We start from the raw sequence: 56705 nt of genomic DNA, 5'->3' as shown, positions 1-56705 counted from the left end.
GCGTGCTGGATGAACAGGGCACCGTCGCCATCAACTGCGATTTCTGCGGCCAGCACTACGAGTACGACAAGGTCGATTGCGCCCAGCTGTTCGTCACCAGCGCGCCCGCCGAAGTGCTGATGCACGCCAGCGAAGCCAAGCATTAAGCTGTAATTCCCGTCCCCGCGCAGTTCCACCCACTGGCGCGGGGACGGGTTTCCCCCCGCGCCGGCGCCCCTCCTCCGCCTCGCCAATTCATCAATTCGTCACCGTACCGTCATGCCGCCGTCACACCGGCTGGTTACGCTGCGCGTCGTTTGCATTTCTTCCAATGTTTCCAACGACAGGCTCATGATGAACAAGACTCTCCTCGCTTCCGCCATCTGCATGGCATTCTCCTTCCCCGTCTTTGCAGCCACCTCGGCGGCCCCCGCCGAACCGGCAGCCCCGGCTGCGGCCGACAGCGGCAGCGAAATGGCCGCAGCGGCAGCCGGCCCGGTGGCCACCGTGGAAGTAGCGTCGCGCAAGACCCGCTCCTCGGTGGCGATGACCAAAAATGAAATGCAGAAGATCCTGCCCGGCATCAACCCGCTGAAGGCGCTGCAAGCGCTGCCCGGCGTGAGCTTCCAGACCGCCGACCCATGGGGCAACAATGAGCAGAACCTGTCGCTGTTCGTGCACGGCTTCAGCGGCCAGCAGCTGGGCTACACCATGGACGGCGTGCCGCTGGGCGACCAGCAGTACGGCAACTACAACGGCCTGTCGCCGCAGCGCGCCGTCATCAGCGAAAACGTGCGCAGCGTGATCCTGTCGTCCGGCGCGGGCGACCTGGCCACCGCCTCGACCAGCAACCTGGGCGGCACCATCGAAACCTTCTCCAGCGATCCGCTGGCCGCGCCAGGCGCCACCGTGCAGCAGACCGTGGGCAGCTACCGCACTTCGCGCACCTATGCGCGCTTCGACACCGGTACCTTCGGCGGCGGCAGCAGCGCCTACATCTCGGCCGCGCACCAGAAGCAGCGCGCCTGGGACTTCAACGGCAAGCAGGGCGGCGACCAGGTCAACGCCAAGTTCGTCAACCAGGGCGAGGCCGGCAAGCTGACCCTGTACTTCGCCTATTCGGACAAGATCGAACCGAACGAGGACAGCACCGTGCACGTGGCCGGCGAAACCAGCGCGCCCTACACCCGCCCCTTTACCTACCCCGACTTCGCCTACGCGCTAAGCTACCTGTCGCCCACCGGCGCCACGCCTGCGGCGGACGGCAACAACTACCGCAACTACTACAGCGACGCGCAGCGCAAGGATTACCTGGGCTACGCCAAGTTCGACTGGCGCCTGGGCGAATCCACCACCTGGAGCAACCAGGTCTACCATCACGACGACGACGGCGTGGGCGTGGTGGCCGGCCCGATCGGCGTGGCCGGCCTGCCGGCGCTGTTCGCGGTGTACTACCCCAACCAGAACCTGAAACAGGTGTTCGGCGGCTCCGGCTACGCCACCCGCACCACCGAGTACGACATCAAGCGCAGCGGCGTGCTGTCTACGCTGCGCAGCGAGTTCGGCGACCATACCGTGCAAGGCGGCGTGTGGTTCGAACATAACCAGTCCTCGGCCTACCGCCGCTGGTACGCGCTGGACGTGAACAATCCAAGCTCGCCGTACGACCGTCCTTCCAACCCGCTGATCACGCAGTACGGCAGCACCATCGACAACAAGGTGATCCAGCTGCACCTGCAGGACGAATGGCGCGTGCAGCCGGACCTGGTGCTGCAGGCCGGCTTCAAATCCAGCCTGCAGGATGCGGACGGCCAGTTCCCCGTGCAGCCGCTCAAAGGCGCCATCGCCGGCGGCTCCAGCGCGCTGCCGGTGGGCCAGATCGAGACCAGGAAATGGTTCCTGCCGCAGATCGGCGGCCGCTGGGACGTAACGGCGCAGGACCAGCTGTTCTTCAACGTGCAGAAAAATATGCGCCAGTTCGTCACCTACGGCGGCGGTGGCGCGTCGCCATGGTCGCTGGCCAGCCAGCAGGCGTTCGACCTGTTCAAGTCCAGCGCCAAGCCGGAAACCTCGGTCACCTATGAAGCGGGCCTGCGCAGCAACCACCAGCTGGACTGGGGCATGCTGAAAGCCTTCGACGGCCAGGTCAATGTGTACCACGTGGACTTCAAGAACCGCCTGCTGCAGATCAGCCCCACCCCGGTGATCTCGGCCATCATCGGCGGCAATCCGGTGCTGGCCAACGTGGGCAGCGTGAAGATCGACGGCATAGACCTGTCGGGCACCTTCCACTTCGGGCGCGGCTTCTCGCTCTACAACGCGCTGTCCTACAACCGTTCCACCTACGAGGACAACTACAGCAACGGCGCCACCGTGGTGCCGACCGCAGGCAAGACGGTGCCGGGCAATCCCGAGTGGATGAACAAGTTCGTCGCCACCATGACGATAGCCGGCACCGAGTTCCAGCTGAGCGGCGACTACGTGGGCAAGCGCTACGCCACCTACACCAACGACCTGGCGGTGCCGAGCTACTTCCTGCTGGGCCTGGGCGTGTCCGGCCAGCTGCCCTTCCTGAACGGGGGCATCGTGAAGAACGCGCGCTACCGCGTCAACGTGAGCAACCTGGCCGACCGCATGGGCAGCCTGAACGTGGTGGTGGGCGCGGCGGACAAGACGTACAATACCTTCCCGATCGCGCCGCGCCAGGCCTTCCTCACCGTGATGGCAGACTTCTGATGGACAACATCCTCAACGCGCGCCGCCTGCTGTCGCGGCGCGGCTTTATCGGCAGCGTGGCCGCCGGCGGCAGTGCGCTGCTGGCGCCGTCCGCGTTCGGCGCCGGCGGCATTGGCGCGGCGGCTGCACTGGCCGGCGGCCCCGGCTCGCTGGCAACTGGCCTGGGAGCGGGCGGCAGCGCCCGGCCGCTGGTGTTCGCGCATCGCGGCGCCAGCGCGCTGCGGCCGGAGCACACGCTGGCGGCGTACGCGAAAGCCATCGCCGATGGCGCCGACTACGTGGAACCGGACCTGGTCTGCACCAGGGACGGTGTGCTGGTGGCCCGCCACGACGCCTACCTGAACGAAACCACCGATGTGGCCCGGCGCGCCGAATTCGCCAGCCGCCGCACGCGCAAGACCATTGACGGCCAGACGCACGAAGGCTGGTTCGTGGACGACTTCACGCTGGCCGAAATCAAGACGCTGCGCGCCGTCGAGCGCATTCCCGAATCGCGCCCCGGCAGCGCGCAGTTCGACGGCATGTTCCAGGTGGTGACGTTCGAGGAAATCATCGACTTCGTGGCGGCGCAGTCGGCCGCCGCCGGCCGCGTGATCGGCCTGGTGCCGGAGCTGAAAAGCTCGGCCTATTTCGCCGGCGTTGGCCTGGCCCTGGAGGACCGTTTCTTCTCCACGCTGGCCGCGCACGACTACACGCGCCGCCACCCGGTGGAGATCCAGTCCTTCGAGGTGGCCAACCTGAAATACGTTCGCGACAAACTGGGACGGCGCGCCAATATCCGCCTGATGCAGCTGGTGGGCGCGCCTGCGCAACGCCCGGCGGACGTGGCTGCGGCCAACGGCACCCTGACTTACGGGCAGATGTGCTCTCCCGCCGGGCTGAAGGCGATTGCGGCCTATGCCGACGTGGTGGCGCCGCCGACGCGCATGCTGATAGCGCTGAAGCAGGATGGCTTCCTGGCCGAGCCGACTTCGCTGGCTGCCGATGGCCGCGCGGCGGGACTGCGCGTGGAGACATGGACGTTCCGTCCGGAGAACCGTTTCCTGGCCGCCGATTTCCGCGACAGCGCTGGCGAGCATGCGCGCAATCCGGCCGGCTCGGTGGCCGAGATCAGGCGCTATCTGAAGTTGGGATTGGATGGCTTCTTTACCGACGACCCGGCGCTGGGGCGCAAGGCGGTGGATGGTTGAGGCTCGGCGGGTTACGGTTACGCGCAATCCGCCGGGTCCTCCGCAGGCTCAAGCCTTCGGCAAATTGCGCGTCAGGTCGACCCAGGTTTGCGGCTGCGGCTTGGCGCGCTCGCGCACGCCGAAGAAGGTCACCACCAGTTCGCCGTTCTTGTCGAAGAACTCCACCGACGTCACCCCTGCGCGCTGCACCACGTAGCCGCTGTTGAAGGCACTCTCGCGCAGGTGCAGGTTGAAGTCCGGGTCCAGCACGTTGTACCAGTCGCCGCTGGCGGCGGTTTTCTCGATCACGCCGCTGAAGATCTGCGTCACCGAACCATTGCCCAGGAAGGCCATGATGGGCAGCTTCTGTTTGGCCGATTCGTCCAGCAGGCTGCGCACCGCTTTGGGCGACACGCGCTGCACCACGCCTTCAGGCGCCAGGCGCATGGCCTGTTCGCGCGAGATGCCGAACTCGCCCAGCAGGCGGTTGAACTGGTGCACGTCCGTCATTTCTTTCCAGGCCAGCTGGAACTCTTTCACGTCCACTGCGCTGTCGGCTTTCTCGGCCTGCTTGGGCGCGATCGGCACCACGTTCAGCGCAGCGTTCTGGTCCGGCGCACGGAAGTCCGAAACCAGCTTGTCGAAAATGCCTACCGCGGCCTCATTCTTCAGGTACAGCTTGTGCGCCGCGGTGCCGGTGGCGTCGAAGAACTGCAGGCTGCGCGAGACCTGGCCATCGCGGCCCGGTTGCACCACCGCGAAGGCGTGCTTCCAGTTGGCGAAGTTGAAGCGCAGGTCGATCTCGCCGCCCAGGTAGCCGCCGGCGATATTGCGCATGCGCGCTTCGCGCTCGGGATCGTTAGGCGCGCCAACTGCGGCCTGCGCCCCTGCCGCGTCCTGCGCCAGGCGGGTGGCCACGCCGGTACGCTCCAGCACGCCGTTCTCGTTGCGGGTCAGGGCCAGCACTTTGCCCAGGTCCAGCGCGCGGCGCATGATTTCGCGCGCGGCGTGGTCATCGTTCGTCAGCAGCGTAACGGTCTTGCCGATGCCGGTGGCCAGCAGTTCGGCTTCGGACACATTCAACGCGCGCGCCGCGTCGCGGATCTGCAGCTTGGGCTGCTCGGCGCGCAGCTTTTCCCAGCGCTGGCCGAGACTGGCGTCCGCCGCCATGGCAGGCACGGCGCCCAACATCAGGGCGCTGGCCAGGGCCAGTGCAATTCGGTGATTCTTCTTCATCATGGTCTCCAAAAATCAGTACATCAGTTTAAAGGTAACGGCGTAATTGCGCCCGGTTTTCACCTGGCGTTCGATATCGGCCAGCGCAGTGGCGCTGGTGCCGGCGGCCAGGGTGCGCGCGCTGGCGTAATCCCAGTACTTCTTGTCGCCCAGGTTGTAGGCGCTGGCCGTGACGGTGGCGTTCTTGCCGACGTTGAAGTAGGCGGTCAAGTCCATCACGGTCGATGCGGGCACGGCGAACAGGGCGGCGGTGGCGCCGGTCACCACGTCCGGCTTGGCCTGCTTGGCGCGCACGTGCACGGTACTCAGGGCCACGCCGCCGCGCTGGGCCGGGTCGTCCCATGCCAGCGTGGCGCTGCCCTTGTACGGCAGCACGGTGGCCAAGTCGCCCTTTTTGCCGGTCTTGCTGTTGCTGGTGGTGCCGCGCGAACCGCCCGCCGCCAGCGCCACGCTGGCGCCTTGCAGCGGCGCGGACCACTGGCCCAGCTCGAAACGGCTGCTCATTTCCACGCCCCAGATGTCGGCCTTGGCCACGTTTTCGGGACGGAACAGGCCCTGGCTCAGGGTCGGGTAATTGACCGGGTCGGCCGGCTGCGCCACGTATTCGATGAAGTTCTTGTACGCGGTGTGGAACATGGCCGCGCTGAACTGCACACCCTTGCGCGGCTCGCCTTTCACGCCCAGCTCGAAGGCGTTGCTGGTTTCCTTTTCCAGCTTGGCGTTGCCCAGCACACCGTAGCCCTGCCCTGCGCCGGTGTAGCTGAAGGAGTCGTAGGTGCTGGTGCGGTCGGCGCCGCTGGGCATGCGCGCGCCGCGCTTGTAGCTGGCGTAGGCATTGAAATTGGGCGCCAGTTCAACCGACAGGCCCAGGCTGGGCGCCACATAGCTGTCGCTGTCGTCCTTCAGTTCCTTGGCGGCGGACGGCACGGCGATGATGTAGTTCTCCAGGTTCTTCGGGCTCAGCTTGCGGTGTTCGACGCGCAGGCCGGGCGTCAAGGTGGCGTTGTAGCCGGCCAGCGGGAAGGCGATCTCGCCGCGCACATAGGCCGCGATCTTCAGCGTGTCCATGTCCGCCATGCGGTTTTTCTGGGTGATCTGGTGCGTGGTGGAGCCCACCACCGTGCGGTCCTCGCGCCACGGGCGGCGGGTTTCCACGTCTTCCAGCGTGAAGCCGTAGTTCAGCAGCGTGGCCGTGTTGAGCTGCTTGCCGGCGTCGCTGGCGATGCCGATGCTCTTGTTGTACAGGCCGGTGGCGATGTCGCGCGTGTACGGGCGGCCGCCGGTGATGTAGGGCGCGTGGGTGTTGTCTTCCACTTTCGCGTCCTGCACGAAGAGGCGGGTGTCGACGGTGTCGAACAGCGGGTTGCCGGTGCCGGTGTAGCCGTGGTCCAGGCTGACGCGCGTGCGGCGCGTGGCGGAGGCTTGCTCGGAGCCTTCGGGATACAGCGACAGCTGCTTGTTCTTGATTTCGCGGTCGTGCTCGGACTGGTAGGCGTCCACCGTGAAGCCCAGCTTGTGGCCGGCCACCGGCGCCCAGCTGAATTTGCCCAGCAAGGCGTCCGACGACCAGTCGTCCGGATTGAACACGGCGTTGCCCTTGCTGCGCAGCTGCTGGCCGTCGCGGTGCACCAGCACGGCCAGCGCCTTCAGCGCGCCGAAGCCCATGGCGCCGGTGAGCGCGTGCATCCTGGCCTTGTCGGCGGAGGTGTAGCCGAACTTGTATTCGGCGTAGCTGTTGCGGGTGTCGCTCAGGTAGTCCTCCGGCGACTTGGTGACGAAGGACACGCTGCCGCCCAGCCCGGGCGTGCCCGCCCCTGCCGCGGTGGTGCCGGAGCCGATGCGCACTTCGCGGAAGGTTTCCGGGTCGAAGTAGTCGCGGCCGATGCCGAAGCTGTTCAGGGTGTTGCCGTCCGGCTTGGGGGCGGCGTCCGGCAGCGAGATGCCGTCCAGGTCCAGCGCCACGCGGTTGCCTTCGATGCCGCGGATGTTAAAGCCGGTGTTGCCGGCGCCATCCCAGATATTGCCGGAACCGATGCCGGCCGCCGGCACGCTGATCAGCGGCTCGTAGCGGGCCATATTGGCCATGTCGGTGGCGGCACGCCGGGTCAGCTCGGCGCTGCCGACGACGGTGGTGGTGCCGGTCTTGGACAGCGCTTCGTCGCGCTTGGCGGTGACCAGGATTTCATTCAGTTGGGTGGTTTGCGCCAGCGCCGGCGCGGCGGGCAAGGCGAAAGCGCTCAGCAACAGCGCGGCAAGGCGCCGCTGGCGCGGAAGGATGGCAGCCATGAAGTTCCAGATAAGGTGAGATTAAAGCTGGCTCTCCCTACGGGCGTCGCTGGCAACAGCGCATCTTAACAAGAATGATTCTTATTTACAAGCTATGGTGATTATCTGGCAGCGCGGCTATCGGCAGCGGGCGCGGTGGCGGCGCCCGGTGCGGCAGCAGCTGCGGCTGCTTGCGGCTGGGTCTGGCCCTTGCCGAGAATCTGGATGTAGATTTCGTTCTGCTTGATCATGCTCAGCTCGAAGCGGGCCCGCTCTTCGACGGCGCCGGTGCCGTCCTTCAGGTCGCGCACTTCGGAATCGAGCTTGGCGTTGCGGCTTTTCAGCTCGTCATTTTTTTTGTGGGCCACGGCCACCTGGTCTTCCAGGTCGGCCACGCGCAGCCAGCCGCCTTTCCCCAGCCACAGCGGGTACTGTATCAGCAGCAGCAAGGCTGCCAGTGCAAGGGTAATCAAACGCATATGGGGGTAGCCAGCCAGGACATGCCTGGCTGGCGTCGTGCTATTACTTCAGGTTGTAGAACGCGTCACGGCCCGGGTAGGAAGCGATGTCGCCCAGGTCTTCTTCGATGCGCAGCAGCTGGTTGTACTTGGCCATGCGGTCCGAACGGGACATGGAACCGGTCTTGATCTGCAGCGCGTTGGTGCCCACTGCGATGTCGGCGATGGTCGAGTCTTCGGTCTCGCCCGAACGGTGCGAGATCACGGCGGTGTAGCCGGCGCGCTTGGCCATTTCGATGGCGGCGAAGGTCTCGGTCAGGGTGCCGATCTGGTTGATCTTGATCAGGATCGAGTTGGCGNATCACGGCGGTGTAGCCGGCGCGCTTGGCCATTTCGATGGCGGCGAAGGTCTCGGTCAGGGTGCCGATCTGGTTGATCTTGATCAGGATCGAGTTGGCGATGCCCTTCTGGATGCCCTCTTTCAGGATCTTGGTGTTGGTGACGAACAGGTCGTCGCCCACCAGCTGCACCTTGGTGCCCAGCGCGGCGGTCAGGGTGGCCCAGCCTTCCCAGTCGCCTTCGTGCATCGCGTCTTCGATCGAGATGATCGGGTACTTGTCGCACCAGGTCGCCAGCAGGTTGGTGAACTCGACGGCGGTCAGGCTCATGCCCTCGCCGTCCAGCTGGTACTTGCCGTCCTTGTAGAACTCGGAGGCGGCGCAGTCCAGGCCCAGCGCAATCTGGGTGCCCGGCTCGTAGCCGGCTTCTTCGATGGCCTGGATGATCAGCTTGATCGCTTCTTCATGGTTGGCCAGCGATGGGGCGAAACCGCCTTCGTCGCCCACCGCGGTGTTCAGGCCCTTCTTGTGCAGGATCTTCTTCAGCGTGTGGAACACTTCGGCGCCGTAGCGGATGGCTTCCTTGAACGACGGGGCGCCCACCGGGATGATCATGAATTCCTGGATGTCCAGGTTGTTGTCGGCGTGCGCGCCGCCGTTGATGACGTTCATCATCGGCACCGGCATCTGCATGGCGCCCGAACCGCCGAAGTAGCGGTACAGCGGCAGGCCGGCTTCTTCAGCGGCGGCCTTGGCCACGGCCATCGATACGGCCAGCATGGCGTTGGCGCCCAGGCGCGACTTGTTCTCGGTGCCGTCCAGGTCGATCAGGGTGCGGTCCAGGAAAGCCTGTTCGTTGGCGTCCAGGCCCATGATGGCTTCCGAGATTTCGGTGTTGATGTTCTCGCAGGCTTGCAGCACGCCCTTGCCGAAGTAGCGCTTCGGGTCGCCGTCGCGCAGCTCGATGGCTTCGCGCGAACCGGTCGACGCGCCCGACGGCACAGCCGCCCGCCCCATCACGCCCGATTCCAGCAGCACGTCGCATTCGACGGTGGGATTGCCGCGCGAATCGATCACTTCACGGCCGATAATGTCAACGATAGCACTCATGTCATTCTCCAAAGTTTAAGCAAAAACTGTTGCCTGCGCGGCCTGCCCTGCCGGTCCCGGCGCAAAATTGCAGCAAGGGTAACAGACGGCGGCCGGATGTGGAAGCGGGCCCGGCGTATGTGTTCTATACGCCGGGCCCGCCCGGTATGTCATGCTTCTGGAGCTTAGTTAAAACTAGTTTCCAGGAAGCCAGCTTTCTTGGTCACGCGGTCCAGTTCGATCAGCACCGACAGCAATTCCTTCATGCGGCCCAGCGGCACCGCGTTCGGGCCGTCCGACAGCGCGGTGGCCGGCGTCGGATGGGTTTCCATGAACAGGCCGGCCACGCCCACGGCCACGGCCGCGCGCGACAGCACCGGCACCATCTCGCGCATGCCGCCCGAGGAGGTGCCGTTGCCGCCCGGCAGCTGCACCGAGTGGGTGGCGTCGAACACCACCGGGGCGCCGGTTTCGCGCATGATGGACAGCGAGCGCATGTCGGACACCAGGTTGTTGTAGCCGAAGGAGGCGCCGCGTTCGCAGGCCATGAAGTTGTCTTCAGGCAGGTTCTTGGCGGCCGCCGCGGCGCGCGCCTTGGCGATCACATGCTTCATGTCGCCCGGCGCCAGGAACTGGCCCTTCTTGATGTTCACCGGCTTGCCCGACTCGGCGCAAGCGTTGATGAAATCGGTCTGGCGGCACAGGAAGGCCGGGGTTTGCAGCACGTCCACCACGGACGACACCACGTCGATTTCCTCGATGGTGTGCACGTCGGTCAGCACCGGCACGCCCAGCTCGCGCTTGACGTCGCCCAGGATCTCCAGGCCTTTTTCCATGCCCGGACCGCGGTAGGAGGTGCCCGACGAACGGTTCGCCTTGTCGAAAGACGACTTGTAGATGAAAGGAATGCCCAGCTCGGTGGTCATTTCCTTCAGCGCGCCGGCCACGTCGAACGCCATCTGGCGCGACTCGATCACGCAGGTGCCGGCGATCAGGAAGAACGGCTGGTCCAGGCCTACGTCAAATCCGCACAGTTTCATGCTGCGTCTCCTTCCAGTTGGACTGCATGCAGACCCTTGGATGCTTTTTGCGCCAGCGCCGCCTTGATGTAGGACGTAAACAGCGGGTGGCCGTCGCGCGGGGTCGATTTGAATTCAGGGTGGTACTGCACGCCCATATACCAAGGGTGCGCGTTCTCGCCGGTACGCGGCAGCTCCATGATTTCGCACAGGTCTTCGGTCGGGGTACGCGCGGCAACCACCAGGCCGGCAGCTTCCACGCGGCCCAGGTAGTGGTTGTTGGCTTCGTAGCGGTGGCGGTGACGCTCGGTCACCACGCTGCCGTAGATTTCCGATGCCAGCGTGCCCGGCTTGACGGCGCAGGCTTGCGCGCCCAGACGCATGGTGCCGCCCAGGTCCGACTTCTCGTCGCGCTTTTCAACCTTGCCGTCCAGGCCTTGCCACTCGTCGATCAGGGCCACCACGGGCTGGTCGGTCTGCGGCTCGAACTCGGTGGAGTTGGCGTTGCTCAGGCCGGCCTTGTGGCGCGCGTACTCGATCAGCGCCACTTGCATGCCCAGGCAGATGCCCAGGTAGGGGATCTTGTTTTCACGGGCGAACTGCGCCGCCATGATCTTGCCTTCCACGCCGCGCTTGCCGAAGCCGCCCGGCACCAGGATGGCGTCGTACTTGGCCAGCTCGGCGCAGCCGGTGGTCTCGATCTCTTCCGAGTCGATGTACTCGATGTTGACCTTCGATTCGTTGTGGATGCCGGCGTGGCGCAGCGCTTCGGTGAGCGATTTGTACGACTCGGTCAGCTCCACGTATTTGCCGACCATGCCGATCGACACTTCCGATTTCGGATGCTCCAGCGTGTAGATCAGCTTGCTCCACATGGACAGGTCGGCCGGGGCCGGGTTCAGGTCCAGCGCTTCGCAGATGATGGCGTCCAGGCCTTGGTCGTGCAGCATTTGCGGCACTTTGTAGATGGTGTCCACGTCCCACACCGAGATCACGCCGCGTTCTTCGATGTTCGAGAACAGCGAGATCTTGGCGCGTTCGTCTTCCGGAATGGCGCGGTCGGCGCGGCACAGCAGCGCGTTCGGCGAGATGCCGATTTCGCGCAGTTTCTGCACCGAGTGCTGGGTCGGCTTGGTCTTCAGCTCGCCCGCCGAGGCGATATAGGGCACCAGGGTCAGGTGCACGAAGGCGGTGTTCTTGCGGCCGGCGCGCAGGCTCAGCTGGCGTGCCGCTTCCAGGAAGGGCAGCGACTCGATATCGCCCACGGTGCCGCCGATTTCGCACAGGGCCACGTCGTAGCCTTCCGCGCCGCGGCGGATGTAGTCCTGGATTTCATTGGTGATATGCGGGATCACCTGCACGGTCTTGCCCAGGTACTCGCCGCGGCGCTCCTTGCGGATCACCGATTCGTAGATCTGGCCGGTGGTGAAGTTGTTCACCTTTTTCATGCGGGTGGAGATGAAGCGCTCGTAGTGGCCGAGGTCGAGGTCGGTCTCTGCGCCGTCATCGGTAACAAAGACTTCACCGTGCTGCATCGGGCTCATCGTGCCGGGATCGACGTTGATGTAAGGGTCCAGCTTGAGCATGGTGACTTTGAGGCCGCGCGATTCAAGGATCGCGGCGAGGGAGGCGGCGGCTATCCCTTTACCAAGGGAAGACACAACGCCACCGGTGACGAAGACATATTTGGTCATTGCGGGTCGGTGCCGAACGGCACGTGCGGGAAATTGAAATTATAGCGCAAATTGCGCGTTTCTTCATCAGTAAGGCTGGAAATACCCTGATATGGCTACCATCGGCCGGGCCCGCCTGAATAAAACTGCAATATTGCTTTCAGTGTGGGTCAGCGTACAGAGCCGGCCCGGTCGCGGCCGGACAATGGTATTTTTTCAACGGGAGGTCAAAATGAGCTACGAAGAACGCGATGCCTACGGCATGTATGTGGACCGGGGCCACAAGGGCCCCGGCCCTGAACTGATGGGCGCCGATACGCTGATCGGCGACCATGTGCACAACCTGAAGAACGAACACCTGGGCGAGATCAAGGAGATCATGCTGGACATGCGCAGCGGCAAAATCGCCTACGCGGTGATGTCGAGCGGCGGCGTGTTCTCGCTGGGCGAGCGGCTGTTCGCCGTGCCTTGGGAGGCCTTGACGCTGGACACCGTGAACAAGCGCTTCACGCTCAACATCGACAAGGAGCGCATCGACAACGCGCCCGGCTTCGACACCGAGCACTGGCCCAACATGGCCAACCAGGCCTGGGCCACCGAAATCCACAGCTACTACGGCACCAGCGCGCGCTAACGGCGCTGCCCTGCCGCCCCCGCCTGCGCGCCCGCCTTGCCGGGCGCGTTGTCATGTGGCCGGCGGCGCCAGCCGCATCGGCACATAAGCGATGCCATGCTGCTCGACGCGCGGGCCGGTGGCGGCAAAGCCGAAGTGTTCGTACATCGGCACGCCGTAGATGGACGCGTTGACCGTCATGGGCTGCCCCGCCGCCGCCGCGCGCGCGGTGTCCCACAGTTGCCGCGCCAGGCCCCGGCCGTGATAGCGCTGCGCCACGTACAGATGGAACAGGTGCGTGCCGTGGCGCAGGGCCACCACGCCGGCCAGGTCGCCGTCCAGCCAGCCGGTCCAGTACTGGTATTGCTCGCCGATCACATAGCGTTCGATGGCGCCCTGCGACATGCTCATCATGAACTGCTCCGCGCCGGCGCCGTCCGGCGCCAGGGTCATGAACGGCATCAGCCCGTTAATCAGCGCGCTGATGGCTATCGCATCTTCCCGCAGCGCTTTTCGCATGAACATTTTTTCCATGCCGCATTGTGCCAGAATCGGTATAGTGAAGGCATCCACACAGCGACCAGGAGGAAGCATGCAGAACGACTACAGCGTCATTGCGCAGTTCCTGATTCCGACCGAGGCGCACCTGGTGTGTGGCTGCCTGGTGGCGGCGGGCGTGCCGGCCGTGGTGTGCGACGACCAGCTGGTGCAGGCCAATCTGCTGTGGGCGCCGGCCATCGGCGGCGCGCGCATCCTGGTGCCGGAGGAATTCATGTACAAGGCGCGCGCGGCGCTGGCTGCGTATGAACGCGGCGAGTACGCGCTGGCCGAAGATGCGGACGTGGGCGCGCCGCGCTAGGCTGCGCGGCTAGCAGAAGTCGCGGCTGACGGTGGGCAGGCTGCCCAGCAGGTGGCTCATGTCCACCAGCCGCTTGGCCACCAGGTGGCGCACGATACCTTCCTGCTGCCACACGCCGTACACACCCAGCAATTGCGCGCCCAACACTTCCTTGCGCTGCTGCTCCACCAGCGACGGCCAGATGATCACGTTCACATTGCCCGTCTCGTCCTCTATCGTGATGAACAGCACGCCCTTGGCCGTGCCTGGCCGCTGCCGCACGGTGACGATGCCGCAGCCGCGCGCCAGCTGGCCGTTGCGGTAGGTGTTCAGCGTGGATGCCGGCATGAAGCGGTGCTCGAGCAAGGTGGCGCGCAGCAGCGCCAGCGGGTGGCGGCGCAGGGTCAGTCCCTGCGCGCGGTAGTCGCCGACGATGTCGTCGCCTTCGCTGGGCGGGCGCAGCTGCGGGGTTTCCTCGTCCGGCTCGGTGGGCCGCAGCAAGTCCTTGTCGGGCACGGCGCCGGCCGCTTCCCACAAGGCCTGGCGCCGGTTGCCGGCCAGGCCTTCGAGCGCATTGGCGCCGGCCAGCACTTGCAGGTCGTGCCGGTCCAGGTCGGCGCGCCGGGCCAGGTCGGCCACGCCGGCAAAGGCGCGCACGGCACGGGCCTGCTCGATGCGCTCGGCGCTGTCGGGGCGCATGCCGCGCAACACGGAAAAGCCCAGCCGCACCGCCGGCTGGCCGCGCGCACCGGCAGCCTCTTCCAGGGCCGAGTCCCAGCAACTGACGGCGACGTCAACCGGGCGCACGACCACGCCGTGGCGCCGGGCGTCCTGCACCAGCTGCGACGGACCGTAAAAGCCCAGCGGCTGACTGTTGAGCAAGGCGCACAGGAAGGCGGCCGGTTCGTGGCACTTGACCCAGGAACTGGCATAGGTCAGCAGCGCGAAACTGGCCGCGTGCGATTCGGGGAAGCCGTATTCGCCGAAGCCCTGGATCTGCTGGCAGATGGCTTCGGCGAACGCCTTGTCGTATTTATTGTGCACCATGCCTTCGACGATCTTCTTCTGGTATTTTTCGATGTCGCCCTTGCGCTTCCAGGCCGCCATGGCGCGCCGCAGCTGGTCGGCCTCGCCCGGCGTGAAGTCGGCGGCGATCATGGCAATCTGCATCACCTGCTCCTGGAAGATGGGCACGCCCAAGGTGCGCTCCAGCGCCTCCTTCAGGCGCGGCTGGTATTCGACCAGGCCAGGATCCATGCGGCGCTGCAGATAGGGATGGACCATGCCGCCCTGGATCGGCCCCGGCCGCACCAGCGCCACCTCCACCACCAGGTCGTAAAACTTGCGCGGCTTCAGGCGCGGCAGCATGCTCATCTGCGCGCGCGACTCGATCTGGAACACGCCGACCGTGTCGGCCTCGCACATCATGTCGTAGGTCTGCGGGTCTTCGCGCGGGATGTCCTGCAGGCGGAACAGCATGCCGCGCCGCTCGCCGATCAAGTCCAGCGAACGGCGCAAGGCGGACAGCATGCCCAGCGCCAGCACATCCACCTTCAGCAGGCCCAGTTCCTCCAGGTCGTCCTTGTCCCACTGGATCACGCTGCGGTCCTCCATGCTGGCGTTTTCGATGGGCACCAGGCGCGACAGCTTGTCCTGCGCGATGACGAAACCGCCCACGTGCTGCGACAGGTGGCGCGGCATGCCGAGGAACTGGTAGGCCAGTGTGGCCCACTGGTGCGCCAGCTTCGATGCCGGGTCCAGCCCGCTTTCCCCCAGCCGCCCCAGCAAGTCCTGCTTGCTGTCGAACCAGCGGTGCGACTTGGCCACTTTCTCGACGATGGCCAGGTCCACGCCCAGCGCTTTGCCGGCATCGCGCAGCGCACTTTTCGGCCGGTAGCAGATCACCGTGGCGGCCAGCGCGGCGCGGTGGCGGCCGTACTTGGCATAGATGTACTGGATCACTTCCTCGCGCCGCTGGTGCTCGAAGTCCACGTCGATGTCGGGCGGCTCGGCGCGTTCGCGCGAAATGAAGCGCCCCATCAGCAGCTTGCTGTGCGCGGGATCGACCTCGGTCACCCCCAGGCAGTAGCACACCGCAGAATTGGCGGCCGAGCCGCGCCCCTGGCACAGGATGCCCAGCGCACGGGCATGGCGCACGATGTCGTACACGGTGAGGAAATAGAACTCGTAGCCCAGCTCGGCGATCAGTTCCAGCTCGTCCTCGACCTGCTTTTGCACCGCTTCCGGCATGCCTTGCGGGTAGCGGTTCTGCGCGCTGATATAGGTTTCCTGGCGCAGGTAGCTGGCCGGCGTATGGCCATCAGGCACCAGCTCGTTCGGGTATTCGTAGCGCAGTTCGTTCAGGGAAAAGGTGCACTGCGCGGCAATGCGCACGGTCTCGTCCAGCGCGGCGCGCGGATACAGGTTGGCCAGCCGCAGCCGCGAGCGCAGATGCTGCTCGGCGTTCTGCGCCAGCTCGTAGCCGCACTCCCCCACCGGGCGGCCCACGCGCACCGCCGTCAGCGTGTCGAGCAGCGGCTTGCGCGAGCGCACGTGCATGCGCACATTGCCCACCGCGGTGACCGGCAAACCATGCTGCCAGGCCACCTCGTCTATGCTCATGCGGTGCGCCTCGTCGAAGGCATGCTGCAGCAGAGTCAGGCCGATCCAGGCGCGGCCGGGAAACTGGGCCGCCATCCAGGCCGCCTGGAGGTGCAGCGTGTCCACGTCCTCCGGCTGGTCGGACGGGTAGCGCGGCAGCAGGATCAGCAGGCAGTCGGGCAAGCCCTGCAGGTGCGCCTGGGCCGGCGGCGGCGCGGCGATGTCGTCCAGGTAGAGTTTGTAGCTGCCTTTGGCCACGCCTTCCCGCATGCGCGCGAGGGTAATCAGCTCGGACAGGTTGCCGTAGCCGTCGCGGTTGCTTGCCAGCGCCAGCAGCGACAAGCCCGGCGCGCCATCGGCCTTGCTCAAATGGAAATGGCTGCCGATCAGCAGCGGGAATGGCGGCTCGCCCTCCGGCATGGCCCGCCTGGCCGCCCCGTGCGCCCGCACCACGCCCGCCAGCGAGCACTCGTCGGTGATCGCCAGCGCGGCATAGTCCAGCTGCAAGGCGCGCTCGACCAGCTCCTCGGCATGGGAAGCGCCTTGCAAGAATGAAAAGTTCGTCAGGCAAAACAACTCCGCATAGGCTGGCAAGCTGCTGGCTGGCGACGGATTAGGGGGCGGCATGATTAAAATGATACTGTATATAAACACAGTATTGTACGCGCATCGTGCAGGCATGGACAGGGTCGGCTATGCTATCCGGCCCTGCAACTTTCCGGCTACCCCATGCGTACCGTTTACGAACTGAAATGCTTCGGCAGCCGCCCCGGCGAGGGCAACGCGGCGCTGGTAGTGCTGGGCGATGCGTCCAGCGTAGCCGAACGGCAGGCGTTTGCACGCGCACAGAACCGCAGCGCGTGCGTGTTCGTCGATGCGCTCGACGCAAACGCGGCCGGGCCGGCCGATGACGCCGAGTATGTGCTGGACTATTTCTACCCGCACATGCGCAGCCCGCTGTGCCTGCATGCCACGCTGGCGGCGGCGCGCGTGCTGCTGCGCCAGCACGGCAGGCCACTGGCGGTGCGCACCGCCCTGCGCGGGCAACTGCTGCGCTTGTCCGAAGGCGCGCCGGGCGCGGCAAGCGGGCGCGCGACCGGCGTGTTCGTGCGCCTGCAGCGCCAGGGCGCTCCGGACGTGGCCATCGCACCGGAGTTGCCGGGCGCCCTGCTCGGCCAAGCGGCGCCGGGCGTGCCGCTGAAGCTGGCATCGGCCCCGGCCATTGCCTCGGTCGGCAGCCCCAAACTCCTGCTGGAGATGAGCAGCACGACGGCCCTGCAGTCGCTGCGCCCGGACCTGGCGCGCATTGCGGCCTGGGGCAAGGAGCACGGAGTGAGCGGTTGCTACGCCTGGGCGCGGCGCGCCGACGGCACGTTCGAAGGGCGCAACTTCAACCATCTGGACCCGGCCCTGGAAGACAGCGCCACCGGCGTGGCGGCCGGCGCGCTGACGGTACACCTGGGCCGCGCCATCACCCTGCACCAGGGCGCCCACCTGGGCCAGCCCTGCTTGCTGCGCACCGAACTGGATGGCGAACACATACTAATCGGCGGCGGCGCCGAATTTTTGCCGCCCATCTGAGCAAAAACACTGTCCCATACACCATTTTTTGCCGAGCACAATAGAAAATAGTGTATGTGTGCAAAATTGAAACAACTTACAGTTCGTAACTTTCAGATGGCTGCGCCGACCTATAAAATCAGCGAAAACTTTCATCTGGAGAAACACGTGCCTACTATTTCCGCACTCCGCCGCGCCGTCCTCGTCAGCTTGTACGGCACCGCCGCGCTGGCGGCCATGGCGCCGGCCGCCTACGCCCAGACCGCCGACGCCAGCGCCGCCCCGATCCAGTCCGTCAACGTGGTCGGTTCGCGCCGCGCCACCAGTTCCGCCACCGACACCGTGGTGCCGGTCGACGTGATCCCGATGAACAAGGTGGCCGAACAGGGCGCCCAGTTTGACCTGTCGCAAACGCTGACCTATATCTCGCCCTCGTTCAACTCCACCCGCCAGACCGGCGCGGACGGCGCCGACCTGGTCGATTCGGCCGCGCTGCGCGGCCTGAGCTCGGACCAGACCCTGGTGCTGATCAACGGCAAGCGCCGCCACACGGCCGCGCTGGTGAACATCTTCGGCGCACGCAACCGCGGCGCCACCGGCACCGACATGAACACCATCCCCACCATGGCCATCAAGGACGTGCAGATCCTGCGCGACGGCGCCGCCGCCCAGTACGGCTCGGACGCGATCGCCGGTGTGATGGACATCGGACTGAAGAAGAGCCTCGGCTGCGAATCGTCGGTCGGCTACAGCCAGTATTCGAAAGGCGACGGCAAGAACTACATGGCCTCGGCCTACTGCGGCTTCGCCATGGCCGGCGGCTCGGTCGGCATCACCGGCGAATACCTGGACCGCGGCCGCTCCAACCGCGCCGAACCAGGCAATCCGCGCACCATCGGCGATTCCAAGTCCGAGAACCAGACCGTGCTGCTGAACGGCGAAATCCCGGCCGGCGCGGGTGGCAAGCTCTACTTCACGGCCGGCCTGCAGCAGCGCGACGCCTCCAGCGGCGCCTGGGCGCGCGACGGCGTCGACGACGTGCCGACCCGCAACTCTGCCGCCATGTACCCGAACGGCTTCGTGCCCTTCATCAACGGCGACCTGGATGACCGCTACGGCATCCTCGGCTACCGCAGCAAGGTCGGCGAGTGGACCACCGACATCTCGCAGACCTACGGCTACAACCGCCTGAAGTACAACATCAGCAACACCCTGAACGCCTCGATCGCCAACCTGCCGGCCAACAAGGGCATCAGCGCCAGCCAGTTCGACGCGGGCGGCTTCTCCTTCCAGCAACTGACCACCAACGCCGACGCCAGCCGCTACTTCGACGGCGTGATGGGCGACGGCATGAACGTCGCTTTCGGCGCCGAGTACCGCCGCGAGACCTACAAGATCTTCGCCGGCGAGCCGGGTTCCTACATCGACGCCGACGGCGCCGGCGGCGGCAATGCCGGCAGCCAGGGCTTCCCCGGCTTCCAGCCGTCCGACGCCACCAACGCCAGCCGCCATAGCAGCGCGCTGTACCTGGACCTGGAAGCGGACCTGAACAAGAAGACCAAGCTGCAAGGCGCGGTGCGCTACGAGAAGTTCAGCGACTTCGGCTCCACCGTCACCGGCAAGCTGGCCGGCTCCTACAGCCTGGCCGACGGCATGCTGCTGCGCGGTTCGGCCAGCACCGGCTTCCGCGCGCCGTCGCTGCAGCAGGCGCACTTCTCGTCCACCTACACCGACTTCGTGGGCGGCAAGCCGACCGACATCTCGATCACCCCGGCCGTGGGCGCGGTGGGCCAGCTGGCCGGCCTGCCGCCGCTGAAGGAAGAGAAGTCGCGCAGCTTCACGCTGGGCGCGACCTGGACCCCGAGCGATGCGCTGTCGGTGACGGCCGACCTGTACCACATCAAGATCAAGGACCGCATCGTGCTGTCCGGCCTGTTCGACGAGAGCAACTATCCTGCCCTGGCCGCCAAGCTGGCCACCTTGGGCGTGGGCGGCGCGCAATTCTTCGTCAACTCGGTCGACACCAAGACCCAGGGCCTGGACCTGACCGCGTCGCACCGCGGCGCCATCGCCGGCAACAAGCTGACCACCTTCCTGGCCATGAACTTCGGCAAGACCGAAGTGGACGCCATCCACGCCCCGGCCGCGCTGTCGGGCTACGAGGACGTGCTGCTGTCCGAGCGCGAGCGCCTGTTCCTGGAACAGGGCGGCCCGCGCCGCAAGGCCACCCTGGGCTTCAACCTGAGCACCGGCCCGCTGGAGACGGACTTCAAGATCATCCACTTCGGTCCGCAGACGCTGGGCACCTGGAGCGGCACCGCCTCCGGCGTGGCCAACCAGCGCTACGCCGCCAAGACCTCGGCCGACCTGGGCTTCACCTACAGCTTCAACAAGAACACCAAGCTGACCTTCGGCGCCAGCAACATCTTCAACGTGCATCCGAGCGAACAGGACCCGAACGAAACCGACAACGGCTTCAAGTACGAAAGCGTGCAGTTCGGCCTGAACGGCACCTCCTACTTCGGCCGCCTGTGGGTCAAATTCTAAGCTGACTCCGCTTAGCCGAAACGCCCGCCGCAGCCATGCGCCGGGCGTTTTTTTGCGCCTTGCGCTTGATCCAGCGCAGCATCGCGGCACATAGGCCGGTGCTACAATCAAAGCTCCACGCAGGAGGCTATATGGCTACCCTCACCCTCGACATCCCGGATGATTTGCATACGGAACTGCTCAACGCAGCACGGGAACGCGACATTCCACTGCGCGACTTCCTGTTGACCGCGATTGGCGAAGAAATCGACCGTGAAAAAAACCGCCAAGAGGCGGAGCAATGTTATGCGGAGTACGTTCGCACTGGCAAAGTAAGTTCGCTGGCTGAAGTAAAAGAACACTTTGCTAGGCGAATAGCTGAACTGACGAAAAAAACCGGTACGCAAAGACTGTAGGCCCAACATGGCTCAGGTCGTTCTCATGCCAACGGCGGAGAGCAACGTGGAGCAGATCTTTGAATATTTCGCCAGTTCCAGCGTACAGCGCTCCGCCCACAAGATCACGGAACTCACAAACAAGCTAAGCATTCTTGAACATGCCCCGCTGCTAGGCCGCCCGTTACCCACTGGGCAACGAGAGCTATTGATTGGCGATCGCCGCCACACTTATGCCGTTCGATATCAATATGACCAGGCGCGCGATACAGTATTTGTCCTTAGCATTCGCAGCAGCAGCCAAAATGTAAGCTGAATTACAGCGCTGAAATCTCGTCGCTCATGTTGACGATGGCCTGGGCGTTGTACTGGTCGGCGAAGAAGGGGTCGCCGAACAGGGTGCCGGCTTCGGCCTTGTGGCGCAGGTAGGTCAGCACCTGGCCGCGCTGCAGCGCGTAGCGGTCGTCCGAGATGTGGCGGTATTCGGCGCGGATGCCTTGCGTGTAGTGGCGGTACACCTCGTCCGCCTGGCCCAGGATCGCCAGGTCCACGCTGAGCATGGTTTCCTTCAGCGGGTGCGCCACGCCGGCGCTCTGGAAGTGGTCGGTGGCGCGTATCAGCGCGGCCACGTCGTCCGCGATGTCCGGCCCCAGGCCGCTGGCCAGCCATTGCCGGGCGCTGGCCTCCTCGTTCGATACGCCGGACCCGGCATGGTCGTACACCGCGTCGTGGAACCAGAAGGCGGCGCGCACGATGTCGGCGTCGCGCTTCGAGGGGCCGACGTTGGCGCTCCAGGTGCGGATCTCGGCCAGGCCGTGCACCAGGTGGTCCAGGTTGTGGTAGGCGCGGCCGGGGCCGCCGTACGCGCCGGGTCCGGTCAGCCGCTCGAACCACGCGTCGGCGTTGGCGGCGGCGGCCGGGCCGGCGGCAGCGCCCTGCCACAGCGCGTCCCACTCCTTGCGCAGCCAGCTGATGATCCAGGCCTTGTAGGCCGGCGCCGGCACGAAATTCTTCATGGTCCAGTTCCAGCCCACCGGCCCCTCCAGCGCTTTCACAAAGCTGGAGCTGACCGAGCCGAGGTCGCGCGGCGGCATCACGAACAGCGTCTTGGCGCCGCCGATCACGTCCACATTGGTTTGCTGGATCAGGTTTTCATAGTCGAAGTCGGCGGTGGTGCGGATGCCGCGCATGAGGTAGTCGATGCCGTGCTTCTTGGCCACGCGCGCGGTGTAGTCGCTTTTCACGATCTGCACCTGCACGTTGTCCCAGCCGCGCTCGGCGCAGCTCTCGGCGATGATGGCCTTGCGTTGCTCGGCCGAGAACTTGGGCTGCTTGGTGGAGTTCTCCGACAGGAACACCACCACCTCGTCCGCGATGGCGCGCGCCTCCCCGATCACCCACATATGTCCGTTGGTGATCGGGTCCAGGGTGCCCGAAAAGCCGATTTTCTTCATGCGCCGCTCCACTGCCGAGGTAAAACGACATTCTAGCCGGGCGCGGCCTTTCCGGCTGAGGGAAACTAAACTTTTGGAAACTCAACTTTTACTTGCAGCCCGCCCAGGCGCTCGGATTGCCCCAGCACCAGCGCGGCTCCGTGGCGCTCGGCGATGGCCTTGATGATGGCCAGCCCCAGCCCGCTGCCGCCGGCCGAGCTGCCGGGCACGCGGTAGAAGCGGCTGAACACGCGCTCGCGCTCCTCGGGCGAAATGCCGGGGCCGCTGTCCTCGACGCACAGCACCGGCCCGCGCCCGGGTTCGGATGGCCGGATCACTTCCAGGTCCACCGTGCCGCCGGGCGGCGTGTACTTGATGGCGTTGTCGATCAGGTTGCGCAGCAGGATCAGCAGCGCGTCGCCCTGCCCCGCCACGCTGACCTCGTCGGCGCGCGGCAAGCCCAGGTCGATCTCGCGCGCCTGCGCCGCGCCGGCCAGGTCGCCCATGGTGCGCTTGGCCAGGTCGGCCAGGTTGACATTGTCGAACTTCTGCTCGGCGCCGCCGGACTCCTGCCGCGCCAGCACCAGCAATTGCTCCACCAGCCGCGTGGCGCGCTCGATGCCGGCCGTCAGCCGCCCCACCGCCACGGCGCGCGCGGCGGCGTCCTCGGCGCGGTCCAGGCTCAGCGCCTGCAGCTTGAGCGCGGCCAGCGGCGAACGCAGCTCGTGCGCGGCATCCGCCACGAAGTGCTGCTGCGCCTCGAAGGCGGTGCGCACGCGGCCGAACAGCAGGTTCAGCTCGTGCACCAGCGGTTTCACCTCGTCCGGCAAGTCGTTCTCGGACACCGGCGACAAGTCGTCGGCCTGGCGCGCCGCCACCTGCTTGCGCACGCGCGACACCGGCGCCAGCGAGCCGCTGACCACCCACCACACCACCAGCATCAGCAGCGGCGCCATCAGCGCGATGGGCGCCACGGTGCGCAGCGCCAGCGCGCCGGCCATGCGCTGGCGCACCGCCATGTCCTGCGCGATCTGCACGGTCTGGTTGCTGGTCTGCACCGAAAAGATGCGGTAGGTGGCGCCGCGCACGCGCACATTGGAAAAGCCCAGCACGGCGCGCTGCGGCAGCTCGGCGCGCGACAGCGAACGGAATACCTGCACGCCGTCCGGGGTCCACACTTGCACCACCATGTCGTCGTTGCCGGGGTCGGCAGCCGGGCCGTTGGCGTGGTTGGCCAGCGGCGCACCGGAGCGCAGCGACAGCGCCATCTGCTGCATGTGGTAGTCGAAGATCTCGTCGGCGTCGCTGCGCGCGCTGCGGTAGGCGATCAGCGCCTGTGCCATGGCCGCCAGCACGATGGCCGCCAGCAGGAACCACAGCAGCCGCGCCCGCAGCGAGTGCGACACGGAGCGCGTGACGGTCTTCGTCACCGACTGCGACATCGATGAAACCGAGACCTTCATGCCTTGGGCACCATGTAGCCGAGGCCGCGCACGTTCTGGATCAGCTCGCTGCCCAGCTTCTTGCGCAAGCCGTGGATATACACTTCCACCGCGTTGCTGTTCACTTCATCCTTCCAGCTGTACAGCTTTTCCTCCAGCTGGGCGCGCGACAGCACGATGCCGGGACGCGCGATCAGCGCCTCCAGCACCGCCCATTCGCGCGCCGACAGGCTCACGTTCTGGCCATTGGCGATCACTTCGCGGGTTTGCGGGTTGATCATCACATCCTTGTGCTCGAACACCGGGTCGGCGCGGCCTGCCGAACGGCGCAGCAGCGCGCGGATGCGCGCCAGCAGCTCGTCCAGGTCGTAGGGTTTCAGCACGTAGTCGTCGGCGCCGGCGTCCAGGCCGGCGATGCGCTGGTCCACCGCGTCGCGCGCGGTGGCCACCAGCACCGGCGTGATCTCCTTGCGCGCGCGCATCGAGCGCAGCACTTCCAGGCCGTCCTTGCGCGGCAAGCCCAGGTCCAGCAGCACCAGGTCGTAGGTCTGGGTCTGCAGGGCGGTGTCGGCCATGTCGCCGTCCTTGACCCAGTCGACCGCGTAGTGCTCGGCCCGCAGCAGGTCGAGCACTACCTCGCCGATCATCGTGTCGTCTTCCACCAGCAGCAGGCGCATGGCATGTCCTTTTTGTTGATTGTTGATTATTTAGCCGATCCGCACCGGAATGAAGATCTTCTCATCCCCGCGCTGGATCAGCAAGGCCACCGACTTGTCGGACTTGGCCATCACGTCGCGCACCTGCTCGACGGTGTTGACCGCGCGCCCGTTTACCGACAGCAGCACGTCGCCCGGCTGCACGCCGGCGTAAGCCGCCGCGCCGCCCGCGCCTTCGATCAGCAGGCCGGAGCCGATGCCGGACTGGCGCTTCTCGACCGGGTCCAGCGGGCGCAGCTGCAGGCCCAGCCGGACCTTGCTGCTGGCGCCGTCATCGGCGCGGGCCACATCGGCGACCTTGTCAGCCGCGTTGCCCAGTTTGCCGGTCAGTTCAATGGCCTTGCCCTGGCGCCACACCTCCAGCGTCACTTTATCGCCCGGCAGCGCCACGCCCACCACCGCAGGCAGGTCGCCCGAGGCGATGATCTTCTGGCCGTTGATCTTGCGGATCACGTCGCCCGACTTCAGGCCGGCCTTGTCGGCGGGGCCGCCCGGCTCCACGTTGGCCACCAGCGCGCCTTCCGGCGTGTCAAGCTTGAAGGAGTCGGCGAAGGCCTGGTCCACCTCCTGCACCGTCACGCCCAGCTTGGCATGCGCCACCTTGCCGGTGGTGACGATCTGGTCTTTGATCTTGGTCGCCACGTCGATCGGAATCGCGAACGACAGGCCCTGGTAGCCGCCGGTCTGACTGTAGATCTGCGAGTTAATCCCGATCACCTCGCCGCGCGTGTTGAACAGCGGGCCGCCCGAATTGCCGGGGTTGACCGCCACGTCGGTCTGGATGAAGGGCACGTAGCTGTCTTCCGGACCCAGCGAGCGGCCCTTGGCGCTGACCACGCCGGCCGTGACCGTGCTTTCCAGGCCGTACGGCGAACCGATGGCCAGCACCCACTCGCCCACCTTCAGCTCCTTGGTGCGGCCCAGCGGCACCACCGGCAGATTCTTGCCCTCGATTTTCAGCACCGCCACGTCGGTCTTCGGATCCGAGCCGAGCACCTTGGCGCGGTATTCGCGGCGGTCGGTCATTTTCACCGTCACTTCGCTGGCGTCGCGCACCACGTGGGCGTTGGTCAGGATCAGGCCGTCCGGACTGATGATGAAGCCGGAACCCACGCCATGGGTCGGCGACGGGCGCTCGCCGCGCTGCTGGCCGGGCTGCTGGAAGCGGCGGAAGAATTCAAAGAAGGGGTCGTCGCCGAAGGGATCGCGGCCGCGCGCCTGGCCGCCGTCGTAGCCGGTCTTGGTGCTGCCGGTGACGCTGATGTTGACCACGGCGGGGCCGTTGCGTTCGGCGATCACGCTGAAGTCCGGCATGGAGATCATGGGCGCGGCCACCGGCACGGCGGACGCGGCGGCGGCAGGCGCGGCCGCTTGGGGCGCCTGGCTGGCGACTGCATTGGCATTGTTCTGTTGCACCACCACCGCACCGCCGGCGCCCAGTGCACCCAGAACGGCCAAGGCAGCGACGCCACGCTTCATGGTTACGGAAACAGGTTGTTTTTGCATTTCTGCACTCCCGATGGAATGGTTTGTCGATGTATGCAATATGGGGGATGAGTCTTAGGCGCCGCTTAATGGCCCGGACCGTTACTTCCGGTTACAACCGCACGCCAGACGTGCAACTGGCCGGATTGCCCGGCCAGTGGTGCTACTTGCTCGCTGTCACAGCTTAAGCGGCTTGACGCTGCTCCAGCGCGGCGACGTTGTCAGTGCCGTCGATCGCGATCTTGCGCGGCTTCAGCGCTTCCGGCACTTCGCGCACCAGTTCGATGGTGAGCATGCCGTTGTCGAAGGACGCGCCGGTCACTTTCACGTGGTTGGCCAGCTGGAAGCGCTGCTCGAAATCACGCGCCGCGATGCCGCGGTGCAGATAGGTGCGCTCCACGCCGTCGCGCTGCTTGCGGCCGACAATGTGCAGGCTGTCGCGCTCGCTGGTGATATCGATTTCCGAACGGCTGAAGCCGGCCAGCGCCATCACGATACGGTACTGGTCCTCGGAGACCAGCTCGATGTTGTACGGCGGGTAGCTGGGCTGGGCGTCGCCGCGCTGGGCGTCGTTCAGCAGCTGGGCCAGGCGGTCGAAACCGATAGCGGAACGATACAGTGGGGTCAGGTCAAAAGTACGCATGATGTATATCCTTTCAAAGTTAAGCGATATGGTGTTCCGGTCCCCTTCTGGGCAACCGGTGCATCCGATATACGGTTGCCGCCAGGACCTTTCAAGAGCCAGGCCACAAAAATTTTCGCGGTACATTTCGAAACAAAGCGATGTTTCCTGCGTGCTACACTCGGCCTCTTTAGCCCTCCACTTTCCGCTCCATGACTGCTATGCGCACTACCCTGCTGGCCCTGCTGCTCAGCGCCGCCCTGACCGCCCACGCCGATCCGATACCCGCGCCGGTCGACCAGCCCTACCCCGGCACCATCGTGCTGAAGGTGGACGCGTCCAACACCGCCCAGCAGATTTTCCGCATCACCGAAACCATTCCCGCCAAGCCCGGCAAGCTGACCCTGCTGTATCCGCAGTGGGTGCCGGCCAACCACGGCCCCAGCGGTCCGCTGAACCAGTTCGCCGGCCTCAAGCTCACGGCCAACGGCAAGCCGCTGGCCTGGAAGCGCGACACCGTCAACGTGCACGCCTTCCACATCGAGGTGCCGCGCGACGCCAAGGCGGTGGAGGTGGAATACCAGTACCTGTCGCCCACCGAACCCAACCAGGGCCGCACCACCATCACCAGCGAAATCCTGGGCATCCAGTGGCATTCGATGGTGCTGTACCCGGCCGGCCACACCACGCGCCGCATCACCGTGCAGCCCAGCCTGACCCTGCCGGAAGGCTGGCAATACGGCAGCGCGCTGGAAACCGTGGAACGCAAGGGCGACACGGTGCAGTTCAAGGCGCTGGACCTGGAGACCATGGTCGACTCGCCGCTGTTCGCGGGCCGCCACTTCAAGCGCTACGACCTCGACCCGGGCGCGAAAATCCCGGTGCACCTGAACGTGGTGGCCGACACCGCCGACGCGGTGGAAGCCAAGCCGGAGCAGATCGAACTGCACCGCGCCATGGTGCAGCAGGCCTACAAGCTGTTCAACTCCTACCACTACCAGCACTACGATTTCCTGCTGGCCCTGAGCGAGGAATTCGGCGGCGTGGGCCGCGAGCACCACCAGTCCAGCGAGAACGGCGTCAAGCTCGACTACTTCACCGACTGGAACAAGGCCGAGTCCGTGCGCGGCCTGCTGCCGCATGAATTCACGCACTCGTGGAACGGCAAGTTCCGCCGCCCGGCCGACCAGAACGTGCCCAACTTCAACACCCCGCTGCAGAACAGCCTGCTGTGGGTGTACGAAGGCCAGACCCAGTACTGGGGCCAGGTGCTGTCGGCGCGCTCGGGCATGCTCAAGACCGACAGCGTGCGCGACATCATGGCCGCCAACGCGGCCCGCTACGACAACCAGCAGGGCCGCAGCTGGCGCCCGGTGCAGGACACCACCAACGATCCCATCATCAACGGCCGCCGCCCGCTGGGCTGGAGCAACTGGCAGCGCAGCGAGGACTACTACAACGAAGGCGCGCTGATCTGGCTGGACGTGGACACCAAGATCCGCGAAATGTCGAACGACACCAAGTCGCTGGACCACTTCGCGCGCAATTTCTTCGGCATCGACAACGGCGCCTATGTGGCCAACCACTACACCTTCGAGGACGTGGTGAAAGCGCTCAACGCGATCCAGCCGCACGACTGGGCCGCGTTCCTGCGCGCCCGCCTGGACGGCACCGGCGCCGCGCCGCTGGACGGCTACGCGCGCGCCGGCTGGAAGCTGGTCTACACCGACACCCAGACGCCGTTCCTGAAGGCGGTGGAAGAGCGCAGCAAGTCGGCCGACTTCCAGTACTCGCTGGGCTTCTCGCTGAACAGCGAAGGCAAGGTCGAAGCGCTGCAATGGGAAGGCCCGGGCTTCAAGGCCGGCATCGGCGGCGGCACCACGGTGCTGGCCGTCAACGGCACGGCCTACAAGGCCGACGTGCTGCGCGCAGCCGTCACCGCCGCCAAGAGCAGCGCCAATCCGATCGAACTGCTGGTCAAGAAGGGCGCGAAATACCGCACCATCCTGCTCGACTACCATGGCGGCCTGAGGTACCCGCGCCTGGAACGCATCCCTGGCACGCCGGACCGCCTGCACACCATCCTGTCGCCGCTGAAATAGCCGCCGGCACCAGCCGTCCGGCCTTTGTCCGGGACAGCTTCCTGGCTGTCCCGGACTGCGGTTATACTGGGCTTCTCCCGATAGCCTGGAAACCGTCCATGGACGACCCCGTCAGCATCGCTGCCCTGCTGGAAGAAAACGCCCGCCTGCGGCAGGAAGTGGCCGCGCTGCGCGGCCGGGACCGCATCTTCCGCTCCCTGCTCGACCACGCTCCACTGCTGATCTCCACCAAGGACCTGGAAGGCTGCGTCACCATGGCCAACCGGTATTTCGAGGTACTCGACGGCTACGATGAAAGCCGCTTCGTGGGCCGCAAGGTGTTCGACCTGTTCCCGCCCGAGATCGCCGAGCAGCTGTGGCGCAACGACCGCCGCGCGGCGCAGGAGCAGCGCGCCGTGCAGGAAGAGGAAGCGGTGTACCACCGCGACAAGACGCTGCACACCTACATGACGGTGAAATTCCCGCTGTACGACGAGCATGGCCAGGTCAACGCCACCTGCGCCGTGTCCACCGACATCACGCAAACCCGCGCCGCCGAGGACAGCAGCGTGACCGACGAGCTGACCGGCCTGAAGAACCGGCGCTACTTCAACATGCGCTTTTGCGAGGAGCAGAAACGCGCCCGCCGCGACCGCCGCCTGCTGACCTTGCTGCTGCTGGATGTGGACCGCTTCAAGCAATACAACGACCACTACGGCCACCCGGAAGGCGACAGCGTGCTGATGGCCGTGGCCCACAGCATGCGCGCGGCGCTGCACCGCGCCGGCGACCTGAGCTTCCGCATCGGCGGCGACGAGTTCGCCTGCCTGTACACCAGCAGCGGCACCGAGGAAAGCCTGGCGCTGGCCGACGAAATCCGCGCCGCAATGGCCGCGCACGCCATTCCGCACAGCGCCAACCCGCCCGGCGGCAAGGTCACGCTATCGATCGGCGCCGCTTTCCTGGCGGCCGACGCGGAACTGGGGCGGGACGAACTGTACCTGCTGGCGGACCAGGCGCTGTACCGCGCCAAGCACCTGGGCCGCGACCGCGTGGCGACGTAGCCGCTGCGACGATCTGATCGATTTGGTGTATGCTGCGGGCATGAACCAAGACACCGACATCCAGCTCAGCGGCCCGTTCAAGGCCACCGACGGCGCCGGCCGCGCCATCGACATCAAAGCCATCCGCATGTTCGACGAAGGCTATAGCGTCGTCGACCTGTACGTGGACCTGGCCGCCCCCGCGTCCGACGGCCTGCACAAGGACAAGAAACTGATCGCCGAGATCAGCGCCCGCCTGCGCAGCCTGGGCTACACGGGACCGGACCTGGCCCCGGGCGACCCGGTGGTCCAGGAAAAGAAACTGATCGTGCTCGACACGCCGGACGAGTTCCTGCCTTTCGCCGTGCGCAAGGGATTCAAGGACCTGTCGTCGGAATTCGACGAGTAATCAACGCATAATCACCGTCTACAGATAGCGGCTGCTCCAGGCCGCGATCAGGTCGGCCACGTACGCGGCGTCCTCGCGCCGCGTCAGCAGGTGGTCGGCGTCATCCAGCGAAACGAAACTTTTCGGGTGGCGCGCCGCCATGAAAATGTCCATCGCATTGCGCACTGCCACCGTATCGTCGCCCGGCGCGTGCATCACCAGCAAAGCCTTGCGCAGCCCGGCGATATGCTCGCGCAGGCTGTGCCCGCCCACGTCCTCCACGAACTGCTGCTTGATGCGGAACGGCCGCCCCGCCAGCTGCACCTGGGCCTCGCCGTCGGCGGCGATCTGCTCCAGGTGGGCACTGAACATGCTGGTCACGTAGGACGGCTCGCCCGGCGCGGCGATGGTCACCACCGCCCTGGCTTCGGGCACGCTGGCGGCAGCGGCCAGCACCGCCGCGCCGCCCAGGCTATGGCCTATCAGGATGTGCGGGGCGGAAAACTTCTCGCGCAGAAAATCAGCCGCCTCCACCAGGTCAGCCACGTTGGACGAGAAATTGGTGTTCTCGAACTCGCCCTCGCTGCCGCCCAGGCCGGTGAAATCGAAACGCAGCACGGCGATGCCGTGCCCGGTGAGTGCCTGCGCGATGCGGCTGGCGGCGATCACGTCCTTGCCGCAGGTAAAGCAGTGGGCGAACAGCGCATAGGCCTTGATGGCGCCGTCCGGCGCGTCCAGGCGCGCCGCCAGCTGGTGGCCGCTGGCGCCGGTGAATTCGTGTCGTTCTGCACGCATGATGTGTTCCGTAAAAAGAGCCGTACCCGCAGTCTAGCCGAACAAGCCGTGCAGATACCAGCGCGGTTCGGCTTCGCCCTCCTGGGCCCCCAGCCGTTCCCGGAATACCCAATAGTGCGCGTGGTCGCCGCCCTCGGCAATGAAGTAGTCGCGCGTTTGCCCCTCGCTCCACCAGCCGGCCTCGATGCGCTCGGCGTTCGACACCATGCGCAGCGGCGACATGTAGAACGGCCGGTGGTCGCGCATCAGCAGCGCAACCGGCTTGGGCAGCAGCCAGGCCGGGCGCGGCAGGCTTTGCGGCGGCATGCGCGCGCTCACGTCGGCCGGACGCAGCTTGTCGTGCACCGGCACCCAGGCGTTGGCCAGTTCGGGGCGGTAATCCGCCTGGGGCGACGCTTTCAGCACATTGTCCGCCCCCAGCCGCGCCACCAGCAGCTCGAACAGGCGCTCGCGGTCTTCCTTGCTGCCGCCCGGCTCGGGGAACAGCGAGTCGGTCGGCGGCAGCATGGGCCGCACCTGCGCCGCCTCCAGGCACAGGCCGATCACCGGCGCCGCCAGGTCGGTCTTGGCCAGGCGCTCCTTGAGCAGGCGCAGCAGGTGCTCGTCGCGCCACACCGGTTCGGCCAGCGCGATCTCGATGGCCGTCGGCGGGCGCGCCACCTTGCCCCGCTCATGCTCGAGCAACAGCTTCACGCGCTCCACCGCGAACTGGCGCGCACACAGCCAGCCCACCATCTGCTGCAGCAGGCGCTGGGCGCCGTGCAGCAGCGCGTCCGCATGCTCGATGCGGTCGAACAGCTCCAGCCTGGCGCTGAAGGTGGGCGCCGCCTCCACCCACTGGTGCAGCTCGGGCGCCTCGCCGTGCGCCTCGTCCAGCATGTCCAGCAGCGCGCGGCCGCAGCGGCGCTGCAGGCCGGGGCGCGGCAGCCGCCGCAAGTCCGCCAGCGTCAAACAGCCCATCCCCTCGAACCAGTTGAGGAAGGGCCGCGCCGGCGGCGGCAGGCTGCTGGGCAGCGGCGCCAGGCGCCGCGCCATGCTGTCGATTTTTAAACAGCGCCCGCCGCCGCTGCGCGCCAGCAACCAGGCGCCACGCGCGGTGGGCGCGCAGCTCAAGACGGCGCTAAAGCCCAGCGCCCGCATGCTGCCGCGCACCAGCGCGCACAGCTTGCGGACACCGCCGAACAGGCGCAGGCTGGCGCCGATGTCGATCAGCAGCGTGGCTTCCTCGGCCTCGGCCACCAGCGGCGTATAGCGCAGCAGCGCCATGGCCACCGCGTGCGCGGCCTCCTGCTCGCGCAGCGGCGCGCGCTCGTGCAGCTGGGCATCGGGCGCCATCAGCAGCACGCCGCCGCGCCGCATGCCCATCCGCACGCCGGCGGCATGCGCCAGCGGCGACAGCGCCAGCACGCCGTCCTGCTCCAGCACCACGCTGCAGTTATCCTCCGACCAGCTGGGGCAGAATACTTCGAGCGGGAGCCGTGGCAGGTAGAGGCCGATCCAGAGACGCATGACGCTGTAGCAAAGAAGGTGGCAAGGGCAGGAACAGCGGCGCGTCGCGCTGCGGCCCCCGGCGTTTTACGAATTCGATGTTGATGCCGCCCGGCGCCGAGCGCAGCGCCAGGCGCAGCGGCGCGGGCGAGGCGTCCTGCGCGGCGGCCAGCGGGCGCATCAGGCAAAACAGCGTGTCCCCGCTTTGCGCCGCCAGGTGCAGGCGGCGCAGGTTTTCGCTGCGCATCTGCGTCTGCCACAGCAGCAACGCGCCGCAGCAGCCGCTGCGCAGTACCTGTTCAGCAGCCCACAGCGCGTCCCCGCTTTTTCCCGTGCTGCGTATCCACACCATTTGCCCCGGGGGCAGGCCCAGCGCGGCCAGCGCCAGCCCCTGCGGGATCTGCGGCGGCGCCAGCAGCACCACCGGGCGCTTTGAGGCCGCCACCAGTGCCGGTCGCAGCAAACGGATTTCGCCGATGCCCTGCTGCTGCAGCATCAGCTCGGTCAGCGTGCCCAGCGGCCAGCCGCCGCCCGGCAACTGGGCCGACAGCGCCGCGTAACCGGTGTCCACGCAGCGCGTGGCCGCATGCGCCAGCTGCGAGGCCAGCCACAGCGACGGGTGCAGGCTTTCAGGGGTGGCAATAGTGGCGTTGCTAGACATGGGGGAATCAAGTAAATACTGTACAAATACACAGTACTATTTACTCCCGGTTTTGGCAAGGACTACTTGCGGTCTGTGCCTCCGGGAAAGCTTGCGCATGCTGTAAGATGAGCATTAAAACCATTCTCCATGGACATCAATGACCACCATCCAGCTTATCGGCGCCATCCTGTTCGGACTGGCGCTGGTCCACACCTTCGCCGCCAAATCCATTGAAATCCTGGCCCACCGCTACCCGCGCCACGCCGGCCTGCTGCACCTGCTGGGTGAAGTGGAGGTGGTGTTCGGTTTCTGGGCCACCATCCTGATCGTGGCGATCGCCATCGTGGCCGGCGGCGAGAACGCCATCGCCTATGCCGAATCGCGCCAGTACACCGAGCCCCTGTTCGTGTTCGTGGTGATGGTGGTGGCCGCGTCCTGGCCGGTGCTGAACGCGGTGCAGCGCGCCCTGCAGGCGCTGGCGCGGCTGGCGCCGATGCGCAATGAACTGGCGCTGGCCTGGCTGGGCCTGGCGCTGGTGCCGCTGGCCGGGTCCCTGATCACCGAGCCGGCCGCCATGACCCTGGCCGCGCTGACCCTGGCGCCGCTGGTGTTTCGCGACGGCATGCCCGAGCGGCTCAAGTACGCGGCGCTGGGCGTGCTGTTCGTCAACGTATCGATCGGCGGCACCCTCACCTCCTACGCCGCGCCGCCGGTGCTGATGGTGGCCGCCACCTGGGGCTGGGACAGCGCCTTCATGGCCGCCCAGTTCGGCTGGAAAGCCACGCTGGCGGTGCTGGTCAACGCCACCGCCGTCTGCTTCGTGCTCAAGCGCCACCTGCGCCCGGCCGGCGCGTCTGCCGAGAGCGGCGGCGCGGCGCAGGTGCCGCTGCTGGTGTCGCTGATCCACCTGGGCTTTTTGGCGGGCGTGGTGCTGCTGGCCCACCATCCGGTGATGTTCCTCGGCCTGTTCCTGCTGTTCCTCGGCTTCACGCAAGCCTACCAGCGCTACCAGCAGCCGCTGATCCTGAAGGAAGGCTTGCTGGTGGGCTTCTTCCTGGCCGGGCTGGTGGTGCTGGGCGGCATGCAGCAATGGTGGCTGCAGCCCATCGTCTCCAGCCTGGCGCCGGTGGCGCTGTTCTTCGGCGCGCTGGGCCTGACCGCCATCACCGACAACGCCGCACTGACCTACCTCGGTTCGCTGATCGACGGCATGTCGCCGCAAGCGCAATACATGCTGGTGGCGGGCGCCGTCGCAGGCGGCGGCCTGACGGTGATCGCCAACGCGCCCAACCCGGCCGGGGTGTCGCTGCTGCGGCGCGGCTTCCAGGACGAATCGATCGGCGCCGTCGGCCTGCTGCTGGGCGCCCTGCCGCCCACCGCCGTGGCCGCCGCCGCGTTCTTCCTCTAGGAGCCGAATATGGATCCGCATCGTCGACGCAGCGCCTGGCGCCTGCAAGCAAGCCTGCTGGCGGCGAGCCTGCTCGCTTGCTTGCAGGCGGCAGCGCAGACCTCCTTCGACTGCAGCAAAGCGCAACCCGGCACCATCGCCGGCAGGGTCTGCCGCGACCCCGCGCTGGCCAAGCTGGACCGCGCGCTGGGCCAGACCTACGGCGCCGCGCTGAAGGCTGCCGCCGGCGAACGCCCGCCGCTGCTCCAGGCGGAACAGCGCGGCTGGATCAAGGGGCTGGAAGAATGCCGCAAAGAGGCCGACGCGCGCGCCTGCGCCGAACAGTCCTACCGGCGCCGCAACGCCGAGCTGCAGGCGCGCTACCGCCTGGCGCCCGGCAACGGCCCGGTCAGCTACGTCTGCGACGGCATGCCCGCCGACGCAGTGCGCGCCACCTACTACCGAACCGAGCCGGCAACGCTGATCGCCGAACGCGGCGGCGCCGTTTCCGTCATGTTCCAGCAGCCCGCCGCCTCCGGCGCCAGATACGAAGGCCGCAACGAGATGCTATGGGAACACCAGGGCAACGCCACCATCCGCTGGGGTTACGGCGCCAAGGAAATGCAGTGCGTGCGCATAGCCCCCGAATAACATCGCAGCAGGACCTGGCCATTTGCCGACCGTGCGAACACTGTCACCTTTTGCACGGATAAAGTGGCGCACCAAGCCATTCTCAATGTGATGGCAGTGGATGAAGAGCCGCCATAAGTTCAAGCCGCGGCATCAAACACCTCCTGCAGCTTGGCGGCCAACTGCCTCGCATCGAACAGCACACTATCGGCGTCCGCCACCTTGTTAAATTCCAGCAGCGCTTGCTACAGCGTAGCCGCCGTACGCAATAGACATTGGGTGCCATGATTGCTTCCGAACCTCCTGCCCTGCGTCATATCCCGGCCCGCGCAAGCCGGCATTCGAAACAATCTGGATGCTTATTTGATAAATTTCTTGACTCCAACTCGAAGTGATCCTAAAGTGATATCACTTTGATGTCACAACCAACAGGGAGTCCAGCATGAATGCAGCACATATTCGCCGCGAAACGGCGTTTTCCTCGGTCAGCGGCTATACGGCGGCGGTGGCCGCCCTGGCGCTGATCGCACTGGCCGGGCTCGGCGTGCGGGGCGGCCTGCACCCGGTCCTGTGCATCATCGCCGCCCTGCTTGGCCTGGTGAGCTTTGCCGGGCTGTACATGCTGCAGCCGAATGAAAGCGCCATCCTCACGCTGTTCGGCAAGTACATCGGCACCGACCGCAGCGAAGGCCTGCGCTGGGCATTCCCGCTGTACATCAAGCGCAAGCTGTCGGTGCGCGCCCGCAATTTCAACGCGCCCACGCTGAAGGTCAACGACAAGCGCGGCAACCCGGTCGAGATCAGCGCCGCCATCGTCTGGCGCGTGCGCGATACGGCCCAGGCGGTGTTCGAGGTGGATGATTTCGAGCGCTATGTGTCGATCCAGGCCGAAGCGGCCTTGCGCCACCTGGCTTCGCAGTACGCCTACGACGAGGGCGAGGACTTGCCGAACGGCGAGACCACGCTGCGCGCCGGCATGGACGTGGTGGCCGAAGCGCTGAAGGTGGAGCTGCAGGCGCGCTTCGACGCGGCCGGCGTCGAGGTACTGGACGCCAAGCTGACGCACCTGGCCTATGCCGCCGAAATCGCGCAGGTGATGCTGCGCCGCCAGCAGGCCGAAGCCATCATCAGCGCCCGCGCCAAGATCGTGCACGGCGCCGTGAGCATGGTGGAGGCCGCGCTGAAGGGCCTGGCCGAACGCGATATCGTGGAGCTCGATGCCGAGCGCAAGGCAGCCATGGTGAGCAACCTGCTGGTGGTGCTGTGCTCGGACAAGGAAACCCAGCCCATCATCAACACGGGCACCCTGTACAACTAGCGGCAGAACAGCATGGCAAGCCCAGGTAAAAAAGCCTACCCCTTGCGGATCGATCCGGCGCTGTGGGACGAAATCCAGCGCCTGGCGGCGCGCGACCTGCGCAGCGTGAATGCGGAAATCGAATTCCTGCTGCGCGAGGGCCTGGCGCGCCGGGGCGTGAAGCTCAAGGACGATGGCAACGGCGGCGGCAGCGAGCCGGCGGCGGAATAAGCCGGGCCGGCGCGCTCATGAGACCACGCGCCGGTGCTTGGCGAAGAAGTCCAGCATCATCTTGCTGGCGTCCGGGCCAGCCTTGGCGTTGAAGGACAGCGCCGGATCGCCGCCGCTCCAGGCGTGCTCCAGGTCGGCGATGCGCGCCACGCGCAGCAGCACCCTCCCCTTCGCGCTGTAGTCGCGTATCTCGTGCGCGTTGCGCGTGTGGCCGCGCCGCGCGCGCTCCACCACTGTCACCTCGGTCCCCGCCGGCAGCCGGTTCAGCAGCAGGCTTTGCTGCACCAGCTGCGCCTGGTTGACGGGACGCACGATCTTGTCGCCCTCGCCCTGGATCAGGATGGTGGGCATGAGCGGGAAGCCGGGCCGCCGCAGCAGCACCTGCCGGATCGCGGCGGAGGCCTGCAGGCCGGCGCCGTGCTGCATCACGCTCAAGGCGCCGACGGTACTGTGCCCGCCGCCGTAGGCCGGCCCCGAATGCAGCCCGACTGCGGCGATCAATTCCGGATGGTTCAGCGCCAGGATGTTGGCCATGCCAGCCCCGGCGGAAATGCCGCACACGTAGATGCGCTTGCGGTCGATGGGGTAGTCGCTGCAGACCTTGCCGATCACGGCGGCGATCAGCGCGGTGTCGCCGCCGCCTTCCTGCGTAGACTTGTCATACCAGCGCCAGCAGCGGTGCGCCTGCGTGCTGGCCGCCTGCTGCGGATACAGCACGGCATAGCCTTTCTGCTCGGCCAGCCGGTTCATGCGCGTACCCTGGGCGAACTGGGTCGCAGTCTGGTGGCAGCCGTGCAGCATGACGATCAGCGGCAAGCCATGGCGCACGGCAGCCTGGGGAACCTGGTGCGGCAGATACAGCCAGTAACTCATCGGCTGGGCCGGCACCTGGCCGGGTTGCGGCATTGCCGCATAGTGCGATGCTAGCCAGCGGCCGGGCAGCACGGACACGTCCGGCCGCGCGTGCTGGCGGATCGGCATGCCGTCCGGCGCCGACAGGGCGGCACGGGGCGCCGCGGCGGGCCGGGACGGTGCGGCGCCGCGCCGCGCCGGGACGGCGGGCTTGGCCAACGCCGCCACCTTGGCCACCTTGGCCACCTTCACCACCTTCGCCGCCTTGGCTTTCGGCTTGGCCTTCACGGCGGGCACGCCGAACAGCTGGGTCATTAATTTCTGCTGCGACTTCCCCGCGCGGGTAATGCTGCGCAGCAATCGTGCGCCAAAGATGGGCTTGGCCATGCGACACTCCTGATTCACTATGTTGCAGTGCAATATAGCGGAGCGAGCGGTCTCCATCGGTGCGCCAGCGCACGGGATCGCAGATTAAACTTCCTCACCGAATGCAGCAGTAACCGCCATGCGCGGACAAGACAGGGTGGCCGGCAGGTGGGACTGCGTTGGCCGCCCTGCCGCGCACCCTTTACCCATGCCGGCGCCTAGCGCTGCATGGATTCCCATACCTTCTGCAAGCGCTTGGCCGACACCGGCATCGGCGTGCGCAGTTCCTGCGCGAACAGCGACACGCGCAATTCCTCCAGCATCCAGCGGAACTCCACCAGCTTGGGATCGGTGTTGCGGCCGGCGGCCTTGTCGCGCATCAGGCGCTGGTACGGCGCGGCGGCGGTCTGCCACTCGGCCATCAGCTTGGCGTCGCGCGCGGGATCGGCGCGCAGCTTCTCCAGGCGCACATTCATCGCCTTCAGATAGCGCGGGAAATGCGCCAGCTGCGCATAATCGCTCTCGAGCAGGAAGCGCTTGTGCACCAGGCCCTGCAGTTGTGCCTGCATGTCGGCCGCCACCTGCGCGTTGATGCCTTGCAGGCGTTTCGGCAGGCCGTGGAACTCGGTCAGCACCTGCGACAGCAGGCGCGCCACCTCGTTCACCAGCAACACCAGGCGCGACTTGCCTTCGTCCTTGCGCTTGGTAAAGGTGGCGGCGTCGGTCGGCAGCGGGTCCTGCAGGCAGGCGATGTCGAGCGCCTTGTTGATGATCTGGTCGCGCAGTTCCTCCTGCGTGCCCATGGACATGAACTGCATGCCCATCTGCTGCAGGTTGGGAATGCTCTTTTCCACGAACTTGATCTGGTCCTTCATCTGCAGCGCAAACAGGCGGCGCAGGCCGACCCGGTGCGTGCGCGCCGCCACGGTGGGGTCGTCGAACACTTCCAGGTCGCAGTGCGTGCCCTTGTCCACCAGCGCCGGGAAGCCGATCAGGGTCAGCTTGCCCTGCACGATTTCCAGCAGCTCAGGCAGCTCGCCGAAGGTCCAGGCGCTGATGCCGGTGGTGGCCGATTGCGCGGCCGGCGCACTTGCGGCGGCGCGCGCGGCGGCGGCCGGCTGGGCGCCAGACTTGCCGCCCCTGCCGCCGCCGGCAGTGTCCGGCGCCGCGCCGCGCGCCGCGTCCGCAGCGATGCCGCCGTGCGCGAGCTTGCCCGCGCCGGCCGCGGCGGCGCCGGCGCCAACCGTGCCGGCGCGCAGCTGGGTGCCGGCCGGCGCGGTGGCCTCGGCCATCTTCTGGAAACTCTGGCGCGCCTGCATGCCGTACTCGGCCTGCAGGGTGGCCAGGTTGCGGCCCATGTCCAGCTGGCGGCCGTGCTCGTCGATCACCTTGAAGTTCATGAAATGGTGCGCAGGCAGCGTTTCCGGCTTGAAGTCCGTGGTCAGCACGCCGATGGTGATCTCCTTGCGGATATCGGCAATGATGGCGTCGATCAGGTCGCCGTGTCCGAAAGCCAGCGCGGCATGCACGCGCTCGCAGAACCTGGCCGCGTACTCCGGCAGCGGCACGCAATGGCGGCGCAGCTTTTGCGGCAGGGACTTCAGCAACAGGTGCACCTTCTCCTTCAGCATGCCCGGCACCAGCCACTCGCAGCGCTCGCGCGAGAGCTGGTTCAGCGCATACAGCGGCACCGCCAGGGTCACGCCGTCGCGCACGCTGCCCGGCTCGAAGTGGTAGGTCAGCGCCATTTCCAGGCCGGCCGCCATCATCGTTTTCGGGAACAGGTCGGTGGTCACGCCGGCCGCCTCGTGGCGCATCAGCTCGTCGCGGTTCAGGTACAGCAGCGTCGGTTCGGCGGCAGTCGCCTCCTTGTGCCACTTCTCGAAACCGGCGCCGTTCACCACGTCGGCCGGGACCAGCTTGTCGTAGAAGGCGGCGATCAGTTCGTCGTCCACCAGCACGTCCAGGCGGCGCGACTTGTGCTCCAGGTTCTCGATCTCCTTGATCAGCTTGTGGTTGTGCGCGAAGAACGGCGCGCGGGTGTCGTAGTCGCCGCCCACCAGCGCGTCGCGGATGAAGATCTCGCGCGCTTCCTGCGGATTGAAGGCGCCGTAGTTGATGCGGCGCTGGCTGTACACCACCAGGCCGTACAAGGTGGCACGCTCGGACGCCGTCACTTGCGCGCTGCGTTTTTCCCAGCGCGGCTCGCCCCACGATTTCTTCAGCAGGTGCCCGCCCACCTTCTCCAGCCATTCCGGCTCGATCTTGGCCACGCAGCGCGCGTACAGGCGCGTGGTTTCCACCAGCTCGGCGGCCATGATCCACTTGCCCGGCTTCTTCAGCAGGTTAGAGCCCGGCCAGATATGGAACTTGATGCCGCGCGCGCCGAGGAAGCCGGCGCCCGGTTCGTCCTCGCCCTTGAAGCCCACGTTGCCCAGCAAGCCGGTCAGCAGCGCCAGGTGCAGGTTCTCGTAGGTGGCCGGGGCCTCGTTCATGCGCCAGCCCTGCTCCTTGACGATGGTGAGCAGCTGCGAGTGCACGTCGCGCCATTCGCGCAGGCGCACTTGCGACAGGAAGTTGCTGCGGCAGTTTTCCTGCAGCTGGCGGTTGGTCTTCTTGTGTTCAATCGCGTTTTCGAACCAGCGCCAGATCTTGATGTAGCTGAGGAACTCGGACTTCTCGTCGGCGAACTTCTTGTGCGCCTCATCGGCCGCCTGCTGGTGCTCCACCGGGCGGTCGCGCGGGTCCTGCACCGACAGCGCGGCCGCCACGATCAGCACTTCCGTCAGCGAGGCGTTGTCGTGCGCAGCCAGGATCATGCGGCCCACGCGCGGGTCCAGCGGCAGCTTGGCCAGCTTGCGGCCCAGGGGCGTGAGCTGGTTGTACTCGTCGACCGCGCCCAGTTCCTGCAGCAGCTGGTAGCCGTCCGCAATCGCGCGCGCCAGCGGCGGCTCGATAAAGGGGAAGGTTTCCACGTCCGCCAGGTGCAGCGACTTCATGCGCAGGATGACGGCGGCCAGCGAGGAACGCAGGATCTCGGGATCGGTAAACTTCGGGCGCTGCAGATAGTCCTGCTCGTCGTACAGGCGGATGCAGACGCCGTCGGCCACGCGGCCGCAGCGGCCGGCACGCTGGTTGGCGGCCGATTGCGCAATCGGCTCCACCTGCAGCTGCTCGACCTTATTGCGGTAGCTGTAGCGCTTCACGCGCGCCAGGCCGGCGTCCACCACGTAGCGGATACCGGGCACGGTCAGCGACGTCTCGGCCACGTTGGTGGCCAGCACGATGCGGCGCGCGTTGGAGGTGCGGAACACCCGCTCCTGCTCCTCCACCGAAAGGCGGGCGAACAGCGGCAGGATCTCCACGTGCGGCGGATGGTGCTTGCGCAGCGCCTCGGCCGCGTCGCGGATCTCGCGTTCGCCGGGCAGGAACACCAGCACGTCGCCCGAGCCGATGCGGCACACTTCGTCCACGCCGTCGATCACCGCGTCCATCAGGTCGCGCTTTTCGCGCGCGGCGGCAGCCTTGCCCTGCTGCGGGGAAGGATTGGCGGCGTTCGGGCCGCCCATGGCCACCTGGTCGCGCTCCACCGGGCGATAGCGCACTTCCACCGCGTACAGGCGGCCCGACACCTCGATCACCGGCGCCGGCTTTTCAAGCGTGCCGAAGTGGCGCGAGAAGCGGTCGGCGTCGATGGTTGCCGATGTGATGATGATCTTCAGGTCCGGGCGGCGCGGCAGCAGCTGCTTCAGGTAGCCGAGCAGGAAGTCGATGTTCAGGCTGCGTTCGTGGGCTTCGTCGATGATGATCGTGTCGTAGCCCTTGAGCAGCGGGTCGGTCTGGGTTTCGGCCAGCAGGATACCGTCCGTCATCAGCTTGACGGAGGCGCCGCGCATCAGGGTGTCGGCGAAGCGCACCTTGAAGCCGACATTCTCGCCCAGCGGCGTGCCCAGTTCCTGCGCGATGCGCTTGGCGGTGGACGAAGCGGCGATACGGCGCGGCTGCGTGTGGCCGATGATGCCGTTGCGGCCGCGCCCGAGCTCCAGGCAGATCTTCGGCAGCTGGGTGGTCTTGCCCGAGCCGGTTTCGCCGGACACGATGATGACCTGGTTCTTCATCAGCGCCTCGGCGATCTCGGCGCGGCGGCCGGAAACCGGCAGGTCTTCAGGGAAGGTGATCGGCGGGATCGGATTGCGGAACGCCGCCTCGGCCGCGCGCGCGGCCGCTTCCTCCGGCGTCAGGCGCGGGCCGCGGCCAGCGCGTTCCCCCTCGGCGCGCAACGGACGCGCGGCGCCTTCCGGGCGCGGCTCGCCGGCGCCGCGAGGCTGGCGCGGCTCAGCGGCCACACGCGGCGGACGCGGTTCGCCGGCGCCACGGGACTGGCGCGCATCGCCGTCCGCACGCGGTGCGCGGCCCTGGCCGGCCTGCCCGGTGCGCGGCTGGCCGGGCGTGCCGGCGCCGGACTCCGCGCCGGGAGCGCGCGCAGCGCGGCCGTCCGGCCCACGCTGGCCGCGCTGATCGCGGCGCTGCCCATCCCGGCCGCTCTGGCCGTCCTGGCGCCCTTGTGGTGCGCGCGTCACAGCGGGCGCAGCGCCCTGCGGGGCGGCGGCGACGGTGGCGGGAGCGTTGGATGGCTGCTGCGGGGTGGAAACTGGTGGCTTCTTGCTGGCTTCTGACATGTTTTTTACTAGTATTTGGCGCGAAAACCGCGCACCGAATTATAATGCGGCAAATGGAAAATCCTACCCAATTCGTCCAATGGCTGCGCTCAGTCGCGCCCTACGTCCACGCTTTCCGCGGCAAGACCTTCGTGGTCGCCTTCCCCGGCGAACTCGTATCGGCTGGCGCCCTGCCGGTGCTGGCCCATGATTTGTCGCTGCTGCAGGCACTCGACATCAACGTGACCGTGGTCTACGGCTCGCGCCCGCAAGTGGCCGAGCAGCTCGCGCTGCGCAACGTGGAAGGCCGTTTCCACAACGGTGTGCGGATTACCGACACCGCCGCCATGGAATGCGCCAAGGAAGCGGCCGGCGAGCTGCGCCTGGACATCGAGGCCGCGTTCAGCCAGGGTTTGCCGAACACGCCGATGTCCAACGCGGCCATCCGCATCATCTCCGGCAACTTCATCACCGCCCGCCCGCTCGGCGTGATCGACGGCGTGGACCTGGAGCTGACCGGCATCACGCGGAAGGTGGACGCCGAAACCATCCACTCCATCCTCGGTTCGGACGGCCTGGTGCTGCTGTCGCCGCTGGGCTTCTCGCCCACCGGCGAAACCTTCAACCTGACCATGGAAGACGTGGCCTGCAGCGCCGCCATCGCCCTGCACGCCGACAAGCTGATCTTCATCACCGAAACCGACATGATGACGGACGCCGGCGGCACCGAGATCCGCGAACTGTCCTCGCACCAGGCCGAAGCCGTGCTGCAAGCCGGTTTCCTGCCCGACGCCACCGCATTCTACTTGAAGCACTGCGTCAAGGCCTGCAACAACGGCGTGGACCGCTCCCACATCGTGCCGTTCGCCATGGACGGCTCGGCGCTGCTGGAACTGTTCACCCACGATGGCGTGGGCACCATGATCTCGCACGAGAACCTCGAATCGCTGCGCCAGGCCACGATTGAAGACGTGGGCGGCATCATCAAGCTGATCGAACCGCTGGAAGCGGACGGCACGCTGGTCAAGCGCGGCCGCGAGCTGATCGAACGCGAAATCGACCTGTTCTCGGTGATCGAACACGACGGCGTGATCTTCGGCTGCGCCGCGCTGTATCCGTTCCCGGAACAAAAAATGGCCGAAATGGCATGCCTGACCGTCAACCCCGACGTGCAAGCCCAGGGCGACGGCGAACGCATCCTCAAGCACATGGAGAACCGCGCCCGCGCGCTGGGCCTGAGCAAGCTGTTCGTGCTGACCACCCGCACCGCGCACTGGTTCATCAAGCGCGGCTTCGTGCCGGCCACCGTGGACGCCCTGCCGAAGGACCGCCAGCGCATGTATAACTGGCAGCGCAAATCCCAGGTTCTGGTTAAAACCTTATAATCACGCTTTCACCACCGCATTTAGGAGCACCAAAGATGGCCCGCACCGTCCATTGCATCAAACTGAACAAGGAAGCCGAAGGCCTGGATTTCCCACCGTATCCGGGTGAACTGGGCAAGAAGATCTACCTGTCCGTATCGAAAGAAGCGTGGGCCGCCTGGCTCAAGCACCAGACCATGCTGGTCAACGAAAACCGCCTGAACCTGGCCGACCAGCGCGCGCGCAAATACCTGGCCACGCAGATGGAGAAACACTTCTTCGGCGACGGCGCCGACGCCGCAGCCGGCTACGTGCCGCCGGCGGACTAAAAAAAGGCGCCGATGGCGCCTTTTTTTATCGCTGCTTTATCGCTGCTTTATCGCTGCAACGGCTTGCACTGGCGCAGTTCGCACTTGGCAAGATAGGCCTTGCCGTCGCCGCAGGCCATGCGGTATACCTCGACCGGTCCGGGTTCGGACACCAGCCCCGCACCGGGGCCGCCGTTGCCGTCGCAGCCAGCCTTGCGGGCCATGCGTTCCACCGTGGCCGACGACATGCCGGCCCGGAACGCCACCTTCTCGATCTCCACCCCGTCCGCCATGACGCGCTTGCTGCCGTCGCTGGCCAGTTCGGACACCACCGGCTTGCGCACCGTTGCCGCGCGGCGTGCCGCTTCCGCTTCCTGGTCCTTGTCCTTGCCGAACGGCAGATAGGAACAGGCACTCAACATCACAACGTTCAGCAACAGCAACGGCAACAGCAAGCGTTTCATAAGTGTCCTGGGGGGGAAGAATTAGTAGGCCAGCGTGCGCACGCCGTCCGGCGTGCCCAGCAGGCAGACGTCGGCGCCGCGTGCGGCGAACAGGCCGACGGCAATCACGCCGACGATCTGGTTGATCTGCGCTTCCAGCCCTTTCGGATCGGTAATCGCCAGGCCGGCCACGTCCAGGATGTTGCCGCCATTGTCAGTGACGAAAGCCTCGTCGCTGCCCGGCTTGACACGCAGCTTGGGCTGGCCGCCCAGCGCGGCCAGCTGGCGCGCCACGGCGTTGCGCGCCATCGGCAGCACTTCCACCGGCAGCGGGAACTTGCCCATCACGTCCACCAGCTTGGAACCGTCGGCGATGCAGACGAACTTCTTCGATACCGACGCGACAATCTTCTCGCGCGTGAGCGCCGCGCCGCCGCCCTTGATCATGGCGCCCTGCTCGGTGATCTCGTCGGCGCCATCGATGTAGACGGCGATCTCGGCCACGTCGTTCAGGTCCAGCACGGGAATGCCGTGGCCGGCCAGCCGCGCGGCGGTCGCCTCGGAGGACGCAACGGTACCCTTGATCTGGTGCTTGATCTTGGCCAGCTCATCAATGAAGAAATTGGCGGTCGAGCCGGTGCCGACGCCGATGATGTCGCCTTCCACGTAGGCGATGGCGGCGCGGGCTACTGCTTGTTTCAGTTCGTCTTGGGTCATGGTAAAAGTATTAAGAAGGGAAGATCGGATTGCCGCTATTTTAGCGGATCGCCACCGACAACACTCGCAGAACCCCGGTCGGTATGCGAAAATGGCATCCCAGACAATAGCCCGCAGGATCGCTCATGGAGTCCGTCCAACAGATACTGATCGTCGACGACAGCCGCGTTTCGCGCCTGATGGCACGCCAATACATCCTCAGCATGCATGCCGACTGGATCGTCGAGGAAGCCGCCTCGGGTGAAGAAGCGCTGCAGAAAGTGGCCAGCTTCACCCCTGCCCTGGTGCTAATGGACGTCAATATGCCCGGCATGGGCGGCCTGGCCGCCGCCGAGCAGCTGCGCGCCCTGCTGCCACTGGCCCACATTTCGCTGCTGACCGCGAACGTGCAAAGCGCTACCCGCAACCGCGCGGCCGAAATCGGCGTCGGCTTCATGGAAAAGCCCATCACCGAGGCCCGCATCGCCCAGCTGATCGCGCCGCTGGAGGCATGAAGATGCCCTTTTCCCTGTCCGAACTGGAACACGACGCGCTGGTGGAGATCTTCAACATCGGCGTCGGCCAGGCTGCCGCCGCCATGAGCGGCATCGTCAACGAAGCCGTGACGATGTCGGTGCCTTCGATCAGCTTCCTGAACCGGGCCGACGCGGCCGCCCTGCTGGGCCACCGCGACGAACAGCGCGAGCGCATCTGCGGCGTCAGCCAGCACTATGCGGGCGCCTTCCAGACCGAAGCCATCCTCATGTTCCCCGAGGACAAGAGCCTGGAAATCGTGCGCCTGATGGTCGGCGAGCTGGTGCCGCTGTCCGAGCTGACCGAGATGGAACAGGAGGCCATGAGCGAGATCGGCAACATCATCCTGAACTCCTGCATCGGCACGCTGGCCAACATCTTCGAGCAGGAGCTGCAAGGCTCGCTGCCGGTGTACCACGTCGGCACCAGCGAAGACATCCTGAACGCCTCCGGCACGGCAGCCGCATCGGTGGTGATGATGCTGCACATCGACTTCATCCTTGAAATGCACCAGATCCACGGCTACGTCGCGTTCATCCTCGACGTGTCCGCGCTGCACGACCTGAAGCAGCAAATCAACCTGTACCTGCGTCGCGTGACGGGCCAAGGCTGACGATGGCAGTGGAAGCAAACCGTCTCAGCCTGCTGGAAAGCGTGCTGGCCGCCGTGCACGTCGGCGCGATTGTCCTGGACGGTGCCGGCCGCATTGTGCTGTGGAACCGCTGGATGGAGCAGTACTCCGCCATGCCCGCCAGCGAAGTGCTGTGCCGCGAGTTCTACGCGCTGTTCCCGGAAATGCGCAGCCAGCGCATCGGCATGGCGATCCAGCAGGCGCTGGCCAGCAACTTCCCGTCGCTGCTGTCGCAAACACTGAACAAGTCGCCCTTCCCGCTGCACGCCGACCGCGCCGCGGCCGAGCGCGGCGAGCGCCTGCAGCAGGCCATCGCGGTCACGCCGGTGGCGGTGGCCGGCGCCGAGCGCCACTGCCTGATCCAGGTCACCGACGTCAGCATTGCCGTCAACCGCGAAAAAGTGCTGCGCGAGCAGGCCATGGTGCTGCGCTCGCAGACCTTCTCGGATGGCCTGACCGGAGTGGCCAACCGGCGCCATTTCGACGTCGCCATCGACAAGGAACAGCGGCGCGCCAAGCGCAACGGCGCCAACCTGTCGCTGCTGATGATCGATATCGACTGCTTCAAGGCCTATAACGACCACTACGGCCACCAGCAAGGCGACCAGTGCCTGATCCAGGTATCGAACGCGCTGGCGGCCATGCTGCACCGCTCAACCGACCTGCTGGCGCGCTACGGGGGCGAGGAATTCGCCATCATCCTGCCGGACACAGACCCCGACCAGGCCATGATGATGGCCGAGGCATTGCGCCAGCGTGTCCTGGCGCTGGGCATCGAACACCGCTGCGCGGCCGAAGGGCGCCGGCACGTCACGGTCAGCGTCGGCCTGGCCACGCACAGCCCGGCCCAGCCGTTCGACGTCCCCGCCCTGATCGGCGCCGCCGACCGCGCGCTGTACGCCGCCAAGCACGCCGGCCGCAACCGCGTCGCCGCGCACGAGCAACAGGCACTCGGCCGTTGACACACGCCGGGCTGGCCGATTCCAGCGACCACCGGTATCTGGCAAGACACTAACGCTATGCCATCATGGCATGCTCAAATCCAAACCGAACATTTTGCCAAAGACCAGGGTGACAAACCCCAGGCCCAGGAGCAAGAGCAGGAAGACTGCGGCCACCATGCCGCTGGTGCGCAGCACCGCGCGCCTCTCCATCGCCTTCTCCGTCTCCTTCGCCCCTTGATCGTAATGCCACTTGATGGCGAAGAACATGCCCGTGCCGAGCACGAGCACCTTGAAGGTAACCAAGACTACAGGGATCCAATCCATCATTTTGCGTATTTCCAGGCTATGTGCGGTTGCTGCACGCTCTGCGTCATACTACACAAAAGCAATTTCCATACATTGAGACAAAATGTCCCAGTTGAAAACCACACAAGATGAGAACGGGCCGGGCTGGCGGCTGCGATAGGCCGTGCGGGGCGATGGCCCTGCCCGGACCAGCTGGTCCGGCAGAGCCATCGGGCAGCCTTAGCGCAGTGCGCTGGCGGCTGTGGCCAGGGCGGTGATGCCGGCCCAGTCGCCGGCTTGCATCAGCTCTTTCGGGGTCAGCCAGGAGCCGCCCACGCAAGCCACGTTCTTCAGTTTCAGGAACTGCGGCGCGGTCTCGATGGAGATGCCGCCGGTCGGGCAAAAGGTGATGTCGCCCAGCGGACCGGCCAGCGCGTTGAGCATGCCCACGCCGCCCGCCGGCACGGCCGGGAACAGTTTCAGCTGCTGGAAGCCCTGCTCGCGCGCGGCCATCACTTCGGACGGCGTCATCACCCCCGGCAGCAGCGGCAGGCCGCTGCTCCTGGCGGCGGCGATCAGCGCCGGGGTCAGGCCCGGCGACACGCCGAACACCGCGCCGGCGTCGCGCGCGGCGGCAAATTCTTCCGGCTGCGTCAGCGTGCCGACGCCGACGATCGCGCCCTCCACCGCCGACATGGCCTTGATCGCGCCCAGGCCGTGCGTGGTGCGCAAAGTGACTTCCAGCACGCGGATGCCGCCCGCCACCAGCGCCTTGGCCAGCGGCACGGCGTGCTCGGGATCGTCGATCGCAATCACGGGGATCACGGCGGAGGTGCGCATAATGTCCAGCAGGGTCATGGTCAGTCCTTCTTCATCGAGAAATCTTCATCGGAGCCGGGCACGGTGTTGCCCACCGTGTTGCCGTCATGCAGGGAGACAGTAGTCGGAATCGGCGACGGCAGCGAGAACGTGGTGGCACCCTTCTCTGCTTCGCATACGCTGTTGCGGAACATGGCGAACAGCTCGCGGCCCATGCCCACGCCGTTCGGCGACAAGTCGGCCGTGGCCAGCGAGCGCGCATGCCACACGTCGCTCGGCACCAGCGCTTCCAGCGTGCCGGTGAAGGCGTCCACGCGGATGATGTCGCCGTCGCGCACCAGGCCGAGCGGTCCGCCGGCCAGGATCTCGGGCGACACGTGGATGGCCGCCGGCACCTTGCCGGACGCGCCCGACATGCGGCCGTCCGTCACCAGCGCCACCTTGCGGCCGGCATCCTGCAAATTGGCCAGCGCCGGGGTCAACGCGTGCAGTTCCGGCATGCCGTTGGCGCGCGGGCCCTGGAAGCGCAGCACGGCCACGAAGTCGCGGTCCAGGCTGCCGGCCTTGTAGGCGGCCATGAAGTCTTCCTGCGAATTGAACACCAGCGCCGGCGCTTCCACCGTGCGGTGCTCCTCCTTCACGGCCGACACCTTCATCACGGCGCGGCCCAGGTTGCCCTGCACCAGCACCATGCCGCCGTCCGGCGAGAACGGGTTGCTGTGCTTGCGCAGCACCTTCTCGTCGCCCGATTCGGCCACGGCGTCTTTCCACACCACACCGTCGTTGCTCTGGTTCAGGAAAGGCTCGGTGCAGTGCGCGCGCAGGCCCTTGCCCAGGATGGTGGTCACGTCGTCGTGCAGCAGGCCCGCGTCCAGCAGTTCGCGGATCACGAAGCCGGTGCCGCCGGCGGCGTGGAAGTGGTTCACGTCGGCGTCGCCGTTCGGGTAGATGCGCGTGAGCAGCGGCACCACGGCCGACAACTCGTCGAAGTCATTCCAGTCGATCACGATGCCGGCCGCCTTGGCGATGGCCACCAGGTGCAGCGTGTGGTTGGTGGAGCCGCCGGTGGCCAGCAGGCCCACCACGGCGTTGACGATACATTTCTCATCGACGATGCGGCCCACCGGCAGGTACTCGCCCTGCTCGGTGATTTGCGCGGCGCGCTGGGCCGCGGCGGCGGTGAGCGCGTCGCGCAGCGGCGTGTTCGGCGTGATGAAAGCGGCGCCAGGCAGGTGCAGGCCCATTACTTCCATCAGCATCTGGTTGCTGTTGGCGGTGCCGTAGAAGGTACAGGTGCCGGCGCCGTGGTAGGACTGGGACTCGCCTTCCAGCAGTTCGTCGCGGGTGGCCTTGCCTTGCGCGTAGCGCTGGCGGATGGCGGCCTTTTCCTTGTTGGACAGGCCGGTGGTCATCGGACCGGCCGGCACGAACACCGCCGGCAGGTGGCCGAAGTGCAGCGCGCCGATCAGCAGGCCAGGCACGATCTTGTCGCACACGCCCAGGTAGACGGCGGAGTCGAACATATTATGCGACAGGGCGATGCCGGTCGACATGGCGATGGCGTCGCGCGAGAACAGCGACAGTTCCATGCCGGGCTGGCCCTGGGTCACGCCGTCGCACATGGCGGGCACGCCACCGGCGAACTGCGCCACCGCGCCGACCTTGCGCACGGCATCCTTGATGATGGCCGGGAAGCCTTCGAACGGCTGGTGCGCCGACAGCATGTCGTTGTAGGCCGAAACGATGGCCACGCTGGGCTTCTTCAGCTCTTTCAGCGCCAGCTTGTCGTTGGGTGGAAAAGCGGCGAATCCGTGCGCCAGGTTGGTACACGCCAGCACGCCGCGCTGCGGGCCTTTGACGCGCGCCGCCTCCAGGTGGGCCAGGTAAGCGCCGCGCGAAGGCCGGGAGCGCTGGATTATCCGTGCTGTTACGGTTTCAAGTACAGGATGCACCGCCATGATCGTTCCTTATGAAGTAATTGCATGAAATTTTACTACAAAATTGGCAGAACGCACGCCCTTTCTTATCAATACAGGTCTGCCGCGCCCCCGATTCCCGGCCGTGGAATACGCTCCGTAGCCCGTCCAATTGAACATTTGTAGTGAATTTACCTGTTTTTCCTGTATTATGGACAATATCCCCCAAACCAGAGCCGACACATTATGCGCCAGCCCGCCCTCACCACCACCGCCGCCTACCAGGCCCTCGCCGCCCACCACATCGACATCCAGGACAAGACGCTGCGCCAACTGTTCGCCGCCGATCCCAAGCGCTTCGAACGCATGTCGCTGGACGCCGCCGGCCTGTACCTGGACTATTCGAAAAACCGCCTGACGGCCGACACCATCGCCCTGCTGGCCAACCTGGCCCGCACGCGCGGCGTGGAGCAGCGCCGCGACGCCATGTTCGCCGGGGAAAAAATCAATACTACCGAAGGCCGCGCCGTGCTGCATACGGCGCTGCGTATGCCGCGCGGCAAGGCATTGAATGTGGCGGGCCAGGACGTGGCGGCCGACGTGCACGCGGTGCTGGACCGCATCCGCGTGTTCAGCGACAAGGTGCGCAACGGCTCCTGGCTGGGCCACAACGGCAAGGCCATCACCGACATCGTCAACATCGGCATCGGCGGCTCGGACCTGGGCCCGAAAATGGCCTGCCTGGCGCTGCGCTCCTACTCGCACCCGCGCCTGAAGATGCACTTCGTTTCCAACGTGGACGGCCACGACATGGAAGCCACGCTGGCGCAGGTGAACCCGGACAGCACGCTGTTTATCGTCGCCTCCAAGACCTTCACCACCGCCGAGACCATGCTCAACGCCCAGACCGCGCGCAGCTGGTTCCTGCGGCACGGCACCGAGGCCGCGCTGGCCAAGCACTTCGTGGCCGTGTCCACCAACACGCAGGCAGTCACCGCCTTCGGCATCGACCCCGACAACATGTTCCCGTTCTGGGACTGGGTCGGCGGCCGCTACTCGGTGTGGTCGGCCATCGGCCTGCCGGTGGCGCTGGCGGTGGGCTTCGGCTACTTCAGCGACTTCCTGGCCGGCGCGCACGAGTTGGACGAGCACTTCCGCAGCGCGCCGCTGGAGCAGAACCTGCCGGTGCTGCTGGCCATGATCGGCTTCTGGAACCGCCAGTTCCTGGGTTGCGCTTCCCTTTCCATCGCCCCCTACCACCAGGACCTGAACCGCTTCCCGGCCTACCTGCAGCAGCTCGACATGGAAAGCAACGGCAAGCGCGTCACGCGCAACGGCGCCGCGCTGGACACGCCGACCTGCCCGGTGGTCTGGGGCGAATGCGGCACCAACGCGCAGCACGCCTACTTCCAGCTGCTGCACCAGGGCACCGACATCGTGCCGATGGACTTCATCGCTGCGCTGCGCCCGACCCACGACCTGCCCGACCACCATGACGCGCTGCTGGCCAACTGCTTCGCGCAGTCGGAAGCGTTCATGACCGGCAAGACCGAGGATGAAGTGCGCGCCGAACTGAAAGCGCAAGGCCTGGCGCCCGAGCAGATCGACCAGCTGGCGCCGCACAAGACCTTCCCCGGCAACCGCCCGTCCAACACCATCCTGGTGGACGTGCTGAGCCCCGCCGCGCTGGGCGCGCTGATCGCGCTGTACGAGCACAAGACTTTTGTGCAAGGCGTGCTGTGGGACGTGAACAGCTTCGACCAGTGGGGCGTGGAGCTGGGCAAGGTGCTGGCCAAGAACATCCAGTCCGAGCTGACGGGCGAAGCGCAGCCCGCGCGCCACGACAGCTCCACCAACGGCCTGATCGCGCTGGCCAAGGCCGCGCAGAACCTGCGCTAAGGACAGCGACATGAGCTATCACGTGGAAGCATTCAACGCCGGCGCCATGCTGGTGGGCGAGAGCCCGCTGTGGCATCACGCCGAACAGACCCTGTACTGGGTGGACATCGAAGGCTTCGCCATCCACAGCCTGAAGCCGGCCACCGAGGAGCACCGCAAGTGGCCGATGGCCAGCGAGCCCTCGGCACTGGCGATTGCCGGCGGCGGCGGCCTGGCCGTATCCACCCGCGCCGGCTTCATGCACCTGAACACCGGCGACGGCAGCTTGACCGCCATCGCGCCGGCGCCGTACGACACCGCCACCACCCGCTTCAACGACGGCAAGGTGGACGCGGCCGGCCGCTTCTGGGTCGGCACCATCTACGAGCCGCGCGACAAGCAGGCCGCCGAGATGTTCGTGCTGGAACGCGGCGTGGTGCGCACCGCCTGGTCGGGCGGCATGACCAACTCCAACGGCCTGGCCTTCAGCCCGGACGGCCGCGCCATGTACCACGCCGACACCGCCGCGCACCGCGTCACGCGCTACGACTACGACCTGGCCAGCGGCACGCCATCCAACCCGCAAGTGCTGCACCAGTTCTCGGCCGACAAGGCCAGCAACTACGGCGGCCGCCCGGACGGCGCGGCGGTCGACAGCGAAGGCAATTACTGGGTGGCGATGTTCGAAGGCGGCCGCATCGCCAAGCTGTCGCCCTCGGGCCAGCTGCTGGGCGAGATTGCGCTGCCGGTGCGCTGCCCGACCATGGTGGCCTTCGGCGGCGCCGACCTGAAGACACTGTACATCACCAGCGCCAGCAAGCGCCCCGCTGAAGAACTGGCCCAGCACCCGCTCAGCGGCCATGTGCTGCAAGTGCGCATGCAAGTCCCAGGAATGCCGGCTCCAGCCTACATCGGGTAGGCAAGGTAGGCCGAACAGCAGCCACTCCCCGCCGCAATGTAGTAAATTTTCTTGATTTATCGTTTTTTGTGTAGTAAATTTTCACAACCTGCAGCACAACTTTTGCGATCCCACACATATTATGGCTCTTACCGATTTTGATCTGGTTCTGTTTGGCGGCAGCGGCGACCTGTCGATGCGTAAACTCCTGCCCGCGATGTATTCCCGCGACGTCTGCGGCGACCTGCCCCCGACTGCGCGCATCATCTGCGTCGGCCGCCAGGAGTCCAGCCAGGAAGAGTTCATCAATGTGGTCAACACCACGTCCAAGCCGCTGATCAAGTCGCCCGAGGTCACGCCGGAAGCGTGGGCCCGCTTCACAGCGCGCATCGTCTACGTGTCGCTCAACGCCACCGACGCCGGCACTTACGGCGCGCTGGTGGACTCGCTGCGCGAAGACCCGGCCATCACCCGCGTGTACTACCTGGCCACGCCGCCGGCCATCTTCTCGCAGATCTGCGACAACCTGAAGGACAACGGCCTGGTCACCAAGAACTCGCGCGTGGTGCTGGAAAAGCCGCTCGGCCGCGACCTGGCCTCGGCCAAGCAGATCAACGCCGAAGTAGGCCAGGTGTTCGAGGAATCGCAGATCTACCGTATCGACCACTACCTGGGCAAGGAAACCGTGCAGAACCTGCTGGCCCTGCGCTTCGGCAACATCCTGTTCGAGCCGCTGTGGCGCCGCGAATGGATTTCGGACGTGCAGATCACCATTGCCGAGAAGCTGGGCGTCGGCAACCGCATCGGCTACTACGACACCTCGGGCGCGCTGCGCGACATGCTGCAGAACCACCTGCTGCAGCTGCTGTGCATCGTGGCCATGGAGCCGCCGACCTCGATCGCGCCCGACGCCGTGCGCGACGAGAAGCTGCAGGTGCTGCGTTCGCTGAAGAAGTTCACCCCCGCCACGCTGGCGCAGAACATCGTGCGCGGCCAGTACCGCGCCGGCCACGTGGACGGCCAGGCCGTGCCGGGCTACCGCGACGAGCCGGACGCGCCGCAGAAATCGCGCACCGAGACCTTTGTCGCCATGAAGGCTGAAATCGACACCTGGCGCTGGGCCGGCGTGCCGTTCTACCTGCGCACCGGCAAGCGCATGGCCGATTCGCTGGCCGAGATCGTGGTGCGCTTCAAGCAGATTCCGCACTCCATCTTCAACCAGCCGACCAACAGCTTCCAGCCCAACTGCCTGGTGATCCGCTTGCAGCCGGACGAAGGCCTGCGCATGAACCTGATGGCCAAGACGCCGGGCGAAGGTATGCGCCTCAAGCCTGCCGAGCTGGAACTGGACTTCCGCGAAACCTTCAAGTCGCCGCGCATGGACGCCTACGAGCGCTTGCTGCTCGACGTGCTGCGTGGCCAGCTGACGCTGTTCATGCGCGGCGACGAACTGGAAGCGGCGTGGGAGTGGGTGGAGCCTATCCTGAACCACTGGGAGCAGGACGAGGGCGCGCCAACGCCGTACGCGTCCGGCACCTGGGGACCGGCCGCCGCCAGCGCACTGATCGGACGCGACGGCCTGCAGTGGCGCGAAGAAGCCCTGCCTGAAGACTAAAAAAGTGCAGCGCAAGGAGTCTGGGCAAGGAGTCTGGCCCTGCAGGGCCAGACCGTTCCGCAGGCGCGGTGCAGTGCACCGCGAAACCCCTGCTTCACCCCTGCCTGAAGACTAAAAAGTGCAGCGCAAGGAGTCTGGCCCTGCAGGGCCAGACCGTTCCGCAGGCGCGGTGCAGTGCACCGCGAAACCCCTGCTTCACCMCTGCCTGAAGACTAAGGAAGACCAAGCCGTGCTACTCGATTCCATCCGCACCCAGCTCGACTCGCTCTCCAAATCGGAGCGCAAGGTCGCGCTGGCGGTGCTGGACCACCCGGACCTGATCGTCGACCAGAACATCACTGCGCTGGCGCGCGCCGCGCAGGTGTCCGAACCGACCGTGGTGCGCTTTTGCCGCACCCTGGGCTACGACGGCTGGCACGAGTTCAAGCTGAAGCTGGCGCAGGGCCTGGCCCTGGCACTGCCCGGCCTGAACGAGCAGCCGGCCCAGGACGACCTGGCGGCGGACCTGGTCAACAAGATTTGCAGCCGCTCCATCAACACCCTGCTGGACCTGCGCAACAACCTCAAGCCGGAAGCGATCCAGCAGGCGCTCGACATCCTCAAGCGCGCCAACAAGATCGAATTCTACGGCCAGGGCACGTCGGGCATCGTGGCGGCGGACGCGCAGCACAAATTCTTCCGCTCCGGCGTGCCGACCGTGGCCTACGCCGACCCGTCGATCCACAGCATTGCCGCCGCCCTGCTGCGCACCGGCGACGCGGTGGTGGCCATTTCGCAGCGCGGCAACAGCCCGGCGCTGGTACGCTCGGTGAAGCTGGCGCGGCGCGGCGGCGCCGACGTGATCGTGCTGGCGCCGTCCGGCACGCCGCTGGCCGAACTGGCGACGGTGCTGATCCCGATCGACCTGATCTTCAACATCGACCCCTACACGCCGATTTCGGCGCGCCTGGCCTACCTGGTGGTGATCGACGTGCTGGCGGTCGGCCTGGCCCTGCAGCGCGGCCCGGAATTCCGCAAGAAGATGCAGAACGCGCAGAAAGCGCTGCAGGAATTCGACCTGCAGTTCGACTCGTTTATCGGCTGAGCCTTCAGAAGTGGTTGCGTAGCAGTACGCCCAGCAGCAAGCCGCTGTTGGCCATGATGTAGCCGATGATCCAACGCCGCTCGCGGCCCATTTCGTAGATCAGGGCGTCTAGGCGTTCGGTCTGTTTGCTTAGACCCTGCTGGAAATCCGTGTGCTGCTCCTGCAACGCCTGATGAAACTCGCTGCGCTGCTCCTGCAACGCCTGATAAAACTCGCTGCGCTGCTCCTGCAGCGCCTGATGGAATTCGCTACGCTGGTCTTGCAAACCTTGGCGAACCTCGGCACGCAGGCCGTCGAGCGCCTGCGTGAATTCAATGCGCATCGCATCCACCGAACGCTGCAACGAGCCCAGCGCCATGACGACATTGTCCATATTGACCTCCAGCCTCACGATACGGCTCTCTGGTCCATGTTCGTCACCGGTGCTAACTCTGTCAAGCGGCGGGGAATTCATTTTGCGCTCCTGTCCGGCAGATCCCTCCATCGTGCCCTCCATGCGGAAAACGATTTTGACAAGGCGCAAACACGTGCAATTCAGCCGCCGCCTATGCCTTCCGTGATCCTGCCGCTGCCGCCGCACTCGGAACAAGGCTGGCCGCCGGCCAGCTTGCCGGTGCCACGGCAGGCAGGGCATACGTCCTCGCCGGTGCCTGGGGTGCCCGGCGCGGCGTCGTCGCCGGGCTCGATGTCGGGTTTGTCGTTGTTGACGTTGCTCATGGCCGCCTCCTTGCGCGCGTGATCGGACGTCCAGCCTACCGCCGGCGGCGCGCGCTATCTGCGCGCCAGTTCACACAGGCCACACGGGTGGCGGCCATGATCAGCAGCATTCCCCGCGCGTCTTGTAGGTCAGTACCGGCCGGCTCTTTGCCATCACCCGCACCAGCCCGGCGCCCTCCAGGCTGGCCAGCACCGAACCGGCATCCTTGTACGCTTGCGGCGCCTCCTCGTAAATCAGCGCGCGGTCGGCGCAAATCACGCGGCCTCCGAACGACGTGCGCGCCAGCTGCGCCGGAGTGGCCTTGCGCACCAGCCGGTCCTTGCAATCGCCGCGCGCCCACTTGCGGCCGGCGCCGTGGGCCAGCGATTGCAGGCTGACGCTGTCGGCCACCGGCAGCGGCCGGATCAGGTAGCTGTGGTCGTCGCGCGAGCCCGGCAACAGCACCGGCCCCGCGTCGGCCGGGTTGGCGCCCTTGCGGTGCAGCCAGCCCTGCTCGCCTTCGATCACGTCCGCCGCGATC

The 56705-nt window shown here is 66.3% G+C and carries 51 protein-coding genes and 1 pseudogene (2 of these 52 only partly in view); 25 read left to right on the top strand and 27 right to left on the bottom strand.

The annotated features are described in order from the left end of the window. The 3 genes from hslO to ASD15_RS24440 form a co-directional block, all read left to right on the top strand. A protein-coding gene (gene hslO, locus ASD15_RS24450) for an Hsp33 family molecular chaperone HslO (RefSeq protein WP_057157640.1) crosses the window boundary here: on the top strand, positions 1-146 show its 3' end. 820 nt of this gene lie to the left of the window's left edge; 146 of the gene's 966 nt are visible here — the last part of the coding sequence; its start codon lies beyond the left edge, outside the window; it ends in the stop codon at positions 144-146. A gap of 184 nt (positions 147-330) precedes the next feature. After that, the gene (locus tag ASD15_RS24445; protein ID WP_082552117.1) at positions 331-2715 is read left to right on the top strand and encodes a TonB-dependent receptor; all 2385 of its coding nucleotides are present in this window, start codon (positions 331-333) and stop codon (positions 2713-2715) included. Then, the gene (locus ASD15_RS24440) at positions 2715-3905 is read left to right on the top strand and encodes a glycerophosphodiester phosphodiesterase family protein (protein WP_057157639.1); all 1191 of its coding nucleotides are present in this window, start codon (positions 2715-2717) and stop codon (positions 3903-3905) included. The genes ASD15_RS24445 and ASD15_RS24440 overlap by 1 nt, the downstream gene beginning before the upstream one ends. A 48-nt stretch (positions 3906-3953) precedes the next feature. On the opposite strand, the gene ASD15_RS24435 is transcribed toward ASD15_RS24440, so the two are convergent. The 7 genes and pseudogenes from ASD15_RS24435 to ASD15_RS24410 form a co-directional block, all read right to left on the bottom strand. After that, positions 3954-5120: a hemin-degrading factor gene (locus ASD15_RS24435; RefSeq protein ID WP_057157638.1), complete on the bottom strand. Its 1167-nt coding sequence runs from the start codon at positions 5118-5120 to the stop codon at positions 3954-3956. 15 nt (positions 5121-5135) lie between these two features. Next, positions 5136-7406, bottom strand: a complete 2271-nt coding sequence (locus ASD15_RS24430) for a TonB-dependent receptor domain-containing protein (protein WP_057157637.1) — start codon at positions 7404-7406, stop codon at positions 5136-5138. Positions 7407-7507: 101 nt separating this feature from the next. Then, complete coding sequence (gene ftsB, locus ASD15_RS24425) at positions 7508-7864, bottom strand: cell division protein FtsB (RefSeq protein WP_057157636.1); 357 nt, start codon at positions 7862-7864, stop codon at positions 7508-7510. A 43-nt stretch (positions 7865-7907) separates the two neighbouring features. Then, positions 7908-8202: pseudogene (eno, locus tag ASD15_RS33395) on the bottom strand (phosphopyruvate hydratase); the annotation flags it as partial. A 1-nt stretch (position 8203) separates the two neighbouring features. Beyond that, positions 8204-9291: phosphopyruvate hydratase (gene eno / locus ASD15_RS24420; protein ID WP_229418319.1), on the bottom strand; the 1088-nt coding region annotated here is incomplete at its 3' end. 164 nt (positions 9292-9455) lie between these two features. Continuing rightward, positions 9456-10310 carry a 3-deoxy-8-phosphooctulonate synthase gene (gene kdsA, locus ASD15_RS24415; protein ID WP_057157635.1) on the bottom strand — a complete coding sequence of 285 codons (855 nt, stop codon included), beginning with the start codon at positions 10308-10310 and terminating at the stop codon, positions 9456-9458. After that, a complete protein-coding gene (locus ASD15_RS24410; protein ID WP_057157634.1) occupies positions 10307-11983 on the bottom strand; it encodes a CTP synthase in 1677 nt (558 codons plus the stop codon). The genes kdsA and ASD15_RS24410 overlap by 4 nt, the downstream gene beginning before the upstream one ends. A gap of 211 nt (positions 11984-12194) precedes the next feature. On the opposite strand from ASD15_RS24410, the gene ASD15_RS24405 reads away from it, so the two are divergent. Continuing rightward, positions 12195-12596 (top strand): PRC-barrel domain-containing protein, encoded by a 402-nt coding sequence (locus tag ASD15_RS24405; protein WP_057157633.1) that lies wholly within the window; start codon positions 12195-12197, stop codon positions 12594-12596. Positions 12597-12647: 51 nt separating this feature from the next. On the opposite strand, the gene ASD15_RS31980 is transcribed toward ASD15_RS24405, so the two are convergent. Continuing rightward, on the bottom strand, positions 12648-13094 hold the full coding sequence (locus ASD15_RS31980) for a GNAT family N-acetyltransferase (protein ID WP_162249944.1): 447 nt from the start codon (positions 13092-13094) through the stop codon (positions 12648-12650). 73 nt (positions 13095-13167) lie between these two features. On the opposite strand from ASD15_RS31980, the gene ASD15_RS24395 reads away from it, so the two are divergent. Further along, entirely contained in the window at positions 13168-13434 is a 267-nt protein-coding gene (locus ASD15_RS24395) for a hypothetical protein (protein ID WP_057157632.1), read from the top strand. Positions 13435-13443: 9 nt separating this feature from the next. On the opposite strand, the gene ASD15_RS24390 is transcribed toward ASD15_RS24395, so the two are convergent. Beyond that, on the bottom strand, positions 13444-16641 hold the full coding sequence (locus ASD15_RS24390; RefSeq protein WP_057157631.1) for an error-prone DNA polymerase: 3198 nt from the start codon (positions 16639-16641) through the stop codon (positions 13444-13446). A 102-nt stretch (positions 16642-16743) separates the two neighbouring features. On the opposite strand from ASD15_RS24390, the gene ASD15_RS24385 reads away from it, so the two are divergent. The 4 genes from ASD15_RS24385 to ASD15_RS24370 all read left to right on the top strand — a co-directional run bounded on the left by ASD15_RS24385 (position 16744) and on the right by ASD15_RS24370 (position 20811). Beyond that, the gene (locus ASD15_RS24385; RefSeq protein ID WP_057157630.1) at positions 16744-17595 is read left to right on the top strand and encodes a PhzF family phenazine biosynthesis protein; all 852 of its coding nucleotides are present in this window, start codon (positions 16744-16746) and stop codon (positions 17593-17595) included. A 147-nt stretch (positions 17596-17742) separates the two neighbouring features. Next, positions 17743-20121: a TonB-dependent siderophore receptor gene (locus ASD15_RS24380; protein WP_057157748.1), complete on the top strand. Its 2379-nt coding sequence runs from the start codon at positions 17743-17745 to the stop codon at positions 20119-20121. 131 nt (positions 20122-20252) lie between these two features. After that, positions 20253-20516, top strand: a complete 264-nt coding sequence (locus tag ASD15_RS32630) for a hypothetical protein (protein ID WP_157201133.1) — start codon at positions 20253-20255, stop codon at positions 20514-20516. Between the two features lie 7 nt (positions 20517-20523). After that, positions 20524-20811 carry a type II toxin-antitoxin system RelE/ParE family toxin gene (locus tag ASD15_RS24370; protein ID WP_057157628.1) on the top strand — a complete coding sequence of 96 codons (288 nt, stop codon included), beginning with the start codon at positions 20524-20526 and terminating at the stop codon, positions 20809-20811. Position 20812: 1 nt separating this feature from the next. Here the strand turns inward: ASD15_RS24370 and coaD are convergent, their stop codons facing one another. From coaD to ASD15_RS24345, 5 genes are all read right to left on the bottom strand, one after another. Further along, positions 20813-21949 carry a pantetheine-phosphate adenylyltransferase gene (coaD, locus tag ASD15_RS24365; protein ID WP_057157627.1) on the bottom strand — a complete coding sequence of 379 codons (1137 nt, stop codon included), beginning with the start codon at positions 21947-21949 and terminating at the stop codon, positions 20813-20815. Positions 21950-22014: 65 nt separating this feature from the next. After that, positions 22015-23391 (bottom strand): ATP-binding protein, encoded by a 1377-nt coding sequence (locus ASD15_RS24360; RefSeq protein ID WP_057157626.1) that lies wholly within the window; start codon positions 23389-23391, stop codon positions 22015-22017. Further along, a complete protein-coding gene (locus tag ASD15_RS24355) occupies positions 23388-24047 on the bottom strand; it encodes a response regulator transcription factor (RefSeq protein WP_057157625.1) in 660 nt (219 codons plus the stop codon). The genes ASD15_RS24360 and ASD15_RS24355 overlap by 4 nt, the downstream gene beginning before the upstream one ends. Positions 24048-24077: 30 nt before the next feature. Beyond that, complete coding sequence (locus ASD15_RS24350; RefSeq protein ID WP_057157624.1) at positions 24078-25592, bottom strand: Do family serine endopeptidase; 1515 nt, start codon at positions 25590-25592, stop codon at positions 24078-24080. A gap of 163 nt (positions 25593-25755) precedes the next feature. Next, positions 25756-26214 (bottom strand): Hsp20 family protein, encoded by a 459-nt coding sequence (locus tag ASD15_RS24345; protein WP_057157623.1) that lies wholly within the window; start codon positions 26212-26214, stop codon positions 25756-25758. A 200-nt stretch (positions 26215-26414) separates the two neighbouring features. Here ASD15_RS24345 and ASD15_RS24340 point away from each other — a divergent pair, with 200 nt between their 5' ends. The 3 genes from ASD15_RS24340 (at position 26415) to ASD15_RS24330 (ending at position 29726) form a co-directional block, all read left to right on the top strand. Continuing rightward, on the top strand, positions 26415-28295 hold the full coding sequence (locus tag ASD15_RS24340) for a M61 family metallopeptidase (RefSeq protein ID WP_057157622.1): 1881 nt from the start codon (positions 26415-26417) through the stop codon (positions 28293-28295). A 98-nt stretch (positions 28296-28393) separates the two neighbouring features. After that, positions 28394-29338 (top strand): sensor domain-containing diguanylate cyclase, encoded by a 945-nt coding sequence (locus ASD15_RS24335; RefSeq protein ID WP_057157621.1) that lies wholly within the window; start codon positions 28394-28396, stop codon positions 29336-29338. Positions 29339-29378: 40 nt separating this feature from the next. Further along, a complete protein-coding gene (locus ASD15_RS24330; RefSeq protein ID WP_057157747.1) occupies positions 29379-29726 on the top strand; it encodes a hypothetical protein in 348 nt (115 codons plus the stop codon). 18 nt (positions 29727-29744) lie between these two features. On the opposite strand, the gene ASD15_RS24325 is transcribed toward ASD15_RS24330, so the two are convergent. Genes ASD15_RS24325 through imuA form a run of 3 tightly spaced genes read right to left on the bottom strand, consistent with a single transcriptional unit; the run spans position 29745 to position 32649 of the window. Beyond that, the gene (locus ASD15_RS24325; RefSeq protein ID WP_057157620.1) at positions 29745-30500 is read right to left on the bottom strand and encodes a S9 family peptidase; all 756 of its coding nucleotides are present in this window, start codon (positions 30498-30500) and stop codon (positions 29745-29747) included. 33 nt (positions 30501-30533) lie between these two features. Then, complete coding sequence (locus ASD15_RS24320; RefSeq protein ID WP_057157619.1) at positions 30534-32009, bottom strand: DNA polymerase Y family protein; 1476 nt, start codon at positions 32007-32009, stop codon at positions 30534-30536. Beyond that, positions 31936-32649: a translesion DNA synthesis-associated protein ImuA gene (imuA, locus tag ASD15_RS24315; RefSeq protein ID WP_057157618.1), complete on the bottom strand. Its 714-nt coding sequence runs from the start codon at positions 32647-32649 to the stop codon at positions 31936-31938. The genes ASD15_RS24320 and imuA overlap by 74 nt, the downstream gene beginning before the upstream one ends. Positions 32650-32788: 139 nt before the next feature. Between imuA and ASD15_RS24310 the strand changes: the two genes are divergently transcribed. From ASD15_RS24310 to ASD15_RS24295, 4 genes are all read left to right on the top strand, one after another. Beyond that, positions 32789-34039: a putative Na+/H+ antiporter gene (locus ASD15_RS24310; RefSeq protein WP_057157617.1), complete on the top strand. Its 1251-nt coding sequence runs from the start codon at positions 32789-32791 to the stop codon at positions 34037-34039. Positions 34040-34048: 9 nt separating this feature from the next. Continuing rightward, positions 34049-34669, top strand: coding sequence for an MliC family protein (locus tag ASD15_RS24305; RefSeq protein ID WP_057157616.1), 621 nt, complete (start codon positions 34049-34051; stop codon positions 34667-34669). A 421-nt stretch (positions 34670-35090) separates the two neighbouring features. Beyond that, a complete protein-coding gene (locus ASD15_RS24300) occupies positions 35091-35966 on the top strand; it encodes an SPFH domain-containing protein (RefSeq protein ID WP_057157615.1) in 876 nt (291 codons plus the stop codon). A 12-nt stretch (positions 35967-35978) separates the two neighbouring features. After that, on the top strand, positions 35979-36176 hold the full coding sequence (locus ASD15_RS24295) for a hypothetical protein (protein WP_057157614.1): 198 nt from the start codon (positions 35979-35981) through the stop codon (positions 36174-36176). A gap of 15 nt (positions 36177-36191) precedes the next feature. On the opposite strand, the gene ASD15_RS24290 is transcribed toward ASD15_RS24295, so the two are convergent. Further along, positions 36192-37415 (bottom strand): PHB depolymerase family esterase, encoded by a 1224-nt coding sequence (locus ASD15_RS24290; RefSeq protein WP_057157613.1) that lies wholly within the window; start codon positions 37413-37415, stop codon positions 36192-36194. Positions 37416-37612: 197 nt separating this feature from the next. Continuing rightward, a complete protein-coding gene (gene hrpA / locus ASD15_RS24285; protein ID WP_229418318.1) occupies positions 37613-42073 on the bottom strand; it encodes an ATP-dependent RNA helicase HrpA in 4461 nt (1486 codons plus the stop codon). Between the two features lie 53 nt (positions 42074-42126). Between hrpA and argA the strand changes: the two genes are divergently transcribed. After that, positions 42127-43437, top strand: a complete 1311-nt coding sequence (gene argA / locus ASD15_RS24280) for an amino-acid N-acetyltransferase (protein ID WP_057157612.1) — start codon at positions 42127-42129, stop codon at positions 43435-43437. 35 nt (positions 43438-43472) lie between these two features. Further along, a complete protein-coding gene (locus ASD15_RS24275; protein WP_057157611.1) occupies positions 43473-43745 on the top strand; it encodes an oxidative damage protection protein in 273 nt (90 codons plus the stop codon). A gap of 47 nt (positions 43746-43792) precedes the next feature. On the opposite strand, the gene ASD15_RS24270 is transcribed toward ASD15_RS24275, so the two are convergent. Both ASD15_RS24270 and rpiA read right to left on the bottom strand, forming a co-directional pair. Further along, positions 43793-44188, bottom strand: a complete 396-nt coding sequence (locus ASD15_RS24270; protein ID WP_057157610.1) for a hypothetical protein — start codon at positions 44186-44188, stop codon at positions 43793-43795. 21 nt (positions 44189-44209) lie between these two features. Continuing rightward, a complete protein-coding gene (rpiA, locus tag ASD15_RS24265) occupies positions 44210-44884 on the bottom strand; it encodes a ribose-5-phosphate isomerase RpiA (RefSeq protein ID WP_057157609.1) in 675 nt (224 codons plus the stop codon). Positions 44885-45009: 125 nt separating this feature from the next. On the opposite strand from rpiA, the gene ASD15_RS24260 reads away from it, so the two are divergent. The 3 genes from ASD15_RS24260 to ASD15_RS24250 are packed head-to-tail and all read left to right on the top strand — an operon-like array spanning position 45010 to position 46990. Further along, a complete protein-coding gene (locus tag ASD15_RS24260; protein WP_057157608.1) occupies positions 45010-45378 on the top strand; it encodes a response regulator in 369 nt (122 codons plus the stop codon). Next, positions 45375-46010 (top strand): chemotaxis protein CheX, encoded by a 636-nt coding sequence (locus ASD15_RS24255; RefSeq protein WP_057157607.1) that lies wholly within the window; start codon positions 45375-45377, stop codon positions 46008-46010. The genes ASD15_RS24260 and ASD15_RS24255 overlap by 4 nt, the downstream gene beginning before the upstream one ends. Positions 46011-46012: 2 nt before the next feature. Then, a complete protein-coding gene (locus ASD15_RS24250) occupies positions 46013-46990 on the top strand; it encodes a sensor domain-containing diguanylate cyclase (protein ID WP_057157606.1) in 978 nt (325 codons plus the stop codon). Between the two features lie 63 nt (positions 46991-47053). Here ASD15_RS24250 and ASD15_RS24245 read toward each other — a convergent pair whose 3' ends face one another. The 3 genes from ASD15_RS24245 to edd all read right to left on the bottom strand — a co-directional run bounded on the left by ASD15_RS24245 (position 47054) and on the right by edd (position 50034). Next, positions 47054-47299 carry a hypothetical protein gene (locus ASD15_RS24245; RefSeq protein WP_057157605.1) on the bottom strand — a complete coding sequence of 82 codons (246 nt, stop codon included), beginning with the start codon at positions 47297-47299 and terminating at the stop codon, positions 47054-47056. A gap of 198 nt (positions 47300-47497) precedes the next feature. Next, positions 47498-48115: a bifunctional 4-hydroxy-2-oxoglutarate aldolase/2-dehydro-3-deoxy-phosphogluconate aldolase gene (gene eda / locus ASD15_RS24240; RefSeq protein WP_200954076.1), complete on the bottom strand. Its 618-nt coding sequence runs from the start codon at positions 48113-48115 to the stop codon at positions 47498-47500. A gap of 2 nt (positions 48116-48117) precedes the next feature. Further along, the gene (edd, locus tag ASD15_RS24235) at positions 48118-50034 is read right to left on the bottom strand and encodes a phosphogluconate dehydratase (protein ID WP_057157603.1); all 1917 of its coding nucleotides are present in this window, start codon (positions 50032-50034) and stop codon (positions 48118-48120) included. Positions 50035-50238: 204 nt separating this feature from the next. Here edd and pgi point away from each other — a divergent pair, with 204 nt between their 5' ends. The 4 genes from pgi to ASD15_RS24215 all read left to right on the top strand — a co-directional run bounded on the left by pgi (position 50239) and on the right by ASD15_RS24215 (position 55467). Continuing rightward, positions 50239-51891 carry a glucose-6-phosphate isomerase gene (gene pgi, locus ASD15_RS24230; RefSeq protein ID WP_057157602.1) on the top strand — a complete coding sequence of 551 codons (1653 nt, stop codon included), beginning with the start codon at positions 50239-50241 and terminating at the stop codon, positions 51889-51891. 10 nt (positions 51892-51901) lie between these two features. Beyond that, the gene (locus tag ASD15_RS24225) at positions 51902-52789 is read left to right on the top strand and encodes an SMP-30/gluconolactonase/LRE family protein (RefSeq protein WP_057157601.1); all 888 of its coding nucleotides are present in this window, start codon (positions 51902-51904) and stop codon (positions 52787-52789) included. Positions 52790-52910: 121 nt separating this feature from the next. Further along, positions 52911-54383 carry a glucose-6-phosphate dehydrogenase gene (gene zwf, locus ASD15_RS24220; RefSeq protein WP_057157600.1) on the top strand — a complete coding sequence of 491 codons (1473 nt, stop codon included), beginning with the start codon at positions 52911-52913 and terminating at the stop codon, positions 54381-54383. Between the two features lie 229 nt (positions 54384-54612). After that, complete coding sequence (locus ASD15_RS24215; RefSeq protein WP_057157599.1) at positions 54613-55467, top strand: SIS domain-containing protein; 855 nt, start codon at positions 54613-54615, stop codon at positions 55465-55467. Between the two features lie 4 nt (positions 55468-55471). Here the strand turns inward: ASD15_RS24215 and ASD15_RS24210 are convergent, their stop codons facing one another. The 3 genes from ASD15_RS24210 to ASD15_RS24200 form a co-directional block, all read right to left on the bottom strand. After that, positions 55472-55840, bottom strand: a complete 369-nt coding sequence (locus tag ASD15_RS24210) for a hypothetical protein (RefSeq protein ID WP_157201132.1) — start codon at positions 55838-55840, stop codon at positions 55472-55474. Positions 55841-56001: 161 nt separating this feature from the next. Further along, positions 56002-56184, bottom strand: coding sequence for a hypothetical protein (locus ASD15_RS24205; protein ID WP_057157597.1), 183 nt, complete (start codon positions 56182-56184; stop codon positions 56002-56004). Positions 56185-56284: 100 nt separating this feature from the next. After that, positions 56285-56705 carry the end of an RNA ligase RtcB family protein gene (locus ASD15_RS24200; RefSeq protein WP_057157596.1) on the bottom strand. It continues 773 nt past the right edge of the window, so only the last 421 of its 1194 coding nucleotides appear in the window; the start codon falls outside the window, past its right edge; its stop codon occupies positions 56285-56287.

The organism is Massilia sp. Root351, assembly GCF_001425045.1.
Lineage (GTDB): Bacteria > Pseudomonadota > Gammaproteobacteria > Burkholderiales > Burkholderiaceae_D > Rugamonas.
This window is presented reverse-complemented; position numbering and strand designations above follow the sequence as displayed.

Coding starts and splice junctions, on each gene's coding strand:
- ASD15_RS24405 (WP_057157633.1), top strand. CDS start 12,195: ATGAGCTACGAAGAACGCGATGCCTACGGCATGTATGTGGACCGGGGC.
- ASD15_RS24335 (WP_057157621.1), top strand. CDS start 28,394: ATGGACGACCCCGTCAGCATCGCTGCCCTGCTGGAAGAAAACGCCCGC.
- ASD15_RS31980 (WP_162249944.1), bottom strand. CDS start 13,094: ATGCGAAAAGCGCTGCGGGAAGATGCGATAGCCATCAGCGCGCTGATT.
- ASD15_RS24390 (WP_057157631.1), bottom strand. CDS start 16,641: ATGCCGCCCCCTAATCCGTCGCCAGCCAGCAGCTTGCCAGCCTATGCG.
- ASD15_RS24440 (WP_057157639.1), top strand. CDS start 2,715: ATGGACAACATCCTCAACGCGCGCCGCCTGCTGTCGCGGCGCGGCTTT.
- ASD15_RS24445 (WP_082552117.1), top strand. CDS start 331: ATGATGAACAAGACTCTCCTCGCTTCCGCCATCTGCATGGCATTCTCC.
- ASD15_RS24435 (WP_057157638.1), bottom strand. CDS start 5,120: ATGAAGAAGAATCACCGAATTGCACTGGCCCTGGCCAGCGCCCTGATG.
- argA (WP_057157612.1), top strand. CDS start 42,127: ATGGAAAATCCTACCCAATTCGTCCAATGGCTGCGCTCAGTCGCGCCC.
- rpiA (WP_057157609.1), bottom strand. CDS start 44,884: ATGACCCAAGACGAACTGAAACAAGCAGTAGCCCGCGCCGCCATCGCC.
- ASD15_RS24350 (WP_057157624.1), bottom strand. CDS start 25,592: ATGCAAAAACAACCTGTTTCCGTAACCATGAAGCGTGGCGTCGCTGCC.
- ASD15_RS24330 (WP_057157747.1), top strand. CDS start 29,379: ATGAACCAAGACACCGACATCCAGCTCAGCGGCCCGTTCAAGGCCACC.
- ASD15_RS24250 (WP_057157606.1), top strand. CDS start 46,013: ATGGCAGTGGAAGCAAACCGTCTCAGCCTGCTGGAAAGCGTGCTGGCC.
- ASD15_RS32630 (WP_157201133.1), top strand. CDS start 20,253: ATGGCTACCCTCACCCTCGACATCCCGGATGATTTGCATACGGAACTG.
- ASD15_RS24305 (WP_057157616.1), top strand. CDS start 34,049: ATGGATCCGCATCGTCGACGCAGCGCCTGGCGCCTGCAAGCAAGCCTG.
- zwf (WP_057157600.1), top strand. CDS start 52,911: ATGGCTCTTACCGATTTTGATCTGGTTCTGTTTGGCGGCAGCGGCGAC.
- ASD15_RS24295 (WP_057157614.1), top strand. CDS start 35,979: ATGGCAAGCCCAGGTAAAAAAGCCTACCCCTTGCGGATCGATCCGGCG.
- coaD (WP_057157627.1), bottom strand. CDS start 21,949: ATGAAGAAAATCGGCTTTTCGGGCACCCTGGACCCGATCACCAACGGA.
- kdsA (WP_057157635.1), bottom strand. CDS start 10,310: ATGAAACTGTGCGGATTTGACGTAGGCCTGGACCAGCCGTTCTTCCTG.
- ASD15_RS24290 (WP_057157613.1), bottom strand. CDS start 37,415: ATGGCCAAGCCCATCTTTGGCGCACGATTGCTGCGCAGCATTACCCGC.
- ASD15_RS24370 (WP_057157628.1), top strand. CDS start 20,524: ATGGCTCAGGTCGTTCTCATGCCAACGGCGGAGAGCAACGTGGAGCAG.
- imuA (WP_057157618.1), bottom strand. CDS start 32,649: ATGTCTAGCAACGCCACTATTGCCACCCCTGAAAGCCTGCACCCGTCG.
- ASD15_RS24325 (WP_057157620.1), bottom strand. CDS start 30,500: ATGCGTGCAGAACGACACGAATTCACCGGCGCCAGCGGCCACCAGCTG.
- pgi (WP_057157602.1), top strand. CDS start 50,239: ATGCGCCAGCCCGCCCTCACCACCACCGCCGCCTACCAGGCCCTCGCC.
- ftsB (WP_057157636.1), bottom strand. CDS start 7,864: ATGCGTTTGATTACCCTTGCACTGGCAGCCTTGCTGCTGCTGATACAG.
- edd (WP_057157603.1), bottom strand. CDS start 50,034: ATGGCGGTGCATCCTGTACTTGAAACCGTAACAGCACGGATAATCCAG.
- ASD15_RS24340 (WP_057157622.1), top strand. CDS start 26,415: ATGCGCACTACCCTGCTGGCCCTGCTGCTCAGCGCCGCCCTGACCGCC.
- ASD15_RS24270 (WP_057157610.1), bottom strand. CDS start 44,188: ATGAAACGCTTGCTGTTGCCGTTGCTGTTGCTGAACGTTGTGATGTTG.
- hrpA (WP_229418318.1), bottom strand. CDS start 42,073: ATGTCAGAAGCCAGCAAGAAGCCACCAGTTTCCACCCCGCAGCAGCCA.
- ASD15_RS24275 (WP_057157611.1), top strand. CDS start 43,473: ATGGCCCGCACCGTCCATTGCATCAAACTGAACAAGGAAGCCGAAGGC.
- ASD15_RS24260 (WP_057157608.1), top strand. CDS start 45,010: ATGGAGTCCGTCCAACAGATACTGATCGTCGACGACAGCCGCGTTTCG.
- ASD15_RS24395 (WP_057157632.1), top strand. CDS start 13,168: ATGCAGAACGACTACAGCGTCATTGCGCAGTTCCTGATTCCGACCGAG.
- ASD15_RS24320 (WP_057157619.1), bottom strand. CDS start 32,009: ATGCGTCTCTGGATCGGCCTCTACCTGCCACGGCTCCCGCTCGAAGTA.
- ASD15_RS24385 (WP_057157630.1), top strand. CDS start 16,744: ATGCGTACCGTTTACGAACTGAAATGCTTCGGCAGCCGCCCCGGCGAG.
- ASD15_RS24255 (WP_057157607.1), top strand. CDS start 45,375: ATGAAGATGCCCTTTTCCCTGTCCGAACTGGAACACGACGCGCTGGTG.
- ASD15_RS24225 (WP_057157601.1), top strand. CDS start 51,902: ATGAGCTATCACGTGGAAGCATTCAACGCCGGCGCCATGCTGGTGGGC.
- eda (WP_200954076.1), bottom strand. CDS start 48,115: ATGACCCTGCTGGACATTATGCGCACCTCCGCCGTGATCCCCGTGATT.
- ASD15_RS24430 (WP_057157637.1), bottom strand. CDS start 7,406: ATGGCTGCCATCCTTCCGCGCCAGCGGCGCCTTGCCGCGCTGTTGCTG.
- ASD15_RS24360 (WP_057157626.1), bottom strand. CDS start 23,391: ATGAAGGTCTCGGTTTCATCGATGTCGCAGTCGGTGACGAAGACCGTC.
- ASD15_RS24355 (WP_057157625.1), bottom strand. CDS start 24,047: ATGCGCCTGCTGCTGGTGGAAGACGACACGATGATCGGCGAGGTAGTG.
- ASD15_RS24205 (WP_057157597.1), bottom strand. CDS start 56,184: ATGAGCAACGTCAACAACGACAAACCCGACATCGAGCCCGGCGACGAC.
- ASD15_RS24345 (WP_057157623.1), bottom strand. CDS start 26,214: ATGCGTACTTTTGACCTGACCCCACTGTATCGTTCCGCTATCGGTTTC.
- ASD15_RS24245 (WP_057157605.1), bottom strand. CDS start 47,299: ATGATGGATTGGATCCCTGTAGTCTTGGTTACCTTCAAGGTGCTCGTG.
- ASD15_RS24310 (WP_057157617.1), top strand. CDS start 32,789: ATGACCACCATCCAGCTTATCGGCGCCATCCTGTTCGGACTGGCGCTG.
- ASD15_RS24300 (WP_057157615.1), top strand. CDS start 35,091: ATGAATGCAGCACATATTCGCCGCGAAACGGCGTTTTCCTCGGTCAGC.
- ASD15_RS24210 (WP_157201132.1), bottom strand. CDS start 55,840: ATGGACAATGTCGTCATGGCGCTGGGCTCGTTGCAGCGTTCGGTGGAT.
- ASD15_RS24410 (WP_057157634.1), bottom strand. CDS start 11,983: ATGACCAAATATGTCTTCGTCACCGGTGGCGTTGTGTCTTCCCTTGGT.